This is a genomic window from Vibrio sinus, from assembly GCF_023634645.1.
Lineage (GTDB): Bacteria > Pseudomonadota > Gammaproteobacteria > Enterobacterales > Vibrionaceae > Vibrio > Vibrio sinus.
The window spans coordinates 1-56,083 of sequence record NZ_JAMKMR010000010.1 but is presented as its reverse complement, the minus strand read 5'-3'; the positions used below and the strand labels follow the sequence as shown (position 1 = coordinate 56,083).

The 56,083-nt window shown below is 42.1% G+C and carries 62 protein-coding genes and 1 tRNA gene (1 of these 63 cut by a window edge); 37 read left to right on the top strand and 26 right to left on the bottom strand.

Annotated elements, in window-relative coordinates; translation table 11 throughout:
• The 4 genes in view from M9194_RS11965 to M9194_RS11950 are tightly spaced (at most 16 nt apart) and all read left to right on the top strand, a layout consistent with a single transcriptional unit that may run on beyond the window.
• Positions 1-320 carry the end of a DMT family transporter gene (locus M9194_RS11965; protein ID WP_250612879.1) on the top strand. It extends 541 nt beyond the left edge of the window, so the window shows 320 of its 861 coding nt (coding positions 542-861); its start codon lies beyond the left edge, outside the window; the stop codon is at positions 318-320.
• The gene (locus M9194_RS11960) at positions 317-1,504 is read left to right on the top strand and encodes a LeuA family protein (RefSeq protein ID WP_250612878.1); all 1,188 of its coding nucleotides are present in this window, start codon (positions 317-319) and stop codon (positions 1,502-1,504) included. The genes M9194_RS11965 and M9194_RS11960 overlap by 4 nt, the downstream gene beginning before the upstream one ends.
• Complete coding sequence (locus M9194_RS11955) at positions 1,485-2,366, top strand: methyltransferase (protein WP_250612877.1); 882 nt, start codon at positions 1,485-1,487, stop codon at positions 2,364-2,366. The genes M9194_RS11960 and M9194_RS11955 overlap by 20 nt, the downstream gene beginning before the upstream one ends.
• 16 nt (positions 2,367-2,382) lie before the next feature.
• Positions 2,383-2,895 (top strand): hypothetical protein, encoded by a 513-nt coding sequence (locus tag M9194_RS11950; protein ID WP_250612876.1) that lies wholly within the window; start codon positions 2,383-2,385, stop codon positions 2,893-2,895.
• A 175-nt stretch (positions 2,896-3,070) separates the two neighbouring features.
• On the opposite strand, the gene fadE is transcribed toward M9194_RS11950, so the two are convergent.
• Positions 3,071-5,524 carry an acyl-CoA dehydrogenase FadE gene (fadE, locus tag M9194_RS11945; protein ID WP_250612875.1) on the bottom strand — a complete coding sequence of 818 codons (2,454 nt, stop codon included), beginning with the start codon at positions 5,522-5,524 and terminating at the stop codon, positions 3,071-3,073.
• Between the two features lie 316 nt (positions 5,525-5,840).
• Here fadE and lpcA point away from each other — a divergent pair, with 316 nt between their 5' ends.
• Both lpcA and M9194_RS11935 read left to right on the top strand, forming a co-directional pair.
• Complete coding sequence (gene lpcA / locus M9194_RS11940) at positions 5,841-6,416, top strand: D-sedoheptulose 7-phosphate isomerase (protein ID WP_250612874.1); 576 nt, start codon at positions 5,841-5,843, stop codon at positions 6,414-6,416.
• 18 nt (positions 6,417-6,434) lie between these two features.
• Positions 6,435-7,271, top strand: a complete 837-nt coding sequence (locus M9194_RS11935) for a class II glutamine amidotransferase (RefSeq protein WP_250612873.1) — start codon at positions 6,435-6,437, stop codon at positions 7,269-7,271.
• Between the two features lie 64 nt (positions 7,272-7,335).
• Here the strand turns inward: M9194_RS11935 and purN are convergent, their stop codons facing one another.
• Together purN and purM are read right to left on the bottom strand one after the other, a co-directional pair.
• Positions 7,336-7,974: a phosphoribosylglycinamide formyltransferase gene (gene purN, locus M9194_RS11930; RefSeq protein ID WP_250612872.1), complete on the bottom strand. Its 639-nt coding sequence runs from the start codon at positions 7,972-7,974 to the stop codon at positions 7,336-7,338.
• A gap of 2 nt (positions 7,975-7,976) precedes the next feature.
• Positions 7,977-9,017 carry a phosphoribosylformylglycinamidine cyclo-ligase gene (gene purM, locus M9194_RS11925; RefSeq protein ID WP_250612871.1) on the bottom strand — a complete coding sequence of 347 codons (1,041 nt, stop codon included), beginning with the start codon at positions 9,015-9,017 and terminating at the stop codon, positions 7,977-7,979.
• A gap of 217 nt (positions 9,018-9,234) precedes the next feature.
• Between purM and upp the strand changes: the two genes are divergently transcribed.
• Entirely contained in the window at positions 9,235-9,861 is a 627-nt protein-coding gene (gene upp / locus M9194_RS11920; RefSeq protein ID WP_250612870.1) for a uracil phosphoribosyltransferase, read from the top strand.
• 60 nt (positions 9,862-9,921) lie between these two features.
• Here the strand turns inward: upp and rluF are convergent, their stop codons facing one another.
• The 6 genes from rluF to M9194_RS11890 form a co-directional block, all read right to left on the bottom strand.
• Complete coding sequence (gene rluF / locus M9194_RS11915; RefSeq protein WP_250612869.1) at positions 9,922-10,992, bottom strand: 23S rRNA pseudouridine(2604) synthase RluF; 1,071 nt, start codon at positions 10,990-10,992, stop codon at positions 9,922-9,924.
• A 117-nt stretch (positions 10,993-11,109) separates the two neighbouring features.
• On the bottom strand, positions 11,110-11,427 hold the full coding sequence (locus M9194_RS11910; protein ID WP_250612868.1) for a DUF6966 domain-containing protein: 318 nt from the start codon (positions 11,425-11,427) through the stop codon (positions 11,110-11,112).
• Positions 11,417-11,608 carry a hypothetical protein gene (locus M9194_RS11905; protein ID WP_250612867.1) on the bottom strand — a complete coding sequence of 64 codons (192 nt, stop codon included), beginning with the start codon at positions 11,606-11,608 and terminating at the stop codon, positions 11,417-11,419. The genes M9194_RS11910 and M9194_RS11905 overlap by 11 nt, the downstream gene beginning before the upstream one ends.
• Positions 11,609-11,849: 241 nt before the next feature.
• Positions 11,850-13,466 (bottom strand): phosphoethanolamine transferase, encoded by a 1,617-nt coding sequence (locus M9194_RS11900; RefSeq protein WP_250612866.1) that lies wholly within the window; start codon positions 13,464-13,466, stop codon positions 11,850-11,852.
• Positions 13,467-13,585: 119 nt separating this feature from the next.
• Entirely contained in the window at positions 13,586-14,164 is a 579-nt protein-coding gene (smrA, locus tag M9194_RS11895) for a DNA endonuclease SmrA (protein WP_250612984.1), read from the bottom strand.
• 177 nt (positions 14,165-14,341) lie between these two features.
• Entirely contained in the window at positions 14,342-14,482 is a 141-nt protein-coding gene (locus M9194_RS11890) for a DUF3149 domain-containing protein (RefSeq protein WP_250612865.1), read from the bottom strand.
• A 127-nt stretch (positions 14,483-14,609) separates the two neighbouring features.
• Here M9194_RS11890 and M9194_RS11885 point away from each other — a divergent pair, with 127 nt between their 5' ends.
• Together M9194_RS11885 and M9194_RS11880 are read left to right on the top strand one after the other, a co-directional pair.
• Positions 14,610-14,759, top strand: coding sequence for a hypothetical protein (locus tag M9194_RS11885; RefSeq protein WP_250612864.1), 150 nt, complete (start codon positions 14,610-14,612; stop codon positions 14,757-14,759).
• Positions 14,737-14,813 (top strand) — tRNA-Pro (locus M9194_RS11880). The genes M9194_RS11885 and M9194_RS11880 overlap by 23 nt, the downstream gene beginning before the upstream one ends.
• A 406-nt stretch (positions 14,814-15,219) precedes the next feature.
• Here the strand turns inward: M9194_RS11880 and M9194_RS11875 are convergent.
• Positions 15,220-16,080, bottom strand: coding sequence for a TraB/GumN family protein (locus M9194_RS11875; RefSeq protein ID WP_250612863.1), 861 nt, complete (start codon positions 16,078-16,080; stop codon positions 15,220-15,222).
• Between the two features lie 186 nt (positions 16,081-16,266).
• On the opposite strand from M9194_RS11875, the gene gltX reads away from it, so the two are divergent.
• On the top strand, positions 16,267-17,691 hold the full coding sequence (gene gltX, locus M9194_RS11870; protein WP_250612862.1) for a glutamate--tRNA ligase: 1,425 nt from the start codon (positions 16,267-16,269) through the stop codon (positions 17,689-17,691).
• Positions 17,692-17,767: 76 nt separating this feature from the next.
• On the opposite strand, the gene M9194_RS11865 is transcribed toward gltX, so the two are convergent.
• Together M9194_RS11865 and M9194_RS11860 are read right to left on the bottom strand one after the other, a co-directional pair.
• Positions 17,768-18,274 (bottom strand): Fe3+-citrate ABC transporter substrate-binding protein, encoded by a 507-nt coding sequence (locus M9194_RS11865; RefSeq protein ID WP_250612861.1) that lies wholly within the window; start codon positions 18,272-18,274, stop codon positions 17,768-17,770.
• Between the two features lie 168 nt (positions 18,275-18,442).
• Complete coding sequence (locus M9194_RS11860) at positions 18,443-19,213, bottom strand: AraC family transcriptional regulator (RefSeq protein WP_250612860.1); 771 nt, start codon at positions 19,211-19,213, stop codon at positions 18,443-18,445.
• Positions 19,214-19,307: 94 nt separating this feature from the next.
• Between M9194_RS11860 and M9194_RS11855 the strand changes: the two genes are divergently transcribed.
• Together M9194_RS11855 and M9194_RS11850 are read left to right on the top strand one after the other, a co-directional pair.
• Positions 19,308-20,480: an MFS transporter gene (locus tag M9194_RS11855; RefSeq protein WP_250612859.1), complete on the top strand. Its 1,173-nt coding sequence runs from the start codon at positions 19,308-19,310 to the stop codon at positions 20,478-20,480.
• Positions 20,481-20,639: 159 nt separating this feature from the next.
• On the top strand, positions 20,640-21,200 hold the full coding sequence (locus M9194_RS11850; RefSeq protein ID WP_250612858.1) for a cell envelope integrity TolA family protein: 561 nt from the start codon (positions 20,640-20,642) through the stop codon (positions 21,198-21,200).
• A 59-nt stretch (positions 21,201-21,259) separates the two neighbouring features.
• Here M9194_RS11850 and M9194_RS11845 read toward each other — a convergent pair whose 3' ends face one another.
• The gene (locus M9194_RS11845; protein ID WP_250612857.1) at positions 21,260-22,489 is read right to left on the bottom strand and encodes an aromatic amino acid transport family protein; all 1,230 of its coding nucleotides are present in this window, start codon (positions 22,487-22,489) and stop codon (positions 21,260-21,262) included.
• A 589-nt stretch (positions 22,490-23,078) separates the two neighbouring features.
• Here M9194_RS11845 and M9194_RS11840 point away from each other — a divergent pair.
• Together M9194_RS11840 and M9194_RS11835 are read left to right on the top strand one after the other, a co-directional pair.
• Complete coding sequence (locus tag M9194_RS11840; protein WP_250612856.1) at positions 23,079-23,924, top strand: alpha/beta fold hydrolase; 846 nt, start codon at positions 23,079-23,081, stop codon at positions 23,922-23,924.
• Between the two features lie 260 nt (positions 23,925-24,184).
• Positions 24,185-25,744, top strand: a complete 1,560-nt coding sequence (locus tag M9194_RS11835) for a methyl-accepting chemotaxis protein (RefSeq protein ID WP_250612855.1) — start codon at positions 24,185-24,187, stop codon at positions 25,742-25,744.
• Positions 25,745-25,769: 25 nt separating this feature from the next.
• On the opposite strand, the gene M9194_RS11830 is transcribed toward M9194_RS11835, so the two are convergent.
• Positions 25,770-27,752: an SEL1-like repeat protein gene (locus tag M9194_RS11830; RefSeq protein ID WP_250612854.1), complete on the bottom strand. Its 1,983-nt coding sequence runs from the start codon at positions 27,750-27,752 to the stop codon at positions 25,770-25,772.
• 335 nt (positions 27,753-28,087) lie between these two features.
• Here M9194_RS11830 and M9194_RS11825 point away from each other — a divergent pair, with 335 nt between their 5' ends.
• The gene (locus M9194_RS11825; protein WP_250612853.1) at positions 28,088-28,552 is read left to right on the top strand and encodes a hypothetical protein; all 465 of its coding nucleotides are present in this window, start codon (positions 28,088-28,090) and stop codon (positions 28,550-28,552) included.
• Between the two features lie 24 nt (positions 28,553-28,576).
• Here the strand turns inward: M9194_RS11825 and M9194_RS11820 are convergent, their stop codons facing one another.
• Both M9194_RS11820 and M9194_RS11815 read right to left on the bottom strand, forming a co-directional pair.
• Complete coding sequence (locus M9194_RS11820) at positions 28,577-30,322, bottom strand: hypothetical protein (protein ID WP_250612852.1); 1,746 nt, start codon at positions 30,320-30,322, stop codon at positions 28,577-28,579.
• 410 nt (positions 30,323-30,732) lie between these two features.
• Positions 30,733-31,989 (bottom strand): D-amino acid dehydrogenase, encoded by a 1,257-nt coding sequence (locus M9194_RS11815; RefSeq protein ID WP_250612851.1) that lies wholly within the window; start codon positions 31,987-31,989, stop codon positions 30,733-30,735.
• Between the two features lie 102 nt (positions 31,990-32,091).
• Between M9194_RS11815 and M9194_RS11810 the strand changes: the two genes are divergently transcribed.
• Positions 32,092-33,006 carry a LysR substrate-binding domain-containing protein gene (locus tag M9194_RS11810; RefSeq protein ID WP_250612850.1) on the top strand — a complete coding sequence of 305 codons (915 nt, stop codon included), beginning with the start codon at positions 32,092-32,094 and terminating at the stop codon, positions 33,004-33,006.
• Between the two features lie 114 nt (positions 33,007-33,120).
• On the opposite strand, the gene M9194_RS11805 is transcribed toward M9194_RS11810, so the two are convergent.
• Positions 33,121-34,929, bottom strand: a complete 1,809-nt coding sequence (locus M9194_RS11805) for a cellulose binding domain-containing protein (RefSeq protein ID WP_250612849.1) — start codon at positions 34,927-34,929, stop codon at positions 33,121-33,123.
• 276 nt (positions 34,930-35,205) lie between these two features.
• Between M9194_RS11805 and M9194_RS11800 the strand changes: the two genes are divergently transcribed.
• From M9194_RS11800 to M9194_RS11790, 3 genes are all read left to right on the top strand, one after another.
• Entirely contained in the window at positions 35,206-35,940 is a 735-nt protein-coding gene (locus M9194_RS11800) for a helix-turn-helix transcriptional regulator (protein ID WP_250612848.1), read from the top strand.
• 39 nt (positions 35,941-35,979) lie between these two features.
• Positions 35,980-36,336 (top strand): Ypar14, super integron cassette, encoded by a 357-nt coding sequence (locus M9194_RS11795; protein ID WP_250612847.1) that lies wholly within the window; start codon positions 35,980-35,982, stop codon positions 36,334-36,336.
• Positions 36,337-36,538: 202 nt separating this feature from the next.
• The gene (locus M9194_RS11790; RefSeq protein WP_250612846.1) at positions 36,539-37,063 is read left to right on the top strand and encodes a hypothetical protein; all 525 of its coding nucleotides are present in this window, start codon (positions 36,539-36,541) and stop codon (positions 37,061-37,063) included.
• A gap of 185 nt (positions 37,064-37,248) precedes the next feature.
• On the opposite strand, the gene M9194_RS11785 is transcribed toward M9194_RS11790, so the two are convergent.
• The 8 genes from M9194_RS11785 to M9194_RS11750 all read right to left on the bottom strand — a co-directional run bounded on the left by M9194_RS11785 (position 37,249) and on the right by M9194_RS11750 (position 46,180).
• On the bottom strand, positions 37,249-37,773 hold the full coding sequence (locus M9194_RS11785; protein WP_250612845.1) for an SMI1/KNR4 family protein: 525 nt from the start codon (positions 37,771-37,773) through the stop codon (positions 37,249-37,251).
• Between the two features lie 302 nt (positions 37,774-38,075).
• Positions 38,076-39,626, bottom strand: a complete 1,551-nt coding sequence (locus M9194_RS11780) for an MFS transporter (RefSeq protein WP_250612844.1) — start codon at positions 39,624-39,626, stop codon at positions 38,076-38,078.
• 10 nt (positions 39,627-39,636) lie between these two features.
• The gene (locus tag M9194_RS11775; protein ID WP_250612843.1) at positions 39,637-40,851 is read right to left on the bottom strand and encodes a cytochrome P450; all 1,215 of its coding nucleotides are present in this window, start codon (positions 40,849-40,851) and stop codon (positions 39,637-39,639) included.
• Between the two features lie 3 nt (positions 40,852-40,854).
• Positions 40,855-41,499, bottom strand: coding sequence for an HAD-IA family hydrolase (locus tag M9194_RS11770; protein WP_250612842.1), 645 nt, complete (start codon positions 41,497-41,499; stop codon positions 40,855-40,857).
• Positions 41,500-41,504: 5 nt separating this feature from the next.
• Positions 41,505-42,548: an AfsA-related hotdog domain-containing protein gene (locus M9194_RS11765; protein ID WP_250612841.1), complete on the bottom strand. Its 1,044-nt coding sequence runs from the start codon at positions 42,546-42,548 to the stop codon at positions 41,505-41,507.
• Between the two features lie 1,273 nt (positions 42,549-43,821).
• Entirely contained in the window at positions 43,822-44,442 is a 621-nt protein-coding gene (locus tag M9194_RS11760; RefSeq protein ID WP_250612840.1) for a hypothetical protein, read from the bottom strand.
• Positions 44,443-44,534: 92 nt separating this feature from the next.
• Positions 44,535-45,521, bottom strand: coding sequence for a phage integrase (locus tag M9194_RS11755; protein WP_250612839.1), 987 nt, complete (start codon positions 45,519-45,521; stop codon positions 44,535-44,537).
• Positions 45,518-46,180, bottom strand: coding sequence for a helix-turn-helix domain-containing protein (locus M9194_RS11750; protein ID WP_250612838.1), 663 nt, complete (start codon positions 46,178-46,180; stop codon positions 45,518-45,520). The genes M9194_RS11755 and M9194_RS11750 overlap by 4 nt, the downstream gene beginning before the upstream one ends.
• 106 nt (positions 46,181-46,286) lie before the next feature.
• Here M9194_RS11750 and M9194_RS11745 point away from each other — a divergent pair, with 106 nt between their 5' ends.
• From M9194_RS11745 to M9194_RS11715, 7 genes are read left to right on the top strand one after another with little or no spacing between them, the layout of a single operon-like run.
• A complete protein-coding gene (locus M9194_RS11745) occupies positions 46,287-46,538 on the top strand; it encodes a helix-turn-helix domain-containing protein (protein WP_250612837.1) in 252 nt (83 codons plus the stop codon).
• 15 nt (positions 46,539-46,553) lie between these two features.
• Positions 46,554-46,745, top strand: coding sequence for a hypothetical protein (locus M9194_RS11740; RefSeq protein WP_250612836.1), 192 nt, complete (start codon positions 46,554-46,556; stop codon positions 46,743-46,745).
• A gap of 2 nt (positions 46,746-46,747) precedes the next feature.
• On the top strand, positions 46,748-48,541 hold the full coding sequence (locus M9194_RS11735; RefSeq protein ID WP_250612835.1) for a replication endonuclease: 1,794 nt from the start codon (positions 46,748-46,750) through the stop codon (positions 48,539-48,541).
• Between the two features lie 18 nt (positions 48,542-48,559).
• Positions 48,560-48,892: a hypothetical protein gene (locus M9194_RS11730; protein WP_250612834.1), complete on the top strand. Its 333-nt coding sequence runs from the start codon at positions 48,560-48,562 to the stop codon at positions 48,890-48,892.
• Positions 48,885-49,361: a hypothetical protein gene (locus M9194_RS11725; protein WP_250612833.1), complete on the top strand. Its 477-nt coding sequence runs from the start codon at positions 48,885-48,887 to the stop codon at positions 49,359-49,361. Before M9194_RS11730 ends, M9194_RS11725 begins: the two co-directional genes overlap by 8 nt.
• Positions 49,348-49,833, top strand: a complete 486-nt coding sequence (locus tag M9194_RS11720; RefSeq protein WP_250612832.1) for a hypothetical protein — start codon at positions 49,348-49,350, stop codon at positions 49,831-49,833. The genes M9194_RS11725 and M9194_RS11720 overlap by 14 nt, the downstream gene beginning before the upstream one ends.
• Positions 49,799-50,554: a hypothetical protein gene (locus M9194_RS11715; RefSeq protein WP_250612831.1), complete on the top strand. Its 756-nt coding sequence runs from the start codon at positions 49,799-49,801 to the stop codon at positions 50,552-50,554. The genes M9194_RS11720 and M9194_RS11715 overlap by 35 nt, the downstream gene beginning before the upstream one ends.
• Positions 50,555-50,557: 3 nt before the next feature.
• Here M9194_RS11715 and M9194_RS11710 read toward each other — a convergent pair whose 3' ends face one another.
• On the bottom strand, positions 50,558-51,190 hold the full coding sequence (locus tag M9194_RS11710; RefSeq protein ID WP_250612830.1) for a hypothetical protein: 633 nt from the start codon (positions 51,188-51,190) through the stop codon (positions 50,558-50,560).
• A 262-nt stretch (positions 51,191-51,452) separates the two neighbouring features.
• Between M9194_RS11710 and M9194_RS21705 the strand changes: the two genes are divergently transcribed.
• The 11 genes from M9194_RS21705 (at position 51,453) to M9194_RS11665 (ending at position 56,045) form a co-directional block, all read left to right on the top strand.
• A complete protein-coding gene (locus M9194_RS21705; protein ID WP_284676579.1) occupies positions 51,453-51,581 on the top strand; it encodes a hypothetical protein in 129 nt (42 codons plus the stop codon).
• Between the two features lie 9 nt (positions 51,582-51,590).
• On the top strand, positions 51,591-52,418 hold the full coding sequence (locus M9194_RS11705) for a major capsid protein P2 (RefSeq protein WP_237363788.1): 828 nt from the start codon (positions 51,591-51,593) through the stop codon (positions 52,416-52,418).
• Between the two features lie 9 nt (positions 52,419-52,427).
• On the top strand, positions 52,428-52,709 hold the full coding sequence (locus M9194_RS11700) for a hypothetical protein (RefSeq protein ID WP_250612829.1): 282 nt from the start codon (positions 52,428-52,430) through the stop codon (positions 52,707-52,709).
• A gap of 5 nt (positions 52,710-52,714) precedes the next feature.
• Positions 52,715-52,849 carry a hypothetical protein gene (locus M9194_RS21700; protein ID WP_284676578.1) on the top strand — a complete coding sequence of 45 codons (135 nt, stop codon included), beginning with the start codon at positions 52,715-52,717 and terminating at the stop codon, positions 52,847-52,849.
• Positions 52,846-53,046, top strand: coding sequence for a hypothetical protein (locus M9194_RS11695; RefSeq protein WP_250612828.1), 201 nt, complete (start codon positions 52,846-52,848; stop codon positions 53,044-53,046). Before M9194_RS21700 ends, M9194_RS11695 begins: the two co-directional genes overlap by 4 nt.
• Positions 53,043-53,414, top strand: a complete 372-nt coding sequence (locus M9194_RS11690; RefSeq protein ID WP_250612827.1) for a DNAase — start codon at positions 53,043-53,045, stop codon at positions 53,412-53,414. The genes M9194_RS11695 and M9194_RS11690 overlap by 4 nt, the downstream gene beginning before the upstream one ends.
• A 3-nt stretch (positions 53,415-53,417) precedes the next feature.
• On the top strand, positions 53,418-53,903 hold the full coding sequence (locus M9194_RS11685; protein WP_250612826.1) for a chemotaxis protein: 486 nt from the start codon (positions 53,418-53,420) through the stop codon (positions 53,901-53,903).
• Positions 53,900-54,631 carry a hypothetical protein gene (locus M9194_RS11680; RefSeq protein ID WP_250612825.1) on the top strand — a complete coding sequence of 244 codons (732 nt, stop codon included), beginning with the start codon at positions 53,900-53,902 and terminating at the stop codon, positions 54,629-54,631. The genes M9194_RS11685 and M9194_RS11680 overlap by 4 nt, the downstream gene beginning before the upstream one ends.
• 4 nt (positions 54,632-54,635) lie before the next feature.
• The gene (locus tag M9194_RS11675) at positions 54,636-55,247 is read left to right on the top strand and encodes a hypothetical protein (protein ID WP_250612824.1); all 612 of its coding nucleotides are present in this window, start codon (positions 54,636-54,638) and stop codon (positions 55,245-55,247) included.
• Between the two features lie 2 nt (positions 55,248-55,249).
• Entirely contained in the window at positions 55,250-55,729 is a 480-nt protein-coding gene (locus tag M9194_RS11670; protein ID WP_250612983.1) for a structural protein, read from the top strand.
• A gap of 91 nt (positions 55,730-55,820) precedes the next feature.
• On the top strand, positions 55,821-56,045 hold the full coding sequence (locus tag M9194_RS11665) for a hypothetical protein (protein ID WP_250612823.1): 225 nt from the start codon (positions 55,821-55,823) through the stop codon (positions 56,043-56,045).
• Positions 56,046-56,083 lie beyond the last annotated feature (38 nt).

Sequence of the window (56,083 nt, the reverse complement as noted above, 5' to 3'; positions counted from 1 at the left end):
ATTTTCTTATTTCTACAGTTTTTTCGGCTTTTTTACTACCAGTAGAATATCCACACCAGACCATAGGGGATATATTACTTATGATAATGGTGGGAATATTGGCCCTCATATTCCAATATTCTGTAACAAGAGCGTTTAAATATTCTAATGCTGAAGTGGTCTCTCCTCTTCTTTATATGTCTGTATTATTTGGCTTGTTATTTGATTGGATATTTCATGACAAGGCACCTTCGTTTTACTCATCCATTGGTACTATATTTATAGTCCTATCTTGTATGTTTATTCTTGTAATTAGAAAACGTGAAAATAATAATCAATGAAGAAAGTAACCTTATTTGATACAACTTTAAGAGATGGAGAGCAAGCTCCTGGAAACACAATGTCAATATCAGACAAGGTGAATATATATAAACAAATTCACTTTAGTGGAGTAGATATCGTAGAAGCTGGTTTCCCTGCTGTGTCAGAGGAACATATTGAAGTCGTTAAAAGTATAAGTAAGTTAGAGCTTGGGAAGCTGTGTGTTTTTGCTCGTGCTAAAAAAGATGATATAGACATTGCATATAACTCTCTATTAGAAACTCATCCTCATCAAATTCAGATCGCTTTTACTGGTTCTGAAATCCATTTAGATCACAAGAGGAAAATAACAGAGAACCAGTCTCTAAATGAGATTGCAGAGTCAATTCACTATGCAAAATCAAAAGGTTTTAATGATATTTCTGCTGGTCTTGAAGATGCTACCAGAGGATCGTTTTCTTATTTGAAAAAGGTTGTAGATAAAGCTATTATTTCTGGGGCAAAAACTATTGTTCTCGCGGATACAGTAGGTTATTCCATACCTTCGGAAATAACACAACTTGTAGAGTTTATTCGAAGCTTTATACCTAGTGACATAAACTTATCTATTCACTGCCACAATGATCTAGGGCTGGCTACGGCAAACTCTTTATCAGCCTTGAAAGCTGGGGCCAACTCAGTTCAGACTACATTTTGCGGTATTGGTGAACGAGCTGGAAATACAGCAATAGAAGAGTTAGTTTGTGCACTTCATGTGAAGAAAGATTACTATAATATTTCTCATAATATTGATATGAAATTAATGTACTCAATATGTAATTCAGTCGCTAAAGCAACTAAAAATATAATTAGTAGAAATAAGCCTATTATTGGAGAAAATGCATTTTCAACTGAATCTGGAATTCATCTACATGGCATGATTTCATGCCCAACTACTTATGAATGTTTAAATCCAATAGATCTAGGTAGGGAAAGAAAGCTTATATTAGGAAAGCATTCTGGAAGAAGAATGACAAAAAAGATATTAAACGATAATGGTATTCTACTTAGCGAGGATGAAATTTCTCTATTACATAAATTTATTATGAAGTCTACTAATCCATCTGTCTACTTAAAAAAAAGAATGCTACTTTCAGCAGTTCACAATTGTCTTGATATTAATGAAAAAAAACTAATAGAGAATTATGATGAAATCACTTGTTAATGTTTCTGGGTCAAATGCAGATTATTTATCAAAAGTTGAAATTGATAAGGTTGGAGGGGGGTATTTTTCATCTTATGAAGTGTCGGATGATTTTATCGTAAAGTCGTTACGAGGGATACTGGGTTGCATGCCTAAAAACATTAACTTTTACGACTTAGGTGGTGGTGATGGATTTCTTGGAGAAAGAATAAGAGAATTTTTTGAGGAAAATGGATTTAATATAACAACGACCATTGTAGATGATAATGTTGATTATTTAAAAAAAGCGAAGGAACGAGGTTTGAATGTTATTAAATCAGACATATCGGATTGCCAAGAGATAAATCGCCCAGATCTTGTCGTTATGCGATCAGTAAATCACTACAATCAGTTCCATACCCAAAGAAAAGTACTACATAACTGCTTTAGGTCTATGGCGGACAATGGATTTTTGGTGAGTCAATTCATCTCTGGATCGAGAAGTGAATGTATAGCAATGAATAAGCTCATGAACCACCCTTTGCTTGGTCGTGCTGGAAATGGTCACTCATACTATGTAACCACTGAAGAGGAATATATAGAACTGCTGCTTGATTCAGGGTTTTCGAATATAGAACATCTTGGTTATGCCAAGACGACCTATTGGGGGAATGAAATGTTATGGCAACGTTTCAATAAAGCACGAACTGAAGAGTTTTTGGAAAAAAATAATCTCCTCGAAAAAAGGTCTATTGAAGAAAGGCATAGAAAATACATTCAGTTATCAAATGAGATTATTGAGAATACATTAAGTCATAGTAATAATTTTAGGTTTAAAAAGAACCTTGGTGGGTATGAGATTGAATTGAAATTCCCGATTATTCGCTGCAAGAAAAATAAATGATTGTCTTGGTGAAAGAATGTTCTTGAAGATAATGAGAAAGTTTAAAAATGAGAAGAAAAAAGTATGTAGGATAGAGGAGGTTAATATAAATACAGGACGTGTGATACTATATTATAAAGGAGGCCTTTCTACAATTGTTCATTCTGATTTAAAAAATGTCACTCAAGATCCAGATATTATCAGTAGTATAAATTCGGTTCATGCATCTTGGTTAGGATACTATTACGGTAAATTTAGAACAACTAGTGAGACTTCGTGGTCACCGAATAAAAGTCCTGGTTTATTCTTGAAATCTAACAAAGGTATATTCAATATATTATCTCAGGATAGGGCTGGAAATATTTTATATGTAAATAAGTTAAATAATGAAAGATACCTTTGTGATCCCATTTCACTTTTACAAAATGAATATGAAATTGATAATTTTGATCCTAGTCAAGCTTGTTATATCGGTATACTGGCATGGTATGGTTTGTCAAAAAGGCAATCAAATTTCCCGACAAAGCCAGAGTTAAGGTTAGTCAGGTGAAGACTTAAAATTAAAAGTATTCATGTATTTAATATGTGCTCGAACTCGGTTCTGTAGGTGCATACATAATCATGAGAATAGCTCCATAAAGTATGGCTTAAATCAACATAAAAATAAAAAAATCCGCTACTGGCTTGCGCCTAGTAGCGGATTTTAGCTTTAACCATTATCTACATTATGCAACGTGATTGGAGAATGATTCTATTGGCAGTGTTGTGGTACTTGCCAGTTTTTGGGGATCAAAGTCATCGACGTTTATTGTTTCTAAACGTCGTTTCTCCGCTTCAATAAGAATCTCTGATTCTTCCTTAGTAATCACATTCTTTTCTAGGCCAATTTCTGCGACAAGATCGAGCTTCAAGAAAGGCCTTCTTGTATTGGTGGCTTTACACACTTTTTGGAATATCGGCTCAGCGGCCAAAATCACTTCCAGTGCTTTTTCTATTTTGCCAACAGGGCTGTTCGCACATTCTTCCCTAAACTGATGACGACCTAACCGAGTTCGAGTGGCACTTGGAGTTTGCAGAATTTGAGCGACTTGGTTGTCAAGTTTGTCATTAGGTTGCGTACGCACGTGGCCAAACGGCATCACCATGACTTTGAGTATTTTGCCAAGCCATTTGTTTGGCAAGTTATCTAGCAATTGCCCCAGTGCTTGTTCAGCTTTATACAAGCTGTCTTGAACTCCCCAATGTACTAGAGGCAGATCGTCTTTGTTTCGTCCATCCATCTCATAGCGTTTAAGCGTGGCAGAGCTTAGATACAATTGGCTCAAAATATCACCAAGTCGCGCAGACAGGCGCTCTTTGCGTTTTAAAGAGCCTCCCAATGTCGCCATGCAGACATCAGACAGCAAAGCTAGGTTAGCACTGTAGCGGTTGATTTGCTGATAGTAACGTTGAGTTTTATCCTTGCTTGGCGAGTTCGAGCCACGTCCATCAGTGATCCCAAACCAAAGGCTTCTCACCAAGTTACTTAGGGTAAATCCAACATGTTTGGTAAGTGCGGTGTCAAATGTGCTTAATGCATCGGAGCTATCTGAGTGTACAGACTGCATTTCAGTCAGCACGTAAGGATGGCAACGAATAGCGCCTTGACCATAAATGATCATTGAACGGGTAAGTATGTTAGCTCCTTCAACGGTAACTGCAATGGGAGCGCCTTGATAGCCTCTGGCTAGGAAGTTTGATGGGCCAAGGCAGATCCCTTTACCACCAACCACATCCATCGCATCGATGATGCTTTGCTGCCCGCGGTGAGTACAATGATATTTGATAATGGCGGATATAACCGATGGTTTCTCTCCAAGATCAATGCCTGCTACGGTTAGAGTGCTTGCCGCATCCATCACGTACGCATTACCACCGATGCGAGCAAGTGGCTCTTCAATGCCTTCCATATGACCAATGGGCTGTTTAAACTGGCGGCGGATACGAGCATATGCCCCCGTAGCCAACGCCGCAGTTTTAACCCCACCAGTCGAGTTAGAAGGAAGGGTAATGCCGCGCCCGACTGATAAACATTCCACTAGCATACGCCATCCTTGGCCAGCCATTTTAGGACCACCGATGATGAAATCGAGAGGAACAAAGATATCTTCCCCGCGAGTTGGTCCATTTTGAAACGGAATATTTAATGGAAAATGGCGACGTCCAATCTCTACGCCCGCCGTATCGGTAGGAATCAATGCGCAGGTGATACCGATATCTTTTTTATCGCCCAGTAGATTGTCGGGATCTTGCAACTTAAAGGCTAGCCCTAATACAGTCGCAACGGGTGCCAACGTAATGTATCTCTTATTCCAGGTAAGCCTCATGCCCAGAATTTTCTCACCATTCCATTCCCCGTGGCATACCACACCATAATCAGGGATTGAGCCAGCATCGGATCCGGCTTCTGGGCTAGTTAGAGCAAAGCATGGGATCTCTTTGCCTTCGGCTAAACGTGGAAGGTAGTGATCCTTTTGTTCTTGTGTACCGTAATGTTGAAGTAGCTCTCCTGGGCCAAGGGAGTTTGGTACACCCACAGTGGAAGAAAGTACACCGGACACGCCAGTCAGCTTTTGTAATACCAGTGACTGTGCGTAAGCAGAAAATTCTAAACCACCGTACTTTTTCTTAATGATCATGGCAAAGAACTTATTGTCTTTTAAGTATTGCCAAACTTCAGGGGGTAGATCCGCAAGCTCATGGGTAACTTGGTAGTCATTAACCATTGCACAGACTGTATTGACGGGGCCGTTTAGGAAGTCCTTTTCTTCTTGGCTCAGCTTAGGTTGATCAATGGCGTTCAGCATTCGCCAATTTGGTTTACCAGCAAATAGCTCGGCTTCCCACCAAACCGTTCCGGCTTCAAGCGCTTCGGTTTCTGTCTGCGACATTTCAGGTAGGACTTTCTTAAACGCCTGAAAAACGTGTCTAGATACTAACTTTTGCCTAATGGCTGGAATGGAAATTAAACTTGCAATAACGACGTAGGCTATCCAAGCAACTGGGTTCGTCAAGCCAAGGAAGGAAAAACCAACCATAAGAACGGTAAGAAAAAGTAGTGTGCTTTTGAGCGAACTACGTTGATAAAGACAAATAAGCAGTACAGCAAAGAAAGCAATAAAAGCGAGTAATGACGCCATTTTATTATCCTCGTGTCTCAGAATAGATTAACTGGTATGTGGTCATACCAGTTATTGTGTTCTTTTGTTATCACCTTGTAAAGAAAAAATTAGCACTATTGCTTAAATCCCGCACATTCTGATCAAAAAGGGCCACAACCTTCTTCGTTGTTGAGAGAAAAGACAAAATTTAATCACTAAAGCGGCAATTGTTACATTTGAGCTATCGAAGTGTGCAAACCTTGATGTAAAATCGGCCTATGGGGTAAATACTCAAAAGGCTCTTTTCGCTAGAAATTGGCTCAGTACTCACAAATTGATGGATAAGAGAAAATCTATGTACCTAGATCTCATAAAAAATGAACTCAACGAAGCGGCGGACGTACTCAATAAATTCATTAGCGATGAAACCAACATCGAGCAAATTCAAAAAGCAGCCAAACTGATTGCTGACTCGTTTAAACAAGGTGGAAAAGTGTTGTCGTGCGGCAATGGTGGCTCACACTGTGATGCGATGCACTTTGCCGAAGAGTTAACAGGTCGCTACAGAGACAACCGCCCAGGTTACCCAGGTATTGCCATTTCAGATCCAAGCCATTTATCTTGCGTAAGTAACGACTTTGGTTATGACTTCGTTTTTTCTCGCTACGTAGAGGCAGTAGGCGCTTCAGGTGACGTTCTCTTTGGTCTATCGACGTCGGGTAACTCAGGTAATATCTTGAATGCTATTGAAGCGGCAAAGGCAAAAGGGATGAAAACCATCGCGCTAACGGGTAAAGATGGCGGAAAAATGGCTGGCATCGCAGATATTGAAATTCGAGTTCCGCACTTTGGTTATGCTGACCGAATTCAAGAAATCCATATTAAAATTATCCATATCATTATCCAACTTATCGAAAAAGAGATGGAATAATTTAGGAGGACGTAGCCTATGTGTGAGTTGCTCGGAATGAGCGCCAATGTCCCCACTGATATCTGTTTTAGTTTTGCTGGACTGATACAAAGAGGGGGCAATACGGGCCCCCACAGTGATGGGTGGGGGATTACCTTTTACGAAGGAAAAGGCTTTCGTACTTTTAAAGATCATAACCCGTGTTATCAATCGAAAATTGCTGAATGGGTACAAAACTATCCGATCAAAAGTCAGTCGGTCATTAGCCATATCCGGCAAGCCAATCGTGGTGAGGTCAGCTTAGTCAACACTCATCCATTTACGCGTGAGCTTTGGGGGCGTTACTGGACGTTTGCTCACAATGGACAGCTAGCCGAGTATGAAGATTGGCCAACCGGGCGTCATCGCCCTGTGGGGGAGACCGATAGCGAGTTTTCTTTTTGTTGGCTGCTTAGCCAGTTAGAAAGTAAGTTTCCTAAGCCTCCGGCTGATATGACGGACGTTTTTCGCTTTATCGCTCAATGTTGCGACCAATTGCAGACAAAAGGCGTGTTTAATATGCTCCTGTCTGATGGTCATTACGTGATGTCGTACTGCACCAATCATTTATATTGGATCACACGTCGTGCACCTTTCGGTAAAGCCAGCCTGATTGATGAAGAAATGACGGTGAATTTTCGTGAGAAAACGACGCCGAACGATGTGGTAACTGTGATTGCTACTCAGCCATTAACCAATGATGAAACTTGGCATCGAATGAAGCCCGGAGAGTATGGGCTATTTCATCATGGAGAGCTTATTGAGGGTAATGCCGAGCAACTTAAAGAGGTTGCTTACGCGAAGCCAAAAGAAAAAAAGAAACGCCGGCAAATATAGTGCAAGGGATACACTGGTATCCCTTGAAGTATTTGGCTGTGTGGTTACATTCTTCGCTTAAACTCTACTCTTCTGCATACCCATGAATGCCCAGCTGGGTACCATCTAGAAACGCTTTGCCTTCTTTCATTTCAAGCCTGCCATCGACGAACCATTCAACGACAAGAGGGTAGATGCGATACTCTTGCGATTGAACTCGTTTGGTTAGTAGCTCGACATTATCATCATCAAAAATAGGCACTTTCGCTTGTAGTATGACTGGGCCGCCATCTAATTGCTCTGTCACAAAGTGTACGCTGGTGCCATGTTCTTCGTCACCGGCATGAATGGCGCGCTGGTATGTGTTCAAACCAGGGTACTTAGGCAGCAGCGAAGGGTGGATATTCAGCATTCTGCCCATGTAATGGCGAACGAACTCATTACTAAGAATGCGCATGTAGCCTGCGAGAACAATCAAATCTGGCTGATAGGTGTCAATTTGCGACATGAGTTCTCGGTCGAATGCTTCTCGTGAATCGAACTGTTTCGGGTCCACAAATACACCGTCAGCGCCCGCTTGTTTGGCGCGCTCTAGGCCGTAAGCCTCCGCTTTGTTAGAGAAGACAGCCGTAACTTTGCCTGATGTTATGTTGCTTTCACAAGCGTCGATGATGGCTTGTAGGTTTGTTCCATTACCAGAGATTAAAACAACAATATTTTTCATATTTATCGGATCTCAACTTGTTCTTCAGTGCCGTTGGATTGCGCGATTTCACCGATTACCCAAGCCTTCTCGCCTTCTTCTGTAAGAAGCTCAACGGCTTGTTCTGCTTGAGCGTGAGGTAGAGCAATAATTAAACCTACACCACAGTTAAAGGTGCGATACATCTCGTGGGTATCAACATTGCCTTTGTCTTGTAGCCAGTTGAAAATGCTTGGCCATTGCCAACTGCTGCCGTCGATGACGGCTTTTGTGCCTTCAGGAAGTACACGAGGGATATTTTCCCAAAAACCGCCGCCTGTAATGTGAGAAATGGCGTGGATATCGTGCTTTTCAATCAGGTTTAATGCGGACTTAATATAGATTTTCGTAGGTTCAAGAAGGTGCTCACCAATTGGCTTGCCGTTTAACATTTCTTCTTTGCTCGCCCCTGAGACTTCCAAGATTTTTCGAATTAACGAATAACCGTTAGAGTGAGGTCCACTAGAACCTACCGCGATGAGCGCATCTCCAGCTGAGACTTTACTACCGTCAATAATGTTTTCTTTTTCGACCACACCAACACAAAAGCCCGCTACGTCATAATCTTCACCTTCATACATACCAGGCATCTCAGCAGTTTCACCGCCGATCAAAGAACATCCAGCTTGAACGCAGCCCTCAGCAATGCCAGACACAACGTCAGCGGCCGTATCGACATCGAGTTTCCCTGTCGCGTAATAGTCGAGGAAGAATAATGGCTCCGCGCCTTGGACAATTAGGTCGTTGACACACATGGCTACCAAATCGATACCTATGGTATCGTGCTTACCCATATCTAGCGCCAGGCGCAGCTTTGTTCCTACACCGTCAGTACCGGATACCAGAACTGGCTGCTTGTATTTGGTTGGCAGTTCACATAGCGCACCAAATCCACCGATCCCCCCCATGACTTCAGGGCGACGAGTACGTTTGACAGAGCTTTTTATTCTGTCAACAAGTGCATTGCCTGCATCGATATCTACACCAGCGTCTTTATAGCTTAAAGAAGAATTGTTACCGCTCACGGGAAATCCTCGGTCTTATGTTGGATGTGAAAACGGCGCTATTCTACCAGTGGTTGATCAAAAAGAGCAAACGTTTGCGCAAACTTTTTCAATCTGATTTATTGATAGTCGATTAAGACGAAACTCTCAGCTAGGCAGCTTGGGTATAGATAGGGATGGGTATATAATCTCAGCAGTTCTTTATTCACAATATTCCCTGTATCACCTGGAGATGGAAATGAAAGTCGTTGAAGTTAAGCACCCCCTTGTTAAACACAAAGTTGGCTTGATGAGAGAAGGTGACATTAGCACAAAACGTTTTAGAGAATTGGCTGCAGAAGTAGGCAGTTTATTGACCTATGAGGCGACCGCAAACTTTGAAACTGAAAAAGTAACGATTGATGGCTGGAATGGTCCGGTTGAAGTGGACCAAATCAAAGGAAAGAAGGTGACAGTGGTTCCTATCCTTCGTGCAGGTTTAGGAATGATGGATGGCGTATTAGAGCATATCCCTAGTGCACGCATTAGTGTCGTAGGTGTGTATCGAGATGAAGAAACTCTGGAGCCTGTACCTTATTTCAACAAACTCGCGAAAAATATTCATGAGCGGATAGCGTTGATTGTCGATCCAATGTTGGCGACAGGTGGCTCGATGATAGCGACCATTGATCTGTTGAAAGAGAAAGGCTGTAGTAATTTTAAAGTCTTAGTACTGGTCGCAGCCCCAGAAGGTATTGAAGCATTAGAAAAAGCGCACCCAGATGTAGAGCTTTATACCGCAGCCATTGATGAAAAGTTAGATGAAAATGGCTATATCGTTCCGGGTTTGGGCGATGCGGGCGATAAAATATTCGGCACGAAATAACCGCACTTCGAGAGTATCTAGCGCCGCTTTTGGCGGCGCAGAAAACAATTATTCTGAGTGTTATTTGCCGAGCTTTAAGGTTCCTTTTACTCGGGTGCGACTTGATGGTGTTGGTTTGCTATCTGCTTGGTTGGCAAATGTTTTATCACTTTCGATGCGATTGCGTGGTTTTCGGGCAGTACCGCTCTTCGTTTGCTTGCTTCCAGTCTTTTTTGCATTAGGTGATTTGCGATATTTATCTGCATCATGACCATGGTAGGTCTTTTGCTTTTGATTGCGTCTTGCTTTGGATGCTTGGTTTTCTTCTCGGCTATCAAACAGCTTGGCATCGGTTGCCTTCTTTATTGCTCGACCTTTATCATCCGCTCGAGAAGCTTCTTCAGTGCCAACTGAGCGTTCACACATCGCTAGAATATCGGTAATTTCTTCATTAGAGAGGTAGCGCCATTTACCATTTGGAATACCATCAATGGTGATATTCATGATTCTAACTCGTCTAAGTTTAAGAACTTGATAGCCCAACGCTTCACACATGCGGCGAATTTGACGGTTTAATCCTTGTGTTAACACGATGCGAAAAGAAAACTTGGTTTCTTGCTCTACTTTGCAAGGCAACGTGACGGTATCGAGAATATTGACCCCAGCGGCCATCTGTTTAACAAAAGAAGCGGTGATCGGTTTATCGACACGAACCACATACTCTTTTTCGTGTTGGTTACCCGCTCTAAGAATCTTATTCACGATGTCGCCATCGTTAGTCAAAAATATAAGTCCGTCTGAGGGCTTATCGAGCCTGCCTATAGGAAAAATTCGTTTATGGTGGCCAATAAAGTCAACAATGTTACCTGGTACATCTCTTTCGGTGGTACAAGTGATTCCAGTGGGCTTATTTAAAGCGATATAAATTGGCTTTTCTTTTGCGCGAACGGGTTTGCCGTCAATACACACCTCATCTCCCGGAGAGACTTGAGTGCCTTTCTCTGGCACCTTTTGGTTAATCGTGACTCTGCCTTGCTCAATTAACTTGTCTGCTTCGCGGCGTGAACAAAAACCTGTCTCACTAATAAACTTATTGAGACGCTTGGTAGCTTGCTGGGAAGTGTGGGTGTTATCTGAATGTTTTTGCTTCATGGTGATGTCTTAACGTTTCACAACGGAATAAAGTTGGAGCTTAGTATACCTAAATGAGCGGTGTAGTGCACGTGGGTGGTGGAGGGTAATAAAGGCTGATGCGTTTGTTAGGTGAATTTAATTCACCTCCATATTGTCACGTATTTCTTTTATTAAACCTTGAGCGATAGACAAATGACTAAGCAACTTTTCATTGTAAAAGTCCACTTCTGATTTTTGCATTGTATGGCCATTGATTGGAGTTAGCACAAGGTCATTAATACTGCCCATTCCACCAAAAGCGCCTTCAAAATGTTCAATGCCACTGAATTGGCCGCGACGCAGCAGATTAGCACTTTTAGTGAGCCAGTCTGCCCAATGATTTTCAGAACATGAACGGAGAAGTTCAACTGCCTTTTCTAGCTCCAACACTAATTTTTTAGTTCTAGGTCCCATATTTACCTAACTCCTTACTTGCTTGGCTAAAATTAGCGACGAAGGAGAACAAGCCAAGCTTTTTGTGTCCGCCTTTAAGTGTTCGGTTAGGTACTTTTGCCATAAACTTTTTCTGCCCCTTGTGCTTGCAAAGTCGCAATATCACGATAGATAGTTCGAACAGGCGGTGGTTGCGGGACATAACAGTATTTCTAACTTGGCTTAGTCAACAAATGAACCAGAATTTAACCCGAGTATGCCTCAAAAGCTGAGATATCTATATTTTCGATGCCGCAAACAACCTGAATCGTTGGGTTTTGACAAAAACGTTTCAAATATAGGGCTAAATTTTTATATGTCAGTGGAGACTTTCTATTGAAAGCACAAGCCACTTTGCGCGGCTTGTGCTTTATCAAGGTATTGATACGTATTAGATAAACGCTCTAGTTTCTACATTGACGGAATACGTCCAGGTCCGGCTTATACAAATGGGTGGTCACATCCATCAAGCCTAAAATAGAGTGAAATAGGTTGTCTTGCGAATAGGTGTCTTTGTGTTGAGCTTCATTTTCTAAACAGCCAGCATTCAAGCCATTGTTAGTTTGAAATGCCTTCGATAGCCAAACAATCATGGGCACACGCTTTTGTTCAATAGGAGCAATACTATAGGGCAGTCCATGCAAATAGATACCATTTTCGCCTAAAGACTCGCCATGGTCGGCAAGATAAAACATGGCGGTATTGTTATTACCGGCAGAGGTTTTAAGCGTGTCAATAACGGTACTGAGAATATGGTCTGTGTACAAAATGGTGTTGTCGTACGTATTGGTAATTTGTTCACTGGTGCAGTCTTGCAAGTTACTGGTGTTGCAAATTGGTTTGAACTTTTCAAAGTTCGGTGGATATCGGTATAGATAGGTGGGGCCGTGGCTGCCTATCAAATGTAGCGCGATCACCGTATCTTGTTTGGCATTGGCAATTTTCTCTTTTAGGCCTTTTAGCAGAATTTCATCATAACATGTCCCATTGTGGCACAGTGCTGGGTCAATATTAGCCGTCATTTCTATATGCTTGACTCGGTCACACACCCCTTTACAGCCGCCGTCATTTTCTCGCCAAGATACGTCTAAACCAGCATGCGCTAAGATATCCATCAACCCATCTTGATGATGAGCAATCGTTTCATTGTAATTCGATCTGTTCATATCGGAGAACATGCACGGTACAGATAATGCGGTATAGGTGCCACAAGAACTGACGTCTTGGAAGCTGATAACCTTGTGTTTGGCGAGCTCAGGGTTGGTATCTCTATGGTAGCCATTGAGTGAGTAGTTCATCGAGCGAGAGGCTTCGCCGACCACTAACACCAGAATATTGTGCTGCTGGCCTTTATGTGTGTTGGTCGCATCTAGACCAATTTTTTTGTACGGGATTTTGCTATCCACATAGACATAGTGCTCATAGCGATAGGTAGACGTAATGTAATCGGTTGGGTTTAACAGTGACTTTATTTCGGTGTGATTGCGTATAAACGAGACATAATCTTTGTAATAAAGTGCCGCGATGAATAGGCAGACAAGTATTGCAGCAACAATCCCGGAGAGCTTAGCGAGTACAGTTTTTACCACAGAGCGGTTGAAAACGGGCTTGAGGTAATAGCAAAATAAGATGGCTGGTATCACTCCTAACAATACAAACCAAATGGCCACAGAATAGGAAAGGTAACTTAATGATTCTGCCGAGTTTGTTTGGAAGACACTGACAATCATCCCATAGTTGAAGTAGTTGCCATAGTTGAACATGCTGTACGTCACGAGAGTGGAAAGAAGGATAAGCACACCCACTAGAACTCGATACACATATGGCCAAACTATTATCGTAAATAACACAAACATGGTGATAAAAACGAATACTGGTAACGAGATGAGAAACCCTATTTTTACTGGCTCTGCGGACACCAGTTTCACTAAGTGATTCCACAATGCGATATTTTGAAATACGGTAAAATACAAAGCCAGAAGGGCGACGTATGATGTGCTAGAAATTTTCTTCGGTGACAAACTGAGCCTCGGAATGACAGATATATTTACAATTAAGTATATCAATAGGCTCTAATTATTCACATTATTAATATTCTCTTAAGTATCATTCGCCACCCTGAGATCAGGTAAGAATAAAATTACCCCATTCTTTTTTGGTGTCTCTCTCTGTTTTCTGACTTTTTCTCTGCGCTTTTTCGTAGTAAAACGTAGACAGCGCCGCTGCCACCATGGTGCCGCTGCGCACTATGAGCACATTGCACGTCTTTAATTTGTTCCAACCAGTGAGAAACATAGCTTTTCATCAATGCAGGTGGGTTGGATTTTTCTCCTTTGCCGTGGACAATGATCACTGTCCGAATATCAAGATGGATACACTGTTTCAAGAACTTAACCACTTCACTTCTGGCTTCTTCTAGTGTTTTTCGATGCAAGTCAAGCTTGGCCTGAATAGGGTACTTGCCTAACCGCAATTTACGATAAACGCCTTCTTGGACGCCATCACGCTTAAACTCGACGATATCATCTGGTTTTTTCATTGGTGCATGATCGACAGATAAGTAATCTGGGTCATCTTTATCTAGAGACATCGCGGCTTGCCGTTTGGCCGCATGAGTGTCGGTAGAATGAAAGGCTTTTTTCAGCTCAGAAGTATCGTTTTGAATTGGCTTTACGTCCGCCATCATTTCTTTGAATAAGTCTAAGTCGTCGTGAGACATTGCGAGATTCGCTATGAAGATCATGCCATAGTGCGAGTATATCAAGGTTGGATTGAGTTGGTATAGAAGCGCAAACCCGGTAGTCAGATAAAAAAAACCGAAGTAGACAGCCCATCTACTTCGGTGCAAAGCACAGTTCTATTTACCCAAGTCAAATAAATAGAAGCTAAGCGATCTCTAGTGAGGAGATTTGTCGCTCAACACCTTATAGATAAAATAGCCGCCATAAAACAGCATGAGACTCAGTGCGCCAAGAATCACCAATACAGACGAAAGTCCGATTGCATTACCAAAAAGGAGATCAAGCCAAAAGTCCATAATTTTACCTATATCGTCTTGAAGACAAGTTCTAGGCTAAATCTAAAGAAATGATTCGATACTGATCTGGATCAATGGTATGAACTAAAGTGCCTAATATGGATTAAATGGTGCGTAGAGGATCACGATGGTTATTTTTGATGTAAAACTGACCAATCGATTCATGCTACGGATAGTGGAGGGTGAAAATGGCTTGCTTTCAGACTTAGAATCCGTAATATACGCCCGACTGCTCGAACAAGCAGTAGAAATTTCGGTGAATAGCGCAGTTTGGTAGCGCATCTGGTTTGGGACCAGAGGGTCGGGGGTTCGAATCCCTCTTCACCGACCACATCATAGAGCCTCGACAGAGGTCGGGGCTTTTTTGTATCGATTGATAATGGTTTGGGACCAGAGGGTCGGGGGCTGGAACGCCAGTCCGATCGAGTCCCTCTTCACCGACCACATCATAGAGCCTCGACAGACGTCGGGGCTTTTTTGTATCGATTAATAGTGATTTGGGACCAGAGGGTCGGGGGCTGGAACGCCAGTCCGATCGAGCCCCTCTTCACCGACCACATCATAGAGCCTCGACAGACGTCGGGGCTTTTTTGTATCGATTAATAGTGATTTGGGACCAGAGGGTCGGGGGCTGGAACGCCAGTCCGATCGAGTCCCTCTTCACCGACCACATCATAGAACCTCGACAGATGTCGGGGCTTTTTTGTATCTGTCGAAACTTTTTACTTTAGACAAAATCAAATTTGGCAGTGTACTTTTTGGCTGGTGGATAACTTCTTAATGGTAAATCCATCGCGCTGCAGGAGGCTGAGCACATTATCTTTACCGACTAGATGAAGTGCGCCTACCACAACCATATACCGCCCCTCTTTTTTGGGTAAGAATTGATGAGAGGAAAGTTTGTCGACCCAGTCTTTGTTCCTGCTGTAGATAAATTTGTTGTCAAAATCCTTTGAGAAAGAGGTTTGCTGAGCGAAATCTTCTAATACTGAAGCATCGCCACTTTTCCATGCTTTTATCAGACATTGGCCATATTCTGCACTTTTATCAAACTGTTGGATGGTATTCTCAAGCAAAAACTTGCCACCGTCAGGTAAGCCAGTGAGCAAGCTAAATTGGAACCCCACGGTTTCTAGCCCCAATATCGGTACGTGTGATTTCTCTGCCAGTGCCATCATAGAGCTGTCAACACCCAGCAGAGGGCTTAGCCCGAGTTGACGAAATTGACTTATTTGTAGCGTTAACGCAGTCGCCCAAGGTGGGGATTGCTCCAGAATTTGGGTATTTAAACCAAGCTGTTTACTGATTTGTTTGAGCTTCCCCGTTTCAGCACGATTGAGTACATCTTTGGTTTTTACTGTGGGTGCGGGTAGATCAGATGGACTAAATTTTCTGATGTCCGCTTCGACAATCAGCCCATTACTGGATTTTAGAAATTTGGTGATTGTCTTAGGGAAGGGGTACATACTTTGCTCCCCGACATGAACAGAGCCCAAAATCATTAAGGTGGTGTGCCCTTTTTGTGCACTCCAATACAAGGGCTCGGCAACGGTGCTAGTGCCTACTAACACCAAGAACAATGTGATTAATCTAACCAAAGCGCTTTCCTAACTTATTCGACGTTATCAATATAGAGTTCTTAAAGTGTATACCCAAGTTGGGGATAAGATGCAGAATTCGCCAGAGAGAATTGGAGTCATCGATGTGTGAGTGATAGAATGGCGCGCAAATTTGCTTCGTTAAGAAGTACTCAGCGACAGATTATTAGTAAAGGTATTCAATAAATGACGGTTAAAACGCGTTTTGCACCTAGCCCAACCGGCTATCTTCACGTAGGTGGTGCTCGTACTGCACTCTATTCTTGGTTGTACGCGAAAAACCAAGGTGGAGAATTTGTACTTCGTATTGAAGATACTGATCTAGAGCGTTCTACTCAAGAGGCGGTAGATGCGATTTTGGAAGGTATGACTTGGATGGGCTTAGAGTGGGATGAAGGTCCTTACTACCAAACTAAGCGTTTTGACCGTTACAATGAAATGGTTGAGAAGCTGCTAGCGGAAGATAAAGCCTATAAATGCTATGCATCGAAAGCGCTATTAGATGAAGTTCGCGCAGAACAAGAAGCGAATAAAGAAATGCCGCGCTATGATGCCAACCACCCAAAAATTAGAGCTGCGAATGAGTCGGCAAAAGACGGTGACCCTTGTGTAATCCGTTTCCGCAATCCTAAAGAGGGCAGTGTGGTCTTTAATGATCAAATTCGTGGCCGAATTGAGATTGGCAACGATCAGCTCGATGACCTGATTATCCGCAGAACCGATGGCTCTCCAACTTACAACTTTTGTGTGGTAGTAGATGACTGGGATATGGGCATTACACACGTTGTTCGTGGTGAAGACCATATTAATAATACGCCGCGCCAAATTAATATTTATCAAGCGTTGGGAGCGCCTGTACCGACATTCGCTCACTGCGCAATGATTTTGGGTGACGACGGTGCAAAATTGTCTAAGCGCCACGGTGCGGTTTCCGTCATGCAATATCGTGACGAAGGTTACTTACCTAACGCACTGAACAACTATTTGGTTCGCTTAGGTTGGTCGCACGGCGATCAAGAGATTTTCTCCCAACAAGAAATGATTGATCTGTTTAGTCTCGATGCCATCAGTAAGTCTGCCTCGGCATTTAACACTGATAAGCTGCTGTGGCTAAACAACCATTACATTAAAAACTCAGACCCAGAATACGTTGCCGAGCACCTACAATGGCATTTAGATGAGCAGAACATTGCGACGATCAATGGTCCGGCTATCACGGAAGTCATCAAACTCGTTGGTGAGCGTTGCAATACTTTAGTAGAGCTGGCTCAGCAATCTCGTTACTTCTATGAAGACTTTTCTGAATTTGATGCGGCTGCAGCTAAGAAGCATTTACGTGGTGTGGCAAAAGCGCCGCTAGAACTCGCGTTAGAGAAAGTTAAACAGATTTCAGACTGGACAACCGAAAATCTGCACAACGTCATCACTGAGGTGTGCGAAGAGCTTGAAATCGGCATGGGCAAGATTGGTATGCCCCTTCGCGTATCGGTAACAGGTGGTGGGCAGTCTCCATCTGTTGACGCTGTTATGCAATTAATCGGCAAAGAGCGTGTGATGTCTCGAATTGAAATGGCGTTAGAGTTTATTCGCCAAAGAGAAGCTAACGCTTAATCTACAAACACGATATGCAAAATGCGGCCGTATGATATGGCCGCATTTTTTGTATCTGTAGACTGCTAAAAGAAGGTTATTTCAAATCGATGGAGCTGACACGGCCCATATACTCTAAAATTTCTAGGTTACTTTTATTGGCTTCCAGCAGGGCTTTTTTTGTTTTGGTGTAAGCGCCAAGCTTGCCATGTTTATTGACCGAGCAAACCACACTTCTGTACATCAAATTTCCTTTATTATCATAATTTCTCCAGGCCGCGATATAACATTCATCCTTAAAGTCTGGATCGTCTATCTTAGGTCTGGGCTTATAGATAACTTTTGGCTCAAGAGAATGGGGTAATCGAGTCATCAAGTAAGGATCTTTGAGCAACCTTCTCCAAAACTTGCCCCACATAGCCAGCCCCAACTCGTTACGAAGGCGAATGGCTTTCTTTAAACCTTTTTCTTCACCAATACGCACAAACCCAACAGAGCGGTGCAGCACTGTATCGTCTGGAGTATGGATATGGATTTTATAAGCGGTCTTAGCTTTTGAGATAAAGCGATGGCCCGTATTGGAGTCTAGATTGCTCTTTTTCATGCTGATAATTTAATCAATTACACCGTTGGCGCCATTAGATTAAATTATTAAGAGGAATACCATGCTCCAGCGGAAAAATGGGTAGCGACACGATAAAAATTGGGGTTAATACATTCATTGGTTATGAATAGGTACCATTGTCTCCGTTAGCTGAGAGAAATTTTATTTCTAAGGCAAGCTACGAATATAGGCTTTTGGCGATGAGTGTAGGTGTTTTTTGAACACCGTAATAAACGCAGAGCTGGATTCATAACCGAGTTCAAGGGCGACGTCGGTGATAGAGCGCTTGTGTTGTAAGAGCTCAAGGGCGGTGAGAATTCTCAGTTTTTGTCGCCATGCGGTAAAGCTAAGCTGGCACTCTTTGATAAAGAGCCGATTGAGTGTTCGAACTGAGGCTCCTGAAGATTGCGCAAGTGCCACTAGGTTGCGGTTATCTCCGGGGTTATTGTGCAATATTTGGCAGACCGTTTGCAGTCTGGGATCCGTTGGCCAAGGTAGATGGAGAGGGCTGACGGGGGCTTGGTAGATTTCTTCAATGAGTAAGGTCATTAATGCAGTATCGAGCTCGCTGATAGGGTATTTTCCTTGCCATGCGTTACAGCCTCTTTGTATGAGCTCTCTCAGAAATGATGACACCTGAATGACTTTAACGTCTTCGCCAATTCGTTGGCCCAACACATTATCTATATGTAAGCTGCGATAGCTAACTGGCGCCGTATTGTTGACTTGATGGACAACACCTGAAGGTATCCAAACGGCGCGTTGAGGGGGAATGACAAAACTGTGGTTGCCCGCTTTTACATTAAGGACACCCTCTGTGGCGTATTGTAATTGGCCCCATTGGTGTGAGTGTTCGATACCGACTGTGTTGGGTAGCTTCTCTTCACTAATGGCCTCTACTGGCCGGAATAATTGCTCTTTCTCTATAAATTGGCGCATTGAATAAATAATGTGTCAGTATTGATAAATCTAGACATCAAGTTTATCTATAGAATGTGAATCTGTCATTTCAATTAACATTTTTGGAGATTTGATGTCAGATAACACAAAAAAGTCTCAACAATTTTTATTATTAAGTGCAATCTGCGCCGCGATTACTTTTTCGGTGTGGCAGCTTTTGCTTAATAACTTTAGTGTTGATGAAGTCAACTTTGTGGGTACTCAAATTGGTTGGCTGCAATCGTTAAGAGAGATCCCAGGTTTCTTGGCCTTTGGAGCAGTTTTTCTATTGCTATTGATGAAGGAGCAATACTTAGCGGTGCTGTCGCTTGCTGTTCTTTCTATTGGTGTCGCTTTGACGGGGTATTTCCCGACAACCTATGGTCTGTACGCGACCACCATTATTATGTCGACCGGCTATCATTATTACGAAACCATGAATACGTCGCTACAAATTCAATGGTTAGGTAAAAATGAGGCGCCTAAGTTCATGGGCACTTTGATGGGCCGTAGTGCGCTGGCCGCGCTGGCGACGTTCATTTGTATATGGGCTGCGATGGAACTGTTTAAGATGCCGTTTTGGATGGTCTATCTTGTTGCAGGCATTATAGGCTGTTTAATTGCGCTATACATGTTTATTAAGTTCCCTTTAATCCCACAAAAGTCTCAGCAACACAAACACCTTGTATTGAGAAAAAGATACTGGTTGTACTACGCGCTAGTCTTTATGTCGGGCGCGCGCCGACAAATCTTTGTTGTATTTGCCGGCTTTTTGATGGTGGAGAAATACGGCTACTCGGTAGAGAACATGGCGCTTCTATTTATCATTAACCAAGTGGCAACCATGTGGCTGTCGCCAAAAATTGGTAAATTGATTGCTCACATTGGTGAACGCCGAATTTTATTGATTGAATACATTGGCCTGATCCTTGTCTTTATTTCTTATGGTGCAATCAATAACCACTGGATTGCTTCAGGTTTGTACGTGACCGATAACTTGTTTTTTGCTATGGCTATCGCGTCCAAAACCTATTTCCAGAAAATCGCTGATCCTAAAGATATTGCTTCAACGGCAGGCGTGTCTTTCACCATTAATCATATTGCTGCGGTAGTGTTGCCAGTACTGCTTGGCATGGTGTGGATGATTGATTATTCATGGGTTTTCTATTTAGGTGCGGCAATGGCTGTGGTGTCCCTATGTTTAGCGACTCTGGTTCCGAAAAGCCCTGCACGAGGCCATGAATCTGTGCTTGTTGCTCAGTCGTAAATACACATAAGTGTTTTGGTTTAGGGTTAGCGTTAGCTAGCCCTTTGTTATTTTTAGGTCATTGCTAAGTGAAGCATCGGAAAATGGATTGCTCATTTATTGACTTGTTACCTTATCCGCGTAGTCTTTAGCAGACGCATTAACAGAACAAGTGATTCCATGAGTATTGTTTCTTCTTTGTCTTCAAATAATTCGATGAACTGGTTTGAGTTTAAGAGTTTTAGATATGCTGGCGTTATGCTTCTATCTGTAGTGGCATTAAGTGGGTGCGCACATACAAGCTCAAAAGAGAGCAAAGCCGAACCGGAAAAGAGTTCAGTCTCTCAGCTTGATAAATCCGTGGTTCCGCAACCAGCAGCGGCTTCATCAACAAAAGGGTTAGATACTACGGCGAAAAAGCCGGTGGTGAAAAAAAACACTAATACTGTCCCTCAACAGGTGCTTACGGTAGCTAATACCATTCAGAAGAGGGTTGAGAGTAACCTTTATGTGCCAAAGAAAGCGATTGGGGTATTAAGTACAGAGATTAACTTTCATATTGATCGAGAAACCAACTTAGTTTCGGTAAAAATCGTGAAAAGTAGTGGGAATTTTGAGTTTGATAATCGAGTGAAAATTGCGGTATTCAACAGCTTTCCGCTGCCTGGAGTGACGTCATTAAATGACACCCAGTATCACTATCTGCAAGACATCAACTTAACGGTAAGACCAGAAAAATAATCGAGCCTCCCAAGCGGCTTCTAACCAAGAAGTCCGTTTGGGAGGCATTGCAGCAGTGATTAGCTAATCACTGCGGGGGGAAGAAGATGAATGATGCCCATCTTTTGCCCGATAACGAACGGACAAATAAACAAGCCCGCCACCAACATTGCATAGCCGACAGCCTGATATTGACGCTGCTTACTGCGGGTAAGCTTGATAAGTACAATCGCTGGCAACACGGCAAATAGTATATCTTCGCCAACACCACCTACGATAGAAAGCGCCGCTAAGAACAAACGTGGGTAAAGCAAAGTGACAATCAGCGGTGGGAGGAAAGATAGGGCTCCCACTAGCAGTTTATTCTCTGTGTTGAGATAGGTCGTGGTTAAATCTTGGATAAATCCAAATAACCCGGCACCATTGGTCATAAATGAAGATGTAACCGCAAGCAAGCCAAAGACCAAGCCAGAATATAAGAATACTTTGTTGTGCAAAATCTCAGACATTGGCACGTTGGCAGTTAGGCCATGCCAGTTAGCATATACGATGGAATGAGCGCCTGCGCCATTTTGCGGTAAAGTACCAAGTACAACTAACACCCATACCAGATTGATTACTAAGCCCATAAATACGCCAAGCAAAATAGACTTTCGTGTTGCAGACTGGTCATGGTTTAGAGACTTGGAAACCGTTGGAATGATGTTGTGAAAGTGAAATGCTGATACGGCAATAGGCAATACGATGGGCACATATTTCCAGCTACTAAAGGTTAAATACTGAGGTTCGAAGTGGGAGAACCCAGTCACTATCATTAGAATAAAGCTTACCCAAGTGGCCGCGACGAGGAACATCATGCCGCTTTTAAGCGCTTTTAATCCAAAAATGATGAGTGCCGTCGTGATACAAAAATAAACCAAAGTAATAAGAGTATTATGGCTCGACAGCGAAGAAAATAGGGAACTTATCATGGATGAAATGCCGCTTAAATACGCCACTAACACACCGTATAAAATGATTAAGTTACAAATAATGGCGATCCATTTGCCTGTGTTACCTAGCTCTTGACCATAAAATGAGGGTAAATCGAAATTCTTCTTTGCCGGATCGATACGAGAAGCAATGATCCAAGCCGCGAATAACATGACAAACCAGATTCCGATAATACCAATCAGTGCTGGAACAAAACCGCCTAAGCCAGCAGTAATCGGCAGCGCTAGTACACCAACGCCTAATACGTTACCAAAGACAAGCAAAGATGTAGTAAATATTTTTCCAAACGAAGGAGGGGGTGATGTAGGTGAATTCATTTATGTACTCCTGACATTGAATACTATGTCTATATGCACTTAAAGTTCATGATGATAGATAAAAGCAGCGCTCTTAGAGGGCGCTGAGAATGATAAGCTCATGAGTTAAGTTAACTTGTAAATACCTTTATTCTTTAATAAACAGTTCTAAAATTCTTGGTGAAAAATGCGACTGAAACAAATGTTTTACCGCTAATTTCGCTGTAGGAGCGCGAGTGTGGTCTAATCTTAACCGTACAGCAACCAACAAAAATGAATTCTAAGGTTATTAATAAGTAGCTAGTATTATTGCAATTGTTACCAATAAATTTCGCTATGTTTAAGTGTTGATAATTTGAACTCTATTTGTTTTATTTAGATATAATCTAAAAAGTCTATATATCAATTAATTAATAACAACGAGTAAACGGTCATACAAAATCGCAGTAGAAAAGCAATAATGAAGATCACATTTAGAGACATTTCAAAGATCTGAGTAATGTCCAAAAAAATGAATGAAAATTGACAAAGCGTGGTAAATAGATAGTAAAAATAAAAGTGGGTATATGCCCATTTGATTAAATAATCGTCGCAATAAGGCGGAGTATATATGTCAGTAGCGCAATCAAAATATTTTTATACCAATGATCAAGTTAAACTTCATTACCTGCAAGCAGGAAGTGGGCCCTTATTAATTTTGTTGCCCGGTGGCGGGTTTAGCGCCAACGTGTTTAACAAGCAAGTGAAGGCATTGAGTGAGCATTTTACCGTTGTATGCTTGGATAAAAGAGGCCACGGCGCGTCTGAAAAAGTGGAGTTTGGTTATCGAGTGAGCCGGTTTGCCAAAGATTTAGATGACTTATTGAATCATTTAAAAGCGGATAAAGCGCACTTTGTCGCTCACTCTTTAGGGGCGGCGATGATCTACAACTACATTGACCTGTTTGGTAGTGAGCGGTTGGCAAAGTTGGTGGTAGTTGATGAGCCTTCTGTATTGTTAGCCAATCCTGAGTGGAGTGATGAAGAAAAAAGCCAGTTAGGTGCTATCTACGAAGCGGGCACGGTACACCAGTTAACCAATCAATTTTTAACTGCAGATCCTAATGAAATCGCTACAAACATAGTCAATGCCATGACCACCAAGTACGCCACGGTTGAGCAAAAGCAATTCTTGCTTGAGTGCATGGATATTCCAGGTTTTGCGGCGAGTCGGCTGTACCTTAATAACATTTGCCAAGACTACCGAGATGTGATGCAGAAAATTGACGCTGACACTTTATTCATTACTGGTCGAGCGAGCCTTCACCCATGGCAATCTCACCAATGGATGAAAGAGCAAGTTAAGGGCGCAAAATTAGAGGTATTTGAAGAGCAAGATGGCGGTAATCACTTTATGTTTGTCGAGCAGCCAGATAAATTCAATGCGGTTGTTTTATCTTATTTGACAGACGATTAACTCAGATTAACTGAGTCCAACCTAAGGGCAACTCTTGGGTTGGGCTCAAGTGAACGACCTTTTCTCGATTCTTTTTTGCCTTTCTATTATTAAGTCATTGTCCCACTTTTTTAAGATCTCATAGTTAATACACAAGATAAAACTCTTATTCAATTCGTTGCTAGGTCGCTAAAAATTAACTATTAACAATAATGTAAATAGTAATAGACCTAGGCCGAAATGGCATTGAATGGAATAGATTTCGTCGGAGTTGGACTTGTATGCGGTTAACAATAAATAAGCTTGTCATTATTAGTTCGTCAATATTGATGTTGGTGGCCATTGCTGCCGTGGCGTACAGCATTTGGGTCAGTAGCACGAACGCCATTCACCAACTCAGCAAGAAATCCTTTGAACAGGCAACGATTTCGGTAAGTGAGCAGCTTGGCAGTGCGGTCAGATTCAAAAAGCAAAATAGTATTACTGAAAGGGTAGATGCCGCTTCAAAAGCCAGTGAGGGAAACTTAACTCGATTTGATATCTATTTGCCGAATAAATCCCTACTATTTTCCACCTCCAAATCAATCAGCAAAGCCGACATTAGCACTTTCAATTGGTCTGATGCTCAAGTATTGCTGGATGATGGCGATCAGTTGATTTATGCCGTCCCTATTTATGCAGGTAAAAAGAAAGCATTAGCCGGATTTGCGGTTTCTTATTGGCATTTTAAAGATCTTCACATATTAAGTGCATCACTAGGCCAACAGGCATTTATTCTAGGTCTAGTTTGTATCGCATTATCTACCGCTGTTTTACTGCTTATTCTACGTACGGTATTTCTTAAGCCCCTGCAGAACTTATCTTCATTATGTGAAGAACTAGGCTCTGGAGAGTGTGACTTGAAAAAAAGAATTAACCTAAAGCGTTATGATGAATTAGGTGTGTTGGCGGGGCATATTAATTTCTTTATCGACAAAATCGAGCAGACGCTGAATCCGATTCATCAGAGCTCTCTGGTCGTGACCGACATTGCCGACAACCTTGAAAATCACATTGAATCACTGACTTCGAAAGTCGGCTCGCAGCGAGATGATATTAAAGATACCGTGTCAATTGGTGAGCAGACCAAAGAGTCAGTTGAGTCGGTAAAAGAAAATGCCAATCACTCTTCCAGCTCTTTAAGCCAAGCGGTAGAAAGCGTCAACAAAGGCCAAAAACGCTTAGCGAAAGCCATGCAGGACATAACGCTTTTGTCTGAGAAAAGCAACGCAACGTCGGAATCAGCCAATGAACTAAGTAATCAAGTCAATAAAGTCAGTGAAATCTTGGGCATTATTCGTAATATTGCCGAGCAAACCAACCTTCTGGCTTTAAATGCTGCGATAGAAGCTGCCCGGGCTGGTGAAAATGGTCGAGGTTTTGCTGTGGTTGCTGATGAAGTCCGTGGCCTAGCAGAAAAAACCTCAACCTCGACGGATCAAGTGGAAAGCATCTTGTCTGATCTCGCCTCTGTGTCGAATCAGTTAATCACCTTCACCGATGAGGGGTTAGATGCCAGCAAACATTGTGTAGAATCGATTGAAGAATCGGTGGAGGATATTGAGACAGCGTTGGCGGATATCTCCAAAGCCGACGAGGTGAATCATGGCATCGTGAGCTCATCTGTGTCGCAAAGCGATGCCATGTTATCGCTACTAAAAAACTTAGAGCTGATCGATCAGCAAATAGACAGCTTGGCAGAAGAGACCAATCAAATTTCGTCAAACAGTTTAGAGTTGCAGACAAGAGCTCATGATACCAGTGAGCACTTATCAAGCTATAACTTGCAACATTCAGCTTAGATGTTTTACCTTTGGGTCCAACAAGCTAACTTTGCTGCGCCCTTGCCAGCGCTCTTTCCAGAGATTCTGCGTAGGAGTTGGCTTGACTCAACTGAGTTTGAGTTAGCTGAGGGCGCAAGAACATTTGTCGCTCTTTTGCTCTTAGGCTGCCATGTTTCTCTGCCACTTCTAACCACGCATAGGCTTTTACATCGTCTCTAGAGATCATTTGGGGTGGTGAGAGGTACATGTCAGATACATCGATTGCAGCGTCGGTATTGCCGTTGATTGCCGCTATATGATAGGCAGAGAATGCAGCGTTGAGGTCGGTTTTAACCCCTTGTCCCAAGCGGTACATGTTACCGATCTCTTCTTCCGCACTATAGTTTTCTTGTTGTGCCGCACGGCTATACCATTCAAACGCCAGCTTATAGTTCTTACTAGTGCCGTGGCCAGTTTGATACATTCTACCAAGTTGATACTGTGCTTCACTTGAGCCATGCTGAGCGGCTTTTAAGAACCATTTAAATGCAATGTGGTTATTTCTCATGGTACCCAAACCATGCTGATACATCCAACCAATGCGATACTCTGCCTGCGGAGCAACCTCATCTTGCGTGGCGGCTTTAAAATACCAGCTGATGGCTTTTGCATCATCTTGTTTTACAGCAAGCCCTTTTTGATACATATAGCCGATACTGATAAGGGCATCGACATTATGTTGTTTTGCAGATTCTGTGTATAAGGCGAGTGCATTGCCATAGTCTTTATTGACACCGAATCCCCAAAAATACATGTTAGCCAGATTGTTTTCTGCGACAGCAGAATTGCTTGCTGCGGCCTTGCTGTACCAATAAATGGACTTGGCATAGTTTTTAGGTACGCTTAGACCATGTTGATAAAACCAGCCTAACTGATTTTGCGCGTCGACATTGCCGTGTTGAGCCGCTAAGCTAAACCAGATAAAGGCTTGTTTATCGTCTTTGTTAATCCCACCTAGGCCATAGGCTAGCGCTTGCCCTATCTTGTACTCTGCCAAACTACTGCCATGGAGTGCGGCATATAGATACAAGCCATAGGCCTTTTTGAGGTTCTTCTTAACACCTTGTCCGTATTCGTACAATTTCGCTTCTTCGAGCATGGCGTTCGTATTGTTTTGTAAGGCCGCTTTTCGATACCACTTTGCAGCCAAACGATTATTTTGCTCGACAACTCGTCCGTGCTGATAAAAGTTACCCATATGAAATTGCGCGTCGTTATTGCCTTGTTGTGCGCTTTCTTTATACCAATGCAATGCTACTTTTTCATTTTTGGCTACACCTTTACCATATTCATACATGTAACCAAGGTCATTTTGCGCGATATTATTGCCTTTCAAGGCCGACTTTTTAAGCCAGTAATTCGCTTTGTCGTAGTCGGTGTCTACACATTGGCCTTTTAGGTACATCGCGCCCAACATAGCTTCCGCTAGCTCATCACCTTGCTTTGCTGATTTGGTATACCACTCTAGGGCCGATGGGCAGCTTTGCTGCACATATTGCCCATCATAAAACATTCGACCTAAGTGATATTGGCCGTGGGCATTTCCTTGTTTAGCTGCTTTCGAATACCAAAAATATGCCTGTTTATAGCTAATAGAAACACCTTGCCCTAACAAATATTGTTGGGCTAAATGGGCCTGGGCTTCAGGGTTACCTTGATTTGCGGCTTTTCTAAACCATACTTCGGCTTGTTTATAATCTTGTTTGACCCCTTCTCCAAGGTAGTAAAGGTTACCCAGGCCTTGTTCGCCAACCGCATTACCTTGTATTGCGGCTTTTTCATACCATTTTCTCGCTTTTAGGTTGTCTTGAGGTACTCCATCACCGTAATAGTAGTTATTGCCAAGGCGAGCTTGGCTGGTGGCGTTACCAGATTTAGCTTTGGCAATCAGCGCCGAGGTTTCAGGTGAATGAAAAGATAAAGAAGAGCATGCGCCAACAGATAGGGTGAGCAATGAAAGAGTGAGACATTTTAATTTTGAATGCATTTTGGACCTTGCCAATAGAAGCGAGAAGTTGCTCAATTGAAGAGTTATCGGGTATTTTATCGAATTTAGAGCAGATTGGGATTCTTTTCCTTGGATCTTTTTATCTGGTTGCTCTGAATTTAGCACCTTGAAGTAACTTGGGTATAGATATTCATCTTAATAACTGGTTGTAATCAATGCCTTTTTAGATAAATAAGATTTCAATATTCTATTGGATGCTAGATAAGTAATAATACGCGCCAATATAGGATTTTTAGTCATTAATCTGTCAATACCAACGCCTTGACTTCATGGAGCATCTAGGCGTTGAATTGATACGAATTTGGAGAGGAAGTGTGGAGAGTATATCTGCAAGGCATTTTTTTATCGCAAGCCGGACTAAAAAGTGGATGTCTTGGTCAATTGTGCTCTTTGTCTGTATGCTAGTCGGAAGCATCGCTCTGATGATATTGCCCGCCAAAACCCACACCCTCTATCTCGAAGATTTTGTTGAAGGCTTAATTGCCATTGGTCTTTTCGGGTTTTTGTGTTTTCGTTCAATCTATTATGCGTTGGCTTTCCCCAAGAGTAATATCTCTATGGACAAAGAGGGCTTATGGCCAACGCATATGCCTAAAAACGGCAGCCTGATTTATTGGAGTGATATTGCTGGGTATGAAACTGGCTCACCCCTTATGAAACGCTTGCACCTATTGGATCATTACGACCACAGACTAATGACCATTCACTATCACATCGATCGATACGATGAGCTCGTTGAAGAGATTCAGCGTAGAACTCGGCTCGATATTGTGAAATAGGATGATAGAGAGCCTATATTTACGCTAACCGGAAAAATAACGCATAATGGCATCGCGTAGATTTTGTGGTGAACGCAGCAGGCTACTGCCTACGGATGAGATCCCATCATAAACTAAGCCCACATTTTCTGATGCTGAATTGTTAGATACCAAAAAGTAGGTATAGATGGCTTTTTCGAAATAACCCGTTTCTTTACTTTTTATCCTTGCTTGGCCGATGGCGGTGAGTAAGTCAGAATTCCATCCAATTGCTTTTAATATTCGCCATAATATAAATAACATGTCAGCGCTAAAGTAATTATTGCTATCGTAGTCTGTCTGGGAGAGCCTTCTTCTCAAGACTTCACGATCTCTTTCGTTCATATTGTCGAGTGGTATATTTCGGTTGTGCCACAAAACGCTAAATTGCTCGAATCCTAGAGCTAACCTTGCATAGGTATTATTGGTTAGCTGATAGCCATCACGAATAATGTTATTCATCACGTCAGTGAGTATGGATGATATACTGACCATTGATTCTAAGCTGATTCTATCAAGCACTTGTAATGTGGTCATAATATCGCCTTCGTTTAACCCATCGCTGGATAACCGTGCACAGAACTCATTAATCAGATTCTCTAGTGTAGGCGAATATGTTTTGGGTAGAGATGGGTCATACAAGGCATTCATCATTTTGTATAACCTTTTGTATTTAAATGCAGATTTAACGATGTTTTTACTTAGTCTTATCGTGTGTATCTCTTCTCCCCAAAGCATATCGTGATAAACTTGCGAGCGGCTTTTTTTGATATGCTCTTCGATACTATATAGGGCTAATATCCGAGCTTTTTGAAAGATGGCTAAGTGACCTGTGTAAATAAGGACACTGGTAGGGCATTGAACATCGAAATATTGTATGTTTTCAACGCTAATTTGCAGTCTAAATTTCGACTCTTCTCCAATACCCAAATCGAGAGAACTGCCATGTCGCTGTGGACTTCCAACGGCTGGACTGTCTTCACTAAACGTATCGCGTATGCCTAATATCTTGTCTTGGGAGCGGTCATAATTAAGTTCAATCTGGTTATTGTGGACTTGTACTACAGTAGGATTGCCATAACTAAGGAAAAACAGAAACGACAGCTTCTGTAACCTATTGTTTTCGTTAAGCGAAGCCAATCTGATTGGTAGGCTGCGGTAAATAGGGGCATAACTTTTAAACTTCTGATACTCGATATCAAACAAGAAATCTTCGTCTTCGTATACATCCGCGTATTTTAAGTAAGGGACAATTTGCTCTGAAAGGGTACGAAGTAAAGTCAATTCATTGCTGATACTTTCATTTGGAAACTCTTCATGGAAGTCTTTTAGCGAGTCGTACGCGTCCTTTATGTATTTAATGGCATCCTTATATGATAAATCTGCCGCTCCGCCTCCTTCAAGTTCCATATATAACCACTGTAATATCCCTGCTTTCCTTCTCTTCAAAATAGAGTGATAAGACTTAACCTTCATTTTTTTACTGATTTGTTGCAAGAGCGCTTGTTTTTTGATGTCTCGAATAAGCAGCTCATTGCTTCGAAATGGAGCGAGAATTTGTAGACAGCGTTGCACCATAACTTCAGACCTGCCGTGCCCTTTGGCTTTGTGGGTTTGCTCAAGCTGAATGAAGGTATCACTACAGACTTTGATCGCGTTGATTGCTTGATCTACGGTCGTGGACGTATCACGAATTCGCTGTCGTAATATTCTCGCTGTGTTTTTTTTTACTTCAGTAAGACGACTATTCATAAACTTTTTCTTAATAGCGTTTGCTTCTGAACTAATATATTTATCTATTGTTTGTTGTAGGCGTGACCTTGTTGTGCTTGGAATATATGTGAATGGCATTGTAAACCTTGTTTTCTTTTAATATTGATATGCTATAGCTTGAAGTTATTTGTCTTATTTATTATTTGTACTTGTCTGATGGTTGTGTTTATTCGATGTCTTTCAAACTTATCCCATTGTTTGGCTATAAGCTAATAGAAGATAGGAATAATGTGAGTGGGTTTTTATGGTTAACCATGAAACCATATGTTTTATATGTGATGTCTGGTTACTCTGATGAATAACTAAATCATTTATTGTGGGAGTTAGTTGAAGATTTAATTAGTTAACTGTATTGGTTAAATAGAGAGGTATAACTTAATTAAATATAACTAGCTTGTATACCGACTAATATTTAGATCTTGATAACTAATTTGAGGAGGCGCTTCACTGATAATATCAGCAAGTAATTTTCCTGACCCACACGCCATGGTCCAGCCTAAAGTTCCGTGTCCAGTGTTGGTGTAGAGGTTTTTATACGGTGTCTCGCCAATAATGGGAGTGCCATCAGGAGTCATTGGTCTTAAGCCAGTCCAGTATTCTGCTTTATCAAGATCTCCAACGTGAGGAAAGAGCTCGTTCACTACGCGATTTATGGTTGCTGTCCGTTTTTCAGGAAGTGAAAGGTTAAAGTCGCTTAGCTCTGCGGTACCAGCCACCCGCAATCTATCTTCAAATCGCGTTAGTGCTACTTTATAGGACTCGTCCATGATCGTCGATTGTGGCGCACAGTGAGCGTTCTTTATTGGCAAGGTCATTGAATACCCTTTTACTGGATAAATCGGCAATTGGAGGTTTAATGGCGAGAGCAATTTCGCTGAATAGCTTCCTGCTGCGATGACGTACTTATCCGCTTGTATTGAGCCCGCGCTGGTTTCTACTGATCGAATGCGACCATTGCTTGTTGTCAAATTGTAGATATTGGTGTTAAAGCAGAACTCTACCCCCGCTTGCTTTGCCAGCTTTGCGAGTTGCTGGCAAAAAAGGTAACAGTCTCCTGTTTCATCATTAGGCAAGTGTAACCCACCAACAATTTTGTTTTGAACATGCGCAAGTGCAGGTTCTTTTTCTACACAACCGGATGTATCAAGCAATGAAAACGCTATATTGCTGGCTTTGAGCAAAGCTATGTCTTTCTCTATGGATTGCAGCTGTTTAGTATTTCTAAAAACTTGCAGCGTTCCCAACTGACGGCCTTGATACTCAATTCCTGTCTCCGCTCTGAGTGCTTGTAGGCAAATTTGGCTATAGTTTGCCAAGCGCAGCATTCTAGATTTGTTGAGGTTATACTGGGCCATGCGGCAATTGAGCAACATTTTGCTTGTCCAAGACAGCAAGAGTGGCGATAAGCTTGGTGTGATTTTTAGTGGAGAATGTTTTTGAGTGAGCCACTTTAGTGCCTTAAGCGGAATACCAGGTGCGGCCCAAGGAGAAGAATATCCATACGATATCTGCCCGGCATTGGCAAAGCTGGTTTCTTTTGCACATTCTGATTGTCTCTCGACTACAGTAACCTGATACCCCTTAAGAGAAAGGTACCATGCACTTGTTAATCCAATGACGCCTGCACCTAAAACGACAACTTTCATTTCAGCCTCCCAAAACTTTCTACTTGCTATATTGTGCGTTTTACAACTTAGCTACAATCGATAAGAACTAATATCAGCATATAGAAATTCTAAAGGCTGTTTATGAAGCATTTAAGAAGCAATATGGCGTCAGCACTAATGACATTTGTTGACGTTGGACGATATGGCAGTTTAACTAGTGCAGCAAAAGCAAAACATTTGACGACTGGCGCCGTTAGTCAGCAGTTACTGCAACTAGAAGAAAATATTGGCACCACGCTGCTGAATCGCCATTCGAGGGGAGTGACATTAACCGAAGCGGGGAGCCTCTTGCACAGGGTGGCATTGTCAAGCTTTCAAGATATTGACAGGGCGATAGCGACGATTCAAGGTCAGGTATCAACAATTTCAGAGGTGAGGCTAAGGCTCACTCCATCGTTTGCATTTAAGTGGCTCGTACCCAGACTTGAAGAATTTCATCGCTTGTATCCAGACATTCAAATTCAAATATATGCCGAAAGTGCGTTGGTGGATCAAGAGGCCACTGACTTCGATTTAGCTATAGATTACGGGCCAATACCTTATCGTGACGTTAATGCCGAGATGTTGTTAGCGGAGCAACTTGTTCCGGTAATGAGTCGTAGTTATCTCGCAAAATATGATGGATTAAGTGAGAAACCTATTACTGGTAAAGAATGGGCAGAAGTGACCTTACTGCATGATGCAAAGCCTTGGTCAGGCGCCGTTCGTCATCATGAATGGGAATTTTGGGCTGAAAGAAATGGTGTGACCTTACCACTAGATAAAGGCCACTTTTTTAACCGAGCCGATATGGCGATGTCGGCAGCGGAAGCGGGGGTAGGGATTGCCTTAGCCAGGCGTGCACTCATTCAAGATGAATTGTCTAGTGGCCGACTGGTTGCCCCGCTTTCTACGATAGAGGCTGATGCGGGGTATTATCTAATCTCCCACACAAGCTCGCCTGCCGGAGAATGCTTTACCAAATGGCTCAGAACTCAGGTGTCTAGGGAGGGTTGAGCGGTACAATTTGCATTCTTGGTTCGAGCACGATGGACAGAGCATTCAACCTGTCTAAATGAGAACCCCGCTCAAACGCGGGGTACGGTCATTTTAGCCAATGATGTGTTAGCCTTATTGGCAACTTGCACTCAGGACAGTTGGCGTACCTATGACATTACCGCTCAGTTGAAAACCTACATTTTGCGACTCACCCGGCATCAAGCCATTATAGCTGTCATAAGTATCTGCAGAAATAGTGATGGTCGACCCTGTTATATTGTCTTGATTATTTACTCCAACCCATGATCCCGCGAGGGCGGGAGAAGAGATGGTATTGGCATCTAAGCTAATTTTCAGAGTGAATTTTTTCATTGGCTCCGAGCCGTTATTGGTCACAGTACCGTTAAACACGGCACCAGTTTGCCATGAGCTGTTAGCCGATATAGACAAGGTACAACTGCTGGTGTTTTCGGTTGAACTCGAGTCGTTAGTGTCCGTTGATGAGTTAGAGCCACTTTCTGAACAAGAATTATCAGTATCTGTTGATGAAGCTGAATCGTCTTGCGCAGTGAACAGCTCTGAGGGCCAATTATAAGGAACGACATCACCACTTGGAGATGACAAGGTTCTTACATTGCCGCCTATGCCAGTATTGTTGAGAGCAAGATTTACAGCCCATGTCATAATGCCATTAATGCTAACACCACTGCCTTTTATCGCAGGATCTTGCTTAAGAAGCGCCCAAAGTTTGCTGACTGACTCCTTATCCACCCCAGGGTTTCCCTCATCGGAAGCGCCACCAGTATCGGTTTGGTGATCATTAGTTTGAGCTAATACACCAATATTTAACGATGTATTTGGCCCCAGAGCACCCGTCTCTTTCAGCTTTTGCAGGATTCCCACAACCTGATCACCATAGCTCAGCTCACCAGATTGATTGGCATTGGGAATATTTCTTGCGCCGTCATCATTATAAAACTGTGGATTGATTTCATCGACGTAAACACCTTTTTCGGCGAGCTGTTGCAATACTTCTCCCATAAAGCCTAAACCTTCAGCGTTACTCCAACTGCAATATTTTTGCTCGCAGGCAATGTCAGCCGCTCGAGGAGAAACGGAAAGAATGGCGTTTGGTTCAAGTGTTTTAAAGTCTGTGATGGCGCTGACTAAACTGGTAACCGCTCTGTCTTTATCGCTCTCTGTGCATGTGTCTTCCTCGCAACCGAGTCCGTAGAGGGTTTCAATATCGAGATCAATACCATCGTAAAGTTTGTTGCCATTCACCGTGAGATTGACGATGTCAGACATCGCTGTTGCAAACGCACTCGGGTCTTTAAGCAAAGCTGCCCATGCAGGGTCTTCCGGTGGTGTGGGTGTGTGGGGTTGGCCTGCTGCAGATCCTCCCATATTCCACCCTCCGATACCGGCAAGCAATTTGATTTTTTGTCCAGAAATCGTGTTGTTGCCTATTTTGTCAATCTTTTCTCGCAACTTACTGATCGTGCCAGGCCCCGTGGTGTGAAGAGATGTCCAGTAGTTATTGTATTCTTCGCCTGCGGTATCTGGGGCGGATTCACCAGAGTACGAATCCCAGAAATCACTATCGATAGTGTTACTCTCTCCTGGCCCTGGGGCATTGACGATACCTAGGCAGGAAGGAATAGGGCTGCCAGCACCAGGCGTACCCGAGCCATCTCCCCAGCAATACGGGTAGTTGACCCAAAATGCATCGACAAGGGTGGTATATCCGGAGTCGGCTAAGTTTTCTCCTGTCCCATTAAAGGTCCATGTGTTGGACGAGTCGTAAGATTGGAAAAAACCAATCACGTTTTTAGGTGCCTCTAGCGTTTGCGCCATCACTGGCAGTGTTGCTGAGGTTATTAGCAAGCTGGCCCCTACTATTATTGGGTTTAGCATTGATCGTTTTCGGATGATAGTCATAGTGCTGCTCATTCCATGAAAAATGACGTTATATCTTGAGAGAAAATGAGGTTCACCTGATATCCATGACAGGTAGGGAGGCTAGAATGGTATCAACCTGGTTATAAATCGATGTAATTAAATGGATTTTTATTCTTTGAAAGTAATGAATGAATTTTAATATTAAGATTGTAAATAATGCCAAGTTTGCGATATGACCGACGATTACGGGTAGCGCGATTATGGCAGAATGAACCCTAGTATTAGGGCATGAACCGTTACACAATGAGCCAGAAGATGTCTAAAGAGAAGCTTATTTATCAACAGGTGCGTGATTTCTCAAAGTCGAAATCCCTAGATGAGCTAAACAATAGGCTCAAAAAAATACTGAACTATTACGATATCAATACGTTTTCCTTTACTTATTACAAGCAACCTCCAAAAGCTATTCAAAAGGTGCAGTATAATACTTGTTCCGATGATTATATAAATTGGAATCTGCATTTTCTCAGTGAGAATTATAATACCCTCGATACCACCTTGTTCCATTCCTATCAATCCTCCTTACCTCAAAAATGGTTGGTTGCAGAGCAATTGAAAGATGCAGGCTCAAAACGTGAAAAGCAAATGCGTGAAGACTCGCTAGATTTTGGCGCAGTAGGCGGCTTTTCCTTTCCTGTTCATGGACCGAACCACGATTTTGCCCATTTCGTTATCGTGGCCATGCGCGAACAATCCTTTCTTGATAAGTGGCCTTCCCTTGAGTTTGATTTAAGTGCAGTAGCTAGGCACTATTTCTCTGCTTCTGTTAATTTGATATCGCATGAAAACGGTAGAGGTGGAGTGCTAAGTCAAAGGGAGCTGGATTGTTTGCTTCTCGTCGCAGAGAAATATTCAACTCAAGCCATTGCAAGCATGCTCAATATTTCACCAAGAACAGTGCATTTTCACTTGCAAAATGCCAATAAGAAGCTTGGCGTTAGTAATCGCTATGAATCTGTATGTGCGGCAAAAGAATGTGGGATTATTTAGGTAGAACATTCGGTTTCAATAAACGTTTTAGGAGGCTACTTGTTAGATTGGGATGAAATAGACGTACTCAGTGTATTAGAAGTAATACCGGAAGTAGAGGAATATTCTACTTATCATTTATACGTTGTGGAAAAAGACGGTTTGCGGCTGAGTGTTACCATTCATCAGTATGATGGTGATATAAAGTTTGAGTTGATTAACTTGCTCAATGGTCAACAAATATTCTTGATGCGACTAATCGGCTGTGAATGCCTAAGACGCAGAAAAGATGACACTGGAGAGTATTTAGAATTTGCTTCTTCAAAATGCTTTGGTTCTAGATATGATGAAGTTAGAACGGTTGACTATGGTGTAAGGGTAAGTGTTCATTCAGGCATCAAGGTTGTTTTGTTCTAGGTGTCATAATAAGTACATACTACAAATTTGCTACGCAAAACTTGGCAGTCTTCGGTCTGTTCACAGTTGTTGAATGGGAATCTGTGGTCTTACCATTTTTGGTGAGTTATATCAGCTAGCTCCACCCCTTGAATATTTTCTAATTAGTGGCTTATCGTCAGCTATTAACTAAATAAATAATTTAATATTGCATGAGAAATAAATGTTTAGTCTTGAAAACAGTCAGTATATAGAACAATGTCGAGAGCTATCCCTAACGGCGAGAGAGGGTATTGCACTGAGGGTATTTGAATCGTATTGTCAAAAACATCACTTATATCACCGTCATGTTGCTGAATTTTTAGAGTTTCTGTGGAAATGGCCACTAGTTGGCAGAGTGATTGAATTTGAGGATTGGGAATCGGAAAAAACACACTTAGTTAACTTTGGCATTGGTGAAGAGCTTGATGAAGAAGTTCGTCAATTACTCAGGAGTGCCAATGAGTCTGAATTCAACTTCCAAGAATTAGTTCATTGTACAGTTAGTATACTTTGGGGAAGTTTTTGGGGAGCATGTGACAATGAAGGCTCGATCTCTGCCTTACAAACCGTTATTGAACGGGCAGAGGTAGACCTTCCAAAACTCACGCCTTTTAAGTTTTCAAGGTTCTCGGATAAAGGCGGGTGGGGAGCCGAACTTAGTGACGAAGATATTACCTATTGGCGCAGCTACGCCGATAATGCTTGATATTCGCTTAGTCTTACTGGACACAACCGAATGTAAACCGAAGTATCTAGCCGTTGAACCCAATTTAGCCAATAGCGTACAACCAATAGAATAGGTATTTACAGGGTCTCCACATCACTCTGTCAGGCTCTAATCTCGAAAGCTTGATTCAGCCTGACAGCAATTCTAATTATACTTTCGGATTACTACTCAAATTCATCTTCATGTTTGAGAGATTTGATAAATTCGCTGAAGTTTTCAGCAAGAAATGTCACTTTATAATCATCATCCTGATCAACGTGAACGACTTTAGGTTCACCATCTTTTCCGCACTCTCTATAATCCAATGCAATCATGTCATGACCAGCAGAAGGACAATCACATATATAAACACCGATTTTCGGGTATTCCCACTCATCGATCATAAATTGGCTTCCAAGTGAACCGCAAAGCGAGTAGCTCTTTTCACGTCCAATTCCAAATATTCCTGCAATTGCAGCATGATCTGAGGCCCAAGATGTTGGTTCGTTGGAAGGGGCACATGTGTTTATGGGAATACCGCCATTTTGTGTTTTGAGTAGGTTTATGTATGACTCAGGAAGTTTGTAGCCCAACTCCTTTTCTACTTGCGTAAGTGTTTCATCATTAAAAGGTTCACTGACATATTCTTCTCTTGCATAGTCACTGTCTTCCCAAAACTGGGAACTTGCATTCATTATCTCATTAGCCATGTGTTGTCGCGGGATTTAATTCAAATTGTAATAGCGCAGATTACTTGCCTAAAGCAGTCATTACAAATTAATGTCACTGAAAGCAGTATCCAATTCTAGTGGTTCGTGACGCGTTTTATGCAATGGCGCTTTGAATCAAAGCTAGCGCCATCTTTTAACTTGGAGTTCTGTGAATAAGTGTATTTTTAGCTAGACAAATTTTAATACTCTCTTACCTACAATAAACAACCCCCATATAATATGGGGGGCTATTGAGTTTTATTATAGTAACAAGAATAAAGTAACTATGTTCTATATTTTCACTAAGTTTTTATTTTTCCTTGTTCAACATATTGCTCGACTCTCCTTTGCTCTTTCAGAAGGGAAAATATAGTTAGTGTAACAATTAAGGAAACGAGAATTAGAACGCCATTTGTAATGGTAAATGCGGTTGTATATAAGTCTACTAATGTATTCGTTAATAGAGACTTATCAATGCCAGAAGTACTTGATACCATTTCAAAGAAATTTCCAGAAGCAACACTGGTTATCCATTCTTCTATATTGTGTAGGCCAAAAGTTTGAATATGACTTGGGATCAGCCTTGATAGAGTAGAGCTTAGTAGCGAACCATATGCTGCGACGGCTATCGCCTCACTGCCTAACCGGAAAGTGTTCAATAACCCCGCGGCCATACCAACTTCTGAGGCCTGAACGCAGCTTAACGCTTCTCCGTCTATTAGGCCTGCAGACATCCCCATGCCTACACCGATTAAAATGAGAGAAAGTGGAAGAAGTAGCACAACATCGCTTCGAAAATATATAGACATAATCAAAATGATACTGCCCGCTAGCATACTCAATACACTACAATATATAAGCTTTTTGGTGGAGACCCCTTTTGATGCAAGCTTACCGGCAACCAATGGAAACACTAATACTGGAGAAGTTAAAAACAGCATCATCATGCCTGCGCTTGATGCAGATAGTTGCTTAGCCGCAGTAAAATACGTAGGTAAATAGGTTAATAAAGCTACAAATGTAAAACTTGCCACTACAGGGACTAATATAAATCCTAAGAACTTCCTATTACGTACTAGCTCTAAACTAATTATAGGGTTAGGAGTAGTTTTAATTCGAATTAGAAAAGCAATGAGCAAGAATAGTGATATAGAAACTGAGGTGATTGTGTAATTATTATTCCACCCCCAGTCATAGCCTTTCGAAAGAGTAAGAATTACAAAAAACATACCTGAAATGAATAATATCCCCCCTATAAGGTCTATATTACTATTGTTTTTTTCTACAGTATCTTTGGGTATTCTCAACCCGATAACTAATACAAGTATAAGAGAAAGTGCATGAAGTCCAAAAATCGAGTGCCATCCCCATATGTCGATCAATAAACCAGACAAAGTTGGGCCTAAGGTGATGCCTAACCCAGCTGTGGTGCCAAAAAAAGCAAATGCTTTAGTTCTTTTATCTCCATCAAAGAAATGAATGAATATGGCACTACCACATGAAAATATAGCCGCACCACCTATACCCGCCATAGCACGTGCAAAATCTAACAATAATACATTTTTAGCTACCATTGATAATAATGAAGCTAATGCATATATAAATGCACCATATAAAAAAGCTTTTTTCTTACCAAGTAAATCCGACAATTTCCCCCATACCAGAGTGAAACTCGCAAAAGTAAGATTAAAAGCATTAACGACCCATTGAAGAGTTGACATGTCAGTTTTTATAGATTCGCTAATATATGGTAGGGCTATTGCCGTTCCAGATATTGAGCTCGGAACAACAAAAACCGCGAGGAGTACAGAACAAAGAATTAGGAACTCGCTTGGTTTATTTAAACTACTCATATTTAAATTATCACTCTTCAATCACAGTAATGGGTAATGAATCAGGTCTTCGGAGGATAATCCCTTCAGACCAACGTATTAATTCTTTCCCTTCTTTAAGGCGAACTTGCGGAAGTCGAGTGACTAATACATCTATTACCGCTCTTATTTCGATTCGTGCTAGTTCTTGCCCCATACAGTTATGCATACCATAGCCGAACTGTAGATGGCGGACACTATCCCTATATGGATTTATCTCTAGTGGGTTCACAAAAACACTTGGATCTCTATTGGCCATAAAAACATCAGCATATATAACGGAACCTTTTGATATTACACCCGAAGATATAGATATATCATGATTGGCTATCCTAGGAAATGTCGACGTATTTCCCAAATTTGTCAGTCTTAAAAACTCTTCAATATACTTATCTCTAAGTTCCGGAAAAGAAGATAAGTCAGACCATACTTCAGGAATACTTATGGCTGCATAAATGATTTTAGTCATAACTGTTAGTGTATTCTGGTCCCCTCCTAGAAGGGAACCAAGAAGTAAAGAGACAATTTCACCATTATTTAGTGGCGGGGATACTTCCTTTCCAGTTTCAATAAACTTATCAATTAATCCATATTGTTCTCTAGTCCTATCTCCATTTACATGCTCCATTAAGTATTTATACAATTTTTCAAACTGATAAGTTAAATTCTCCACATCGTTTTTGTCAGAAATTTGAACGGTCTTAGCCAAACTTCTAAAATAATGCCTATCCTCCAAATTTATACCTAAAAGCTTACAATTTGTATATATAGATACATTGTCAAGAACTTCAGTAAATAGATCTCGTTCACTTCCATCTAGCATATGATCTATAAAGTCATTGGTAATGGTATTTATATAACTAACCAACCATTGAAGAGATTTTCTACTATAATCTTTAGAGACAAACCTTTTTAATCTCGTATGCTCAGGAAAATCTAAGTTTAAAAGAAGATCTTTAGGAGTTAGTGTTGGAAGTATACTAGGGCCTCCCATATCATTTGAGGGCCCCCTAATGCACCTGTTGTCTCCGAGTATTCTCTTGACATCTGAGAAATTTATAACATGGTAAGCCTCATGCCCACTTAGAATTTCGATTTTTCCATGGCTTTTATATGTGGCTTGTTTGATTACTTTATATGCTGGTTCTGGGTCGTAATTATGTACATCATCTATTCGAGCCAGTTTTTTGTTAACTTTTACATTCATTTTCTATATTCTGATAAGACTTCGTAATTCTGAAATGGCTTGATCGTTGTTAATAAAATTAACTGTTTTCCAACCTCGATTCTCAGCTGATTTACAGTTAACAATAAGATCATCAATAAGAACGCATTTATCACCCGATCGACCAGAATACCGTTCAGCCAGATAATAAAACTCCGGTTCTGGTTTCCTTCGCTTCTCTTTAGAGGAATCTACAATAAAGTCGGCTACATCATCCAACCCTACCATATTTCTCCAATGGGACTCCCATTCAATTACATTGTTTGTAAGGATACCTACTGTTACGCCACAGTTCTTAAGCCTTTTAAATTCTTCAATCATACGTATGTTTGGTTCAACATTTCCAAACCATTGCTTACCAAACATTTTGAAGTCAGCTTGTGAGGTATCGATTTCTGTATATGCAGAGTTTATATACTCTTCTAATTTTACTCCCCACTCTCTCTCTGAAATTAAAGCATTTTCTATTGGGGATAACATTTCCAGCCCCATATCACTAGCGACCTTTTCCATTGCTTCTTTCAGAATTTCTGGAGGAATACCAGTTTTCTCGAAGTAAATATCGAATAGAGTATTGATTGGAGGAGAAAGCACACCTCCGAAGTCAAACCAGATAATAATGTCATTCATTGTAATTATATTCCGGAGTAAGTAATATTGACCAGAGCAGAAATAGAGTTATTTTGTCTAACTGACAAAACCATCTTTATATCATTAGTCCTTTCGTCAACACACACATTTTCTATATAACAGTATGTATCAATCAAAAGTTCCGCGAATTTGACGAAATCTATATTTATAACTTTCATATAGATATCATCATGTTTCAATCTGTAGTTATCTAGTAGGAACTTTATAGAAGATTGTCGAAATGATTCAATGATTAACATCCCAGGGATATGATCTAAAGGATGGTCAAATATGGCTGGATGATATTCATTTACAAATATCTTAAACCTAGTCTTATCTTCTTCAGCTTTTTCGGGTTTATATATTACGACGTTATCTGATTTTCCTCGGCCAACTAATTCACTTTCTTCAAGCTTTAGGGTTGTCGGCGTGTCAACTGAGTTTTTCTCATATAAAGCTTCGGCATCTTTAATTGGTTTTCTTCTTATCTTCTTCCAGAGTGCTGCTTCTAGCCATGTTATATCCATTAATTTAGTAGCACAAAGAAGGCCATCAATATAAACTTTCATTTCGAATGTTAGGCCGATAAGCTTGTTATTTCTTTTGTCTTCCGAGATAACATTAACTTCTGTTAGTACATTAGAAGCAGTCTCTTTGACCCTGAGTGCGTGAAAGTTATTTATGGTAAACTTGGCTTCATTGAAAATGAACTTAGCCGACAAAGGAATTTCATAATAGTGATGTGTTATGATTATTGACGACTGACGACATACTTCTAATAAGAGAATGTTATCATAATATTTCTCTTCAGATGGTATATCATTATAATATGAATGAGTTCTTGGTAGGTGTGCTCCAGTAATGAACCGCTCATATCCAAGTTTATTTACATCTGTTAAAAACACTTCGCTCACAGCGGCTCTATGTACCAACTCTTTACTGACAGTGGTAGTGTAAGAGCAACTAGATTCATATTCTTTTTTGGCAAACATGTTGGTTTCTAAATGCTTGAGTTTCGAGCATATTGAAGCTGTATCGATCTGCATCATATCTCCTGGGGCTATTTCCTAGTTTTCTGACATTGTTTTTTATAAATATTATAATTATTATTGCCCATGGTTCGAACATAGACATACGTATGTATTGGAGCCAACCTTCTAATAGGGGCAAACAATATGTGCATTTAGTTTCAATGTCAATGGTTTATTAATTATTTTAATAGGATCCTATATGATTAAGTATTCTCCATACCCACACACTTCAGAGCTTCTGGAAGTGTTCAAAGCTCTAGCTCATCCAATACGGCTTAAAGTTGTCATTGATTTAATAAATGATGAAGAAGGAGCTGAAAGGCACTGTTCCAGTTTCAACCTTTCTGTGACTAAAGCGACTAGATCCCATCACTTTAAAGTTCTTAAAGAGTCAGGGTTAATTTCCCATGTCGATCGTGGAAATCGATCTCTCGCTACTTTGAGGAGGAGCCACATCGAAAAAAGGTACCCAGGGCTATTGAAGACTCTAAGAAACCACAGCGGAAAATAAGAATGCCCGTTCAACATAAACGTGCAAGTTTCGGAAGCTGAAAGGGAGGAGCAATAGGGAGATGTTTTTGGAGATGTAGACAGGTTCATCAAGGATACGGGTCACCTATTTAGCCCTCCATTGTTTTAAATGGAGCAACTTCTGTTCTGATGCCATCGGTGTTTTGTGGTAGAAGAACGTCTATTCCAAGTAAATTCAAAACGGAAGAGAGGTCTGTATAGACATTAACTCAGGTCAATATGATCACGTTAGTAGGTTTACCGTTTTTCTTTGGGAAGAGCTGTAAAATCCGTTTCAATACAACTTCTGTCGATCAGACCAAACCAGTATTTTCGTGTGCTTGATACTTTTTAATCCGAATATTTCTCTTTCGGCACAAATTTCTAACTAGAAAGGATTTCGCTTTTCATAAACACACAAATGGCATCGTAATTTGTATTTTGGTCGGCGGAGTAACTAAGTACAGATAGGAATTTTGTGCGCTGAGTAACACTATCGTTTTTTAATCAACAAAAAATCTGCTACATATTTGCTACACAGGATTTTAAAAAGAGAAAAAGCTAAGTGGTTACTAACCGCTTAGCCCTTTTAAAATGGCGCTCCCGATAGGATTCGAACCTATGACCTGCCCCTTAGGAGGGAAATAAATTACATTTCATGAGAAGTCATAAAACGTAAAGTTATTTAAATACAACATAATTAAACGATCCGAAAAATGATAAAAAGTGACGAAAAATAAATTATGTGGTCAATTTGTGGACACTAAGGAATGTCTAGTTGTTATATACCATCATGCAAAATTTCATTTCTTACATCATTTATCGTAATAGAGAGTCTACTGATTCTCTTTTCAAGAACGCGAGCTTTCGCTATAGAGTCTGCATTTTTTAAAGGTAAAAGCCGAGCAAGCTCACCAACTGCATGAGAGTACTCTTCAAGTGGTATTAAGTACTTATCTTCTATCCAAAAACGGTTTTTATCTAAAGTTTTCTGAAATAGCCTAAGATGCTCCTTGTTTGCTTCGGCGAGTTTTTTGGAGTACTTATCCTTAGTTTTTGCTTCTAAGTCATAAATTTTGCGCTCTTCATCTTTTACATGAGCACCATGTTTCAAATTATTCTTCATGGAATTAAGAGCCCCCTTAAATGTTTTATCTATTTCAACATATATGGACTCGTATTTTTGAAAGTGTTTATCCAGTAAGTATGCTTGTTCCCAAACCTCAGCTAATTTTTCAATTTTCTTTTGATTTATTTCTATATTTGTTGAGTTCAGCTGTTTGTAGCTTTCAAGCCATTGAGTACTTAGAAAAATTGCCACTCCAACTATTCCACCGACTAAGAGTTTATCAATTATATTTTTTAAAATGTCTCGCCAAAAATCTTGCCACTCAGCTTTCATTTCTTACATCCGTGTTCAAACCATTCAAGAAGAAGCCAACTAGGATTCGCTCAAGATATGAGCATAAATTTGTTTGCTAATCATATAAAGATTCAAGCACTATTGATCCTAGATAGTGGGTTTAAAGTCACAGCATCCTGCAAATAATCCGGTGCTAAATGAGCGTACTCCATCGTTTGTTGAATGTCTGAATGACCTAGAATTTTTTGCAGCGTTAATATGTTCCCGCCATTCATAATGAAGTAGCTTGCAAACGTATGTCGCAAGATATGTACTTTTTGGCCTGTCGGTAGGTCAAAGCCAAGCGTCTTTATCTTTCTGCGTAGCTTCTGCTGCGGATCGCTAGTAAAAAGTGAGCCACCATATTTTGGATAAATGCGGTTATACAGCTCTTCGCTAATCGGCACAGTTCTCGACTTATCCGTTTTAGTTTCGGTAAAGCGGATCCGATGAGGGGATAGGTTGCTGCTTTTAAGACTTATCATCTCACGCCACCTTGACCCCGTAGCCAAACAAATATCGACGGCGTTTAGCAATTCAATATCGTCTTTCACTGCGTTTCGGAGCACTTCGATTTGCTCGAGAGTGAGATAGGTCATCTCAGGGCGTTTTTCTACAGGCCGTTTAATACCTTTCAGCGGGTTCTCATGTGCAAAGTCACCCGTTGCAATCAGCTCGGTAAACACATTACTGATACAGTTTGTCGCTCTGCGAATAGTGCTCGATTTATGGCCTTTATCCGCTCGCATTAATTGCCAGTTAGTTATTAGCTTTGCATTGATTTTATCGGCTGTTGGGTTGCCAAGTTCTTCACAGATGAGCTTTAAAATGCTGTGGTAGGCTTTGGCGGTTCGTTTAAACTGACCCGCTTTAAGCCACCAAATTTCAATGAGTTCAGAAAGTCGGCGTTTATCTTTAGGCGTATCTAACCATTCTTTTGCATGTGCTGTGCTTAGAATGTGCTTTTCGTAAGCTAATGCCTCAGACTTTTTATCAAATTTACGGCGGTAGCGTTTACCCGCCCGACCAGCGGGACGAATATCTACCTGCCATTTGTCGCCTTCTTTCTTTATCGTCATAGAGAACGCATGACCATTGCTGCCCGACCGATGATTTTTAATCGGTTTAGGTCTTCCCCAAACATGGAAAAGCTATCGAACTCGGGGTTATCTGATACGATCTCATACCCTTGTTGCAAGATATTCCATTTGAGGCGCTTTACATACACCATGTCATCAATACGAATGACATAGACCCCATCTTTAACCGGTTCAGTCAGCTCTCGCGTGTCCACTAGAATACGATCATTGTCGCTAATCGTCGGTAACATGCTAGAACCTGCACAGAAAATGACAGCGGTATGGTCTGGATGCAGATCTAAATCTTTAATTAACTGAGCGGAAACCGAAAACTTACCGATTTGATGTTCTCCGCTGACAAGTATTCCAGCCCCTGCTGCGGCTTTGACGTCGAACTCAGGAACGTGAACCGATTCACAAACCTCATTCACAGCATAAATAGATGAGCCATTTGCGCCTGAAACCTTGCCGTACTTGGCTTCGAGCTCTTTGACCACATCCTCATGAAAATTGGAGACATGGTACTCCATTGCGCGACCATTACCAGAAGCCTTTCTACTTAACCAGTTGTTTCTACGTGCTTTTTGTCCAATGCCTGTTAGGGAATTGGGCATGCCTTTTAGACCTATTAACTCAGAGCTCAGAAACCATTCACGCATAATGAACCTTAATAAAACAATTGAAACACAAACTTGTTGCGTATTTAATAAACCTTAAACAAACAAAGTAAAACATCATTGGTATTTCAATGAGAGGTTGTAAAGCATGATAGACCATAATGACGCGTCAGGAAATAAATCATTCAATCACTATGCCCCATTTGTGACCCCAGAAAAGTACGCCGAGCTCGCAGGTTTTAGCGTCGACGCTGTGAAATGTCAGGTTCAAAACGGAAAACTCCCTGTGATTCAGCGTGAAGGAGGAAGGCGAGGGCGCATTCTTATCAACATGAAAGCACTCGAAGAGTTTGCCGAAGAGCAAGCTCAAGAATTTACTCATTGGAAAGCCGCCATTTAATACGAGGATAGTCTTATGCAAGTATCTGATCCCATTCATAAGTTGTGCCCTGATATGCAGGGCATGGTTTGCCCAGATCCTAAGAAGCGTCAGCGCTCTATTTTTCTTATCCAAAAACTACGCGAAAAACACGGTTTAGATAAAAACGCCAAGCGAAAAGCTAAACCGCTTCGTTACCAATGTAATGAATCGGATTGTTGGGGGTAAGCATGGCAATGAGTGTGGGTGATATTCTTCAAGGTTCGGCGTTCACTCGCCGCTTTTTTCCTCGGTTGCCGCCAATGGTTCGAGCGGATGTTAAGCGAAAGATAACTGCTAGGCTTAACCGAGCGAACCCCACTCAAGCTAACCTCATTAAAGCCGCGGAAGAAGCGGTTAAATTCGGTTTAAAGCGTGCCGCATTTATCGAAGATAAGTTTTCTTTCGTCGATTGTCGGCATAAAGCCAAGGCTGAAGCACTAAGCCATGACATTTTGATGCGTGACGATGCGGTAGAGAAGCTGTCAAAGGTCTACTCAGATAAATGCTCGATGCTGCTATGTGATGAAAGCCTAGCTGAGCAGTTTGATTGTTATCTCGACGCGCTTGAACATGTGTATCACCAACAACGTGAACAGCTTCGTTTCATTCACGTTAACCCGCCAAATATCAACTTCAAAAAGCGCAAAAATAAACCGGATGAACTCGAGAGAGATTTAGAAATTGCAGCGCTAAAAATGCAGTCGGACAAATGGATTGAAGGACGGCTGCTACAGCTTCGTACTCAATATATCGAGTACACCCAAATAGCGCTCGAGAGAGTCGGAGAGTCAAAACACCAAGCCCCTTTCATTAGTGCCATGTCTTTTTCTAACTGGAAACGCAAACAACGTGAAGCTACCAAGTTTGTAGAAGCTATGGCAGTCATGAATAACGACACAGGGGAGGCGTTCGATTTAGCGGAAGTGGTAAAACGCACAACGGCCAACCCAGAGAATCGGCGTATTGAAATGATGGTACGTTGTCGAGGCTTTGAAGAGCTGGCTCAAGACTTAGGGTTCACTGCGCTTTTCATCACTTGGACACTGCCGAGTAAATATCACCGAGTATCGAGCAAATGGAATGGCGCGTCAGTAAAAGAAGGCCATAATGCTCTCATGCACAAGTGGGCGAAAGCTCGAGCACTGATTGCAAAAACAGATATTGAGTATTTCGGCTTTCGTGTTGCCGAACCTCATAAAGATGCAACTAGTCACGCGCACTATTTTCTATTTTGTTCACCCAAAGACAAAGATCAAGTTATCTCCATCCTAGAAGGCTGTGCGATTGAAGAAGACAGGGAGGAATTAGGCAACAATATTTCTCCTCGCTTCGATGTGAAAGAAGCCGATCCGCAAAAAGGTGGTGCGACTGCGTACATGGCGAAATATGTCTCTAAAAACATCAATGGCAAGCATATGCCTGAGGACGAATCTGAAGAAGCAGCCTACCGAGTAAGGGGCTGGTCATCGGTTCACAGAGTTCGTCAATTTCAGCAGTTTGGTGGTGAACCTGTATCGTTATGGCGCAATTTGCGTCGATCTACCAAAGAGAAAATAGAGGTAGATCCGGAGCTAAAAGCACTCTATGTAGCAGCTGACACCTCAAAATGGGCGCTGTTTTGCAAGCTCGCAGGTAAAGCGAAAGTGGTCTATGAAGAGAAGCAAAACCAATACGGTGAAACGGTCAAAAAGGTGATCGGTTTTTCTTGGTTGGGGCAACTCATCAAAACCGCTAGCGAGTGCTATAGCATCGTGAAGAAAAAAGACGTGCAGCGTCTTCAAAATGCGCGGAGCGCATTACCTTGGAGCACTGAAAATAACTGTAACTCTGAAATCTCTTCTTTAGAAAAGGCATTAATGACTGCGACCGGATGGAAGCAAACCGGAGTGCAATGCCTCATTCAGCCCCTCTCTCGAGGGCTCAAAGTTCCCATAGACCAATACACTACCTTGTCACTCAGGCAAGGGCGATTAATGACGTAATGAAAATAGGAAAACACCATGAAAAAACTTTCAATAGATGAATGTCGCCGAGATTTGTTAGCACTGGATGCAGCCGATCAGCTAGCAGCCAGTGTTGAATCGGAAGTCGCTAAGTTCAAGGACATGGATATGCAGGAGCTTATCAAGAAAGCGACCAAGATGTTTTTTTCAGGCAATGTATCGCCTGAAGCTATCGGCTTATCAGAGAATTTTTTCGAAAAGCTAGAACATCTTACCCGCCTAAATGCGGTGGCTCGCCTTAAATACCGTGAGTGCGTTCAAAGTGATTTGGACGAGCTGTCATTGATACAAGATTTTGATATGGAAGACGGTGAGGTGGTGAATGAGTAAGTACGACAATCCAGTAAGGGGAGCGGTTGTTTGTCCGGTTTGCAGTTCGGTAGCCACGGTTCACAACGTAGGGGAAGGCAAACTGATTGCTGAGGGAGAGCCCCCGAAAAACAGTCGCAACCTCGGTTTGAAATATTATCGCTGCCCTAAATGCGGTAACAGCTCGATCAGCAAAAGTGTCAATTCGTTCATCGAAACCAATATGGCTGAAGATGAAAACACGTTAGATACCGATCAGCCATTGGTTAAAGAGCCTGTGGAAGTCATTGTCTCAGAAGTCAGTACCAGCAACGTTGAAAGCCAAGTTTTAACCGAGCCTCTAACCGAAGTGAAACCGGAAGAAAAGCACTCAATATTCTCGACAAAGCGTGTATTGATGTTCTTGTGTGCGTTGATGGCAGGGGCTTGGATGGTTCGCACGTTGTTGCCAAAGAAAAAAGTGGAGGAGGCTGCTGATGGAGACAATTGATAGTCCAGAGAGTATTGCGGCTCAAGACCACTGGAGCGCGCTTTTTAAAAGCGCAGCTACGATGCATGAAGATGAGAAAAAGCAAGCAGTCGAAGCAGAGGAGCAAAAACAGGAAGAGGAAACACCTAAAGAAAACGAGGTATCGCCAGCTACAGCCGCGATGATAGAAACCTCTTTAGGGGCTGTATTTGGTGTAACAGAAATAGCTACCTCTGTTATTTCAGGTGTGAAGTTTCAACTAGACGAAGAAGGTAAGCAAAAAGTGAGTGAGGCTGCGGTGCCAGTTATCGCTAAATATGGTGGTCAATGGTTGGCTGCATGTGGCAGCTATGCAGGTGAGCTTGTTTTGTTGTGCGCGCTTGGTCATTTAATTTACTCCTCACGTCTTCACCTGAGTGAGCTAAAAGAAGAAAAGCGTCAAAGGGAGAAGGAAAAAAATGCCAAGAAAGAATCAGCCTCTATCGCTGCCTAATCCAGTAAACTCAAACCCAGCACACGATGCAGAGCACGTTATTTACGTCGCCGGAACAGGCGGCGGGAAAACCTCAGCTGTGAAATATCTCGGGCTAGTGCCAAAAGGTTCTCAAGCCGTCTTTTTTGATCCATACCGAAATTACGCAGGACAAAAATTTCAGGGGCAAATGTGCTTTGGCGTGAGTGTTCGATCTGAGTTTTTAAAAACCTTAATTCTTGCTCGCAAGCGAGGTAAGTCATTTAAGCTCGCTTATGTGCCTAGAAATGGCGCAACATCAGAAGAGCTAGAGTTTTTCAGCTCGGTGGTGTGGGCGCTTGGGAACGGTCGAGCCTCCAAGATGCATGTTGTGATAGAAGAGCTAGCAAGTTGTGCGGAAACAACCGGAAAGCTAAAAGGTAAAGCGGGTGAATTACTGCGTGGTGGTCGTCAGTATGGCTTAGTAATCCACTCTATTTTTCAGCGAGGGCAAGAGGTGCCCAAAACCGTGACTGAACAGTCATCAACATGGTGGATCGGCGCAGTGAACTCGATGTCAGATGCGAAGTGGTTAGCTGATAAGAAAGGGCTCAATATAAATGATATTGCTGCATTAACTTCGGCTAAAGTGAACAAGCAGAAAATCGGCCAACCTATTGCTGAGTATCTGCTTGTTAGGGATGGAATTGGGAATGTTGAAATGAATAGGTTGGCTTGTGCTCAGGGGGACCATAGCCCCTAAATATTACTTAATGGCTAAAGGGCTATTGATCGTTCGAGAATTTTGGTTTTGTTCAATAAGGTCTATAGCTGACTGAAGCCTTACTGAATCATCTATATAGATATACGCAACAATAAGTGCACAAACACCACTTAGTAGGTATGCTACCTTCGCCCAAGGCTGCATGCTGATAGTAACATTAGGAAAGCTAAATATAATTAGTAGCCCCACAAAAGAAAATACTCCATAAAAGAAAAAATCTAACTTAATAAGCCTTCCTATTCTTTTTCTTTTATAACCTTCTTTGTACGAAATAGAAGAGTAATTTTTATCGAACTGAACATATTTCTTTCCGAGTACATAATTGACAAAATTAGCACTTGGCCTTTCTGATTTCATGAAGTACTTTATTGCTGGGTAATCTATAAGAACTCCAAACCTTTGTAAAAACAGTTGTTCAACTACAAAGTGATATTTTAGCGGGCTGTTTCTCTCTATTTCACTTATCATCGTAGATATGCGACTGATTTTGTCCTTTTTAGCTCGATCTTGTCTTAACTTGAGTTTCTTGTACAAGAAAATGAATACTAGTGAAATAACTACATAAGTTACGTTAAGATCATATGCTTGGGATATAAGCTTGATAATTGCTTCCACACTACGTCCTAGTAATAATACTGATGGTCGGCATTATCCATATCTAGAAGCAAGATCTCTAGGTTGAGCTAGAGCTTTTACGTACTTTTTTATGCAATGTGATGTTTATCTTTCATCGAGTTCACAAAATATATAAATTTGATCTTTTTCATTCAGCCTATAGGTAGTCCATTCAACCTATAGGTATACGCTCCTTCCCAACCTCCAAAACTTAGCCTTTCATAACTCATGATGAATTTGTTCACATTAATAAAGGCGAATCATGAGTAAAAGCAACAAAACGATGTTGATGACGGTGTTAGCAACGCTGTTGGTTATAGCGGTGATTAACAACATCTCGACATTGCAATCACTAAAAGAAGTGATCAGCGGCGACTCTGGCTGGTTTTAAGGGGGCGATATGGAAGCTTTAAATACGCTATTTAATCCACGTCCGAAAGAGCTTGATCCGGTCGAAGGTGTCGCGTGGGGCAATCAAGCCACTTTGCGCTTGGTGTCTGGCCCAACGTACCAGAACCTTGAGCTAGTCACTGACATCTCTGATCCAGCGGACATTGAGCGGGTGCGTATTACGTACAACGGTAAAGAAATCATTTCACTGTCTGGTCAAGACATGGTGGATTTACAAGAGCACCGCTCCAACTACGTTTCAGCAGGTCGCTATGTAATCCCGTTCTCTGACATGACCATGCGTACTAAGTTAGGGGTGCGCCAAGGTGAGTTGGTGACATTGCCAGGCGAAATCTGGTTTGTGTATATCCAGCTTGTGTCGAAAAGTGCAGCCGCACCAAGTATTCGAGCAAGGGCTCATATTACTGAAGCGCAAACGCAGCGTGTGTTTATGCCAAGGCTCTATTCATTGACTTGGTTTGCCAGTGCTGCAGGCCGAACTCCTTTTGATTGGTCGGAGCGTTCACCTTACTTAAGCATCAAACGTATTCACTTTAAAGACTCGTCCATTATTCGAGCTCGAGTGCTGCGTGATGATCGCGAAGAGATGAACGTCAGCAAAGAAGACAACGCATTTGACTTGTCGTATGCAGGGCTTGAGCAAAATGATGGTTGGTTCTCTCTTGATTTTGTTCGAACTGGGTTTGGCTCTGAAAGTAAGCTCAAGACGCAAGCGGTGCGAGCACTGCAGTTTGAGCTCGAGAAAAGCGCGTCGGGCAGTGTGCCATTGATTATTGAGGCCATTGAGCAAGTCGCTGTGCCTAAGCCCTCTGCGTAAGGGGGCAAGATGAGTTGGTTAGATTCATTAAGTGAGGCAGGTGGTGAGCTACTCGATTCGGTAACCAGTGCGGGCAGCTCTTGGATAACGGGCAGTGTTGAAAATGATTTATCAAAGCAACAAGCCAGCGATCCGGATGAAGCGCGTAAAAGCCAAGTCGAAGGACAAACCGCAGACGGCCAGCCCCTAGCGGTGCCATCTCAAGGACTGTTTAGCAATCCTATGGTACTCATGGGGGCGGCAATGGTGTTTGGTTTAGTTGTCGTGCTGCTAGTGATGAAGCGGAGGTAATCAAGATGCCTTTTTTACTTCCAGCAGTGTTTCTCGGTGGCGGCTTTCTTGGCTTTCAAGTTTCAAACGGATCCAACAAGTTAATCGCTATCGGAGTGCTGCTAATTGTCGGCTACATGCTGATTAAGGGGCGAGCATGATACCAGCAGTCGGAGGCGGGTTAACCAATAGCGGTTCAATGCCTATTTCGGGAGGGGATGCAGGGCCATCGACGGCCAGCAGTGGCAACTACAGCGGTCAGACTATTGGTGCCATCAACATGGGCAGCCAAGGTATTAGCCCTTGGTTACTCGGTGCAGTGGTGCTTGCCATTGCTTATTGGATGCTAAAGAAATGATCGAGTGTGTCAGCCAGTGCTCAAAAGCAGTTGAGCGGTTAAAAGTCGCCTTTCGTGCTTGCCCTAAAGATTTTGAATTACTGAAAAGTGAAGTCAAAGCGGGACGGGTCAGCGTGTATCAGCTGCAAGGTGATAACCACAACCTCATTATCGCAGGAGAAGTATTAGACGATTCTTATTACTTATGGGGTGTGGTTGGTCATGGGGTAGTGAGTGGTATTCGAGAATTGACTCAATACGTGAGGCGAAGCGGGCTCTCAAACATCTCAGCGGAGACCTATTTTGATGGGTTAGCTCGGTTAGTCAGGCCACTCGATACCAGTGAGCAAACTTTGCAGAAAACCACACGATTAGAAATGAGAGTGTAAATCATGGGTGGTAAATCAAGCTCAAGTAATACAACACAGTCAACCAACGTCAGCGGCCAAACGGCGATATCGGGTGACAACCTTGGTACGGCGATAAGTGGTGTTAACAATTCAACGGTGAATGTCACGGCTACCGATCACGGAGCCGTCAAACATGCCTTCGAGCTAGGCGGCGAGTTAGTCGAGCAAAGCGGTGAGATGTTTGAGCAAGCATTAGAGCATGCCAATCAGGTCAACGTGAACTCGATGGACTTTGCAGAAAATGCGTTGGAAGACATCTCTTCGAGTCACAGCGAAAACCTGCAGGTGATGGCAGGGCTTGCGGGTAACCAAGCCGAGCAAAATACCAAGAACCTTGATGCGTTGATGGACTTAGCCAAGTTTAACCAAGATGGCGGAGCGAGTGAGAACAAGCAGCAGCAAGTGATCATGATGGTGGTCATCTCGGTAGTGTTAGGCGGCGTAGCAATTATGGCGGTGAAACGATGAAGTTAAGTTTACGTGCTAACAACCCTATTCCCATCAATATCGCGGGTAATTGGCTATACCTTGAATCGGCTTCTCAAGAGGTGGAGTTTGAAACTTCACTTGGCGATAGAGTGACAGTGAAAAAGCACTCGGTAGTCAAAAGCGCTCAAAGCGTAGGACGGGTATTGGTGTACTCCGATATTGACCAAGAAATCTCGCTGGAATTCGGTTATGGGGATTTTGTCCCGCCCGCGAATATCGACGGGCAAAGCGTTGTTGTAAGCGCTATGCCAGCACTAGAAATTGCGGACGGTCAATCTGTCTCGATTGATAGCTTGCCGAAAGTCGAAATCGAAGACGGCCAAAGTCTAGCGGTAAGTAGCTTGCCCAGCGTAGAGATTGCTGCAGACCAATCCATCAAAGTGAGTGAGCTGCCAGCGGTGCAGATTGCGGAAAATCAGTCTGTCGAAGTGGTTCAGTTACCCGCTGTAGAAATCGCAGCAGACCAAGAAATTGCACAAAAAGTTAGCAGTAGCATTAACGCCCAACAAGGCAACTTGCCACTGACCGTTGCAGAGAATCTAGCAAGGCAAAAAGTGGTGATAAAAGCGAGTGCTAGCAACTCACAAAGTATTTGGGTTGCTGGTGACTTTCCTCTCGAGGCGGGAGAGCGGTTAGAACTTTCGACACGCACAGAGCTAGTCATCACGGGCGATGCAGCAGACTCGGTACACATTATAGAGGTTTAGGAACATGGGTGACCTTACTCTACCGACGGGTAGTAACCGAAACAAAATAGAACACATAGCACAGCATGTTAACTCGATGATTAGCGGCGCCATTACCTTGCCCTTTGTGATTAAAGATAGCTCAGGCGTGATGCAAGTGCCTGAACAAATTTTAATCTCACAAGATGTTGAAGAAATAGCGATCGCAGATGGCTCTATCTCAGGGGCAAAAACCATTTCACTGGCAAAGCTTTCTAACCTTTATCCGACAACCCAGCCGTATACCGATGATCCGATATTAAATCTGTTTGTGGACGCGGATGTGTATGTGACAGGTAACCCAGCCGATGCAATGGGCAGTAATTTGTATTGGAGTAGCGATATGTTTGGCCCGCTCCGGGCTTTGCCACGATTAAATTATGGCGATGGTGGGGCAAGGTTGAAGCTTAGTGGATTTTCCAACTTTGAAATGAAGTTGATAGGGGATCCGAACAATCTCCGTCCGATGCTCAGCGAAGAAAGCAAAATACAGCCGAATGGTGGTTCGTTTTCTATTAGTAGCGTGAAGGGCGTTTTGATGTTGTATGGCGAAGTGATGGCTTCTTCACTTCCAGTAGATTTCTCGGTGCAAATGTAATGATGCCGGTTCTGATAGCAGCAGTCATTGTATTGGTGTTGGGGGTAGCGATGAAAGCAGGTGGTATTTCGATTGGTAGTGCGCCTCGTGGGGTGAGGGCAAACAACCCACTCAATATTGAAAGTAATGCCAATAACAATTGGGTAGGTAAAGTGTCACCGTCAGTGGATAGCCGTTTTGAAACCTTTCGAGCACCCGAATATGGTTTTCGGGCGGGAGCAATCCTTTTGCGCGATAGCTATCAAGGCCGTTACGGACTCGAAACCATAGAAGAGATCATCTACAAGTTTGCGCCAAGCCATGAGAACGACTCGGATAACTACGCCAGTTTTGTAGCAAGCCAACTTGGTATCAATGCCAATGAGCCTATCAACCTAAGCAGCGATGCCACTCTAGCCAAGATGTTGCATGCAATGTCGGTAATGGAAGTCGGGCGCTACTACTCGCTTGAACAAGCGCAAGAAGGGGTACGGATGGCATGAACTCAGAAGACTGGAAAAGGGTAGCAATCACGGTGTTAGCAGCAGTACTGGCCGCATTTGCGCTCAAATACCTGAAACAATGGAAAGTGTTATGAAGAAGTTTATCAAAGATAAAATGGGTATCGATCTCGACCAGCCTTCAACTAAAAAGGGCTTGGCACTGATAAGTGCGGGTGTTGCTTTAGCGGTTGGTCATCCTGATTTATTGACTGCAAATGTGACATCAAAAGGCATTGAATACGGCGGGATTATCGGTACCACTCTCCCAATCCTGATTGGGGTTTGGGAGATGGTTAGGGATGAGTTTAATTCGTAAATTAGGTTGAGCCATATTCTTTTTTGAATTTTGTTAAA

What these genes read in the sequence shown, in the direction of transcription:
- M9194_RS11845 (WP_250612857.1), bottom strand. Translation starts at nt 22,489, where the DNA reads ATGAATTCACCTACATCACCCCCTCCTTCGTTTGGAAAAATATTTACT.
- M9194_RS11885 (WP_250612864.1), top strand. Translation starts at nt 14,610, where the DNA reads ATGGTTATTTTTGATGTAAAACTGACCAATCGATTCATGCTACGGATA.
- M9194_RS11850 (WP_250612858.1), top strand. Translation starts at nt 20,640, where the DNA reads ATGAGTATTGTTTCTTCTTTGTCTTCAAATAATTCGATGAACTGGTTT.
- gltX (WP_250612862.1), top strand. Translation starts at nt 16,267, where the DNA reads ATGACGGTTAAAACGCGTTTTGCACCTAGCCCAACCGGCTATCTTCAC.
- M9194_RS11775 (WP_250612843.1), bottom strand. Translation starts at nt 40,851, where the DNA reads ATGAATGTAAAAGTTAACAAAAAACTGGCTCGAATAGATGATGTACAT.
- M9194_RS11835 (WP_250612855.1), top strand. Translation starts at nt 24,185, where the DNA reads ATGCGGTTAACAATAAATAAGCTTGTCATTATTAGTTCGTCAATATTG.
- M9194_RS11670 (WP_250612983.1), top strand. Translation starts at nt 55,250, where the DNA reads ATGCCGGTTCTGATAGCAGCAGTCATTGTATTGGTGTTGGGGGTAGCG.
- M9194_RS11720 (WP_250612832.1), top strand. Translation starts at nt 49,348, where the DNA reads ATGGAGACAATTGATAGTCCAGAGAGTATTGCGGCTCAAGACCACTGG.
- M9194_RS11740 (WP_250612836.1), top strand. Translation starts at nt 46,554, where the DNA reads ATGCAAGTATCTGATCCCATTCATAAGTTGTGCCCTGATATGCAGGGC.
- M9194_RS11815 (WP_250612851.1), bottom strand. Translation starts at nt 31,989, where the DNA reads ATGAAAGTTGTCGTTTTAGGTGCAGGCGTCATTGGATTAACAAGTGCA.
- M9194_RS21705 (WP_284676579.1), top strand. Translation starts at nt 51,453, where the DNA reads ATGAGTAAAAGCAACAAAACGATGTTGATGACGGTGTTAGCAACGCTG.
- M9194_RS11700 (WP_250612829.1), top strand. Translation starts at nt 52,428, where the DNA reads ATGAGTTGGTTAGATTCATTAAGTGAGGCAGGTGGTGAGCTACTCGAT.
- M9194_RS11805 (WP_250612849.1), bottom strand. Translation starts at nt 34,929, where the DNA reads ATGACTATCATCCGAAAACGATCAATGCTAAACCCAATAATAGTAGGG.
- M9194_RS11725 (WP_250612833.1), top strand. Translation starts at nt 48,885, where the DNA reads ATGAGTAAGTACGACAATCCAGTAAGGGGAGCGGTTGTTTGTCCGGTT.
- M9194_RS11685 (WP_250612826.1), top strand. Translation starts at nt 53,418, where the DNA reads ATGGGTGGTAAATCAAGCTCAAGTAATACAACACAGTCAACCAACGTC.
- M9194_RS11840 (WP_250612856.1), top strand. Translation starts at nt 23,079, where the DNA reads ATGTCAGTAGCGCAATCAAAATATTTTTATACCAATGATCAAGTTAAA.
- M9194_RS11955 (WP_250612877.1), top strand. Translation starts at nt 1,485, where the DNA reads ATGATGAAATCACTTGTTAATGTTTCTGGGTCAAATGCAGATTATTTA.
- M9194_RS11760 (WP_250612840.1), bottom strand. Translation starts at nt 44,442, where the DNA reads ATGAAAGCTGAGTGGCAAGATTTTTGGCGAGACATTTTAAAAAATATA.
- M9194_RS11665 (WP_250612823.1), top strand. Translation starts at nt 55,821, where the DNA reads ATGAAGAAGTTTATCAAAGATAAAATGGGTATCGATCTCGACCAGCCT.
- M9194_RS11890 (WP_250612865.1), bottom strand. Translation starts at nt 14,482, where the DNA reads ATGGACTTTTGGCTTGATCTCCTTTTTGGTAATGCAATCGGACTTTCG.
- M9194_RS11780 (WP_250612844.1), bottom strand. Translation starts at nt 39,626, where the DNA reads ATGAGTAGTTTAAATAAACCAAGCGAGTTCCTAATTCTTTGTTCTGTA.
- M9194_RS11950 (WP_250612876.1), top strand. Translation starts at nt 2,383, where the DNA reads ATGTTCTTGAAGATAATGAGAAAGTTTAAAAATGAGAAGAAAAAAGTA.
- upp (WP_250612870.1), top strand. Translation starts at nt 9,235, where the DNA reads ATGAAAGTCGTTGAAGTTAAGCACCCCCTTGTTAAACACAAAGTTGGC.
- M9194_RS11695 (WP_250612828.1), top strand. Translation starts at nt 52,846, where the DNA reads ATGATACCAGCAGTCGGAGGCGGGTTAACCAATAGCGGTTCAATGCCT.
- purN (WP_250612872.1), bottom strand. Translation starts at nt 7,974, where the DNA reads ATGAAAAATATTGTTGTTTTAATCTCTGGTAATGGAACAAACCTACAA.
- rluF (WP_250612869.1), bottom strand. Translation starts at nt 10,992, where the DNA reads ATGAAGCAAAAACATTCAGATAACACCCACACTTCCCAGCAAGCTACC.
- M9194_RS11680 (WP_250612825.1), top strand. Translation starts at nt 53,900, where the DNA reads ATGAAGTTAAGTTTACGTGCTAACAACCCTATTCCCATCAATATCGCG.
- M9194_RS11785 (WP_250612845.1), bottom strand. Translation starts at nt 37,773, where the DNA reads ATGGCTAATGAGATAATGAATGCAAGTTCCCAGTTTTGGGAAGACAGT.
- M9194_RS11755 (WP_250612839.1), bottom strand. Translation starts at nt 45,521, where the DNA reads ATGACGATAAAGAAAGAAGGCGACAAATGGCAGGTAGATATTCGTCCC.
- M9194_RS11800 (WP_250612848.1), top strand. Translation starts at nt 35,206, where the DNA reads ATGTCTAAAGAGAAGCTTATTTATCAACAGGTGCGTGATTTCTCAAAG.
- M9194_RS11810 (WP_250612850.1), top strand. Translation starts at nt 32,092, where the DNA reads ATGAAGCATTTAAGAAGCAATATGGCGTCAGCACTAATGACATTTGTT.
- smrA (WP_250612984.1), bottom strand. Translation starts at nt 14,164, where the DNA reads ATGTCTCACGACGACTTAGACTTATTCAAAGAAATGATGGCGGACGTA.
- M9194_RS11790 (WP_250612846.1), top strand. Translation starts at nt 36,539, where the DNA reads ATGTTTAGTCTTGAAAACAGTCAGTATATAGAACAATGTCGAGAGCTA.
- fadE (WP_250612875.1), bottom strand. Translation starts at nt 5,524, where the DNA reads ATGGCGTCATTACTCGCTTTTATTGCTTTCTTTGCTGTACTGCTTATT.
- M9194_RS11820 (WP_250612852.1), bottom strand. Translation starts at nt 30,322, where the DNA reads ATGAATAGTCGTCTTACTGAAGTAAAAAAAAACACAGCGAGAATATTA.
- M9194_RS11745 (WP_250612837.1), top strand. Translation starts at nt 46,287, where the DNA reads ATGATAGACCATAATGACGCGTCAGGAAATAAATCATTCAATCACTAT.
- M9194_RS11730 (WP_250612834.1), top strand. Translation starts at nt 48,560, where the DNA reads ATGAAAAAACTTTCAATAGATGAATGTCGCCGAGATTTGTTAGCACTG.
- M9194_RS11905 (WP_250612867.1), bottom strand. Translation starts at nt 11,608, where the DNA reads ATGTCCCGCAACCACCGCCTGTTCGAACTATCTATCGTGATATTGCGA.
- M9194_RS11770 (WP_250612842.1), bottom strand. Translation starts at nt 41,499, where the DNA reads ATGAATGACATTATTATCTGGTTTGACTTCGGAGGTGTGCTTTCTCCT.
- M9194_RS11690 (WP_250612827.1), top strand. Translation starts at nt 53,043, where the DNA reads ATGATCGAGTGTGTCAGCCAGTGCTCAAAAGCAGTTGAGCGGTTAAAA.
- M9194_RS11705 (WP_237363788.1), top strand. Translation starts at nt 51,591, where the DNA reads ATGGAAGCTTTAAATACGCTATTTAATCCACGTCCGAAAGAGCTTGAT.
- M9194_RS21700 (WP_284676578.1), top strand. Translation starts at nt 52,715, where the DNA reads ATGCCTTTTTTACTTCCAGCAGTGTTTCTCGGTGGCGGCTTTCTTGGC.
- M9194_RS11910 (WP_250612868.1), bottom strand. Translation starts at nt 11,427, where the DNA reads ATGGGACCTAGAACTAAAAAATTAGTGTTGGAGCTAGAAAAGGCAGTT.
- M9194_RS11750 (WP_250612838.1), bottom strand. Translation starts at nt 46,180, where the DNA reads ATGCGTGAATGGTTTCTGAGCTCTGAGTTAATAGGTCTAAAAGGCATG.
- M9194_RS11715 (WP_250612831.1), top strand. Translation starts at nt 49,799, where the DNA reads ATGCCAAGAAAGAATCAGCCTCTATCGCTGCCTAATCCAGTAAACTCA.
- M9194_RS11830 (WP_250612854.1), bottom strand. Translation starts at nt 27,752, where the DNA reads ATGCATTCAAAATTAAAATGTCTCACTCTTTCATTGCTCACCCTATCT.
- M9194_RS11855 (WP_250612859.1), top strand. Translation starts at nt 19,308, where the DNA reads ATGTCAGATAACACAAAAAAGTCTCAACAATTTTTATTATTAAGTGCA.
- M9194_RS11865 (WP_250612861.1), bottom strand. Translation starts at nt 18,274, where the DNA reads ATGAAAAAGAGCAATCTAGACTCCAATACGGGCCATCGCTTTATCTCA.
- M9194_RS11675 (WP_250612824.1), top strand. Translation starts at nt 54,636, where the DNA reads ATGGGTGACCTTACTCTACCGACGGGTAGTAACCGAAACAAAATAGAA.
- M9194_RS11935 (WP_250612873.1), top strand. Translation starts at nt 6,435, where the DNA reads ATGTGTGAGTTGCTCGGAATGAGCGCCAATGTCCCCACTGATATCTGT.
- M9194_RS11860 (WP_250612860.1), bottom strand. Translation starts at nt 19,213, where the DNA reads ATGCGCCAATTTATAGAGAAAGAGCAATTATTCCGGCCAGTAGAGGCC.
- M9194_RS11960 (WP_250612878.1), top strand. Translation starts at nt 317, where the DNA reads ATGAAGAAAGTAACCTTATTTGATACAACTTTAAGAGATGGAGAGCAA.
- lpcA (WP_250612874.1), top strand. Translation starts at nt 5,841, where the DNA reads ATGTACCTAGATCTCATAAAAAATGAACTCAACGAAGCGGCGGACGTA.
- M9194_RS11765 (WP_250612841.1), bottom strand. Translation starts at nt 42,548, where the DNA reads ATGATGCAGATCGATACAGCTTCAATATGCTCGAAACTCAAGCATTTA.
- M9194_RS11735 (WP_250612835.1), top strand. Translation starts at nt 46,748, where the DNA reads ATGGCAATGAGTGTGGGTGATATTCTTCAAGGTTCGGCGTTCACTCGC.